This window comes from Pseudonocardia kunmingensis, from assembly GCF_006716445.1.
GTDB lineage: Bacteria > Actinomycetota > Actinomycetes > Mycobacteriales > Pseudonocardiaceae > Pseudonocardia > Pseudonocardia kunmingensis.
The window spans coordinates 1076591-1133019 of the sequence record NZ_VFPA01000001.1 but is presented as its reverse complement, the minus strand read 5'-3'; the positions used below and the strand labels follow the sequence as shown (position 1 = coordinate 1133019).

56 protein-coding genes and 1 pseudogene (2 of these 57 running past the window's edge) are annotated in these 56429 nt (G+C 73.7%); 32 read left to right on the top strand and 25 right to left on the bottom strand.

Features of this window, described 5'->3' with window-relative positions:
• Positions 1 to 489 carry the end of a M20 metallopeptidase family protein gene (locus FB558_RS05425; RefSeq protein WP_142048693.1) on the top strand. It extends 720 nt beyond the left edge of the window, so 489 of the gene's 1209 nt are visible here — the last part of the coding sequence; its start codon lies beyond the left edge, outside the window; it ends in the stop codon at positions 487 to 489.
• 78 nt (positions 490 to 567) lie between these two features.
• Here FB558_RS05425 and FB558_RS05420 read toward each other — a convergent pair whose 3' ends face one another.
• Complete coding sequence (locus tag FB558_RS05420; protein ID WP_142048691.1) at positions 568 to 1458, bottom strand: DMT family transporter; 891 nt, start codon at positions 1456 to 1458, stop codon at positions 568 to 570.
• Between the two features lie 40 nt (positions 1459 to 1498).
• On the opposite strand from FB558_RS05420, the gene FB558_RS05415 reads away from it, so the two are divergent.
• Positions 1499 to 2074 (top strand): TetR/AcrR family transcriptional regulator, encoded by a 576-nt coding sequence (locus tag FB558_RS05415; protein ID WP_142048689.1) that lies wholly within the window; start codon positions 1499 to 1501, stop codon positions 2072 to 2074.
• Here the strand turns inward: FB558_RS05415 and FB558_RS05410 are convergent.
• Complete coding sequence (locus FB558_RS05410; protein ID WP_142048687.1) at positions 2060 to 2806, bottom strand: arginase family protein; 747 nt, start codon at positions 2804 to 2806, stop codon at positions 2060 to 2062. The two genes, FB558_RS05415 and FB558_RS05410, sit on opposite strands and share 15 nt — an antisense overlap.
• Before the next feature lie 213 nt (positions 2807 to 3019).
• Here FB558_RS05410 and FB558_RS05405 point away from each other — a divergent pair, with 213 nt between their 5' ends.
• Together FB558_RS05405 and FB558_RS05400 are read left to right on the top strand one after the other, a co-directional pair.
• Positions 3020 to 3826, top strand: coding sequence for an SDR family NAD(P)-dependent oxidoreductase (locus FB558_RS05405; RefSeq protein ID WP_142048685.1), 807 nt, complete (start codon positions 3020 to 3022; stop codon positions 3824 to 3826).
• Positions 3827 to 3894: 68 nt separating this feature from the next.
• On the top strand, positions 3895 to 5130 hold the full coding sequence (locus tag FB558_RS05400; RefSeq protein WP_142048683.1) for an MFS transporter: 1236 nt from the start codon (positions 3895 to 3897) through the stop codon (positions 5128 to 5130).
• A 9-nt stretch (positions 5131 to 5139) separates the two neighbouring features.
• Here the strand turns inward: FB558_RS05400 and FB558_RS45125 are convergent, their stop codons facing one another.
• A complete protein-coding gene (locus FB558_RS45125; protein WP_281288625.1) occupies positions 5140 to 5274 on the bottom strand; it encodes a hypothetical protein in 135 nt (44 codons plus the stop codon).
• A 99-nt stretch (positions 5275 to 5373) separates the two neighbouring features.
• Positions 5374 to 6672, bottom strand: a complete 1299-nt coding sequence (locus tag FB558_RS05395) for a CoA transferase (protein ID WP_142048681.1) — start codon at positions 6670 to 6672, stop codon at positions 5374 to 5376.
• A gap of 29 nt (positions 6673 to 6701) precedes the next feature.
• Between FB558_RS05395 and FB558_RS05390 the strand changes: the two genes are divergently transcribed.
• The 3 genes from FB558_RS05390 to FB558_RS45460 all read left to right on the top strand — a co-directional run bounded on the left by FB558_RS05390 (position 6702) and on the right by FB558_RS45460 (position 9513).
• Positions 6702 to 6896, top strand: coding sequence for a DUF3046 domain-containing protein (locus FB558_RS05390; protein WP_142048679.1), 195 nt, complete (start codon positions 6702 to 6704; stop codon positions 6894 to 6896).
• 212 nt (positions 6897 to 7108) lie between these two features.
• Complete coding sequence (gene recA / locus FB558_RS05385) at positions 7109 to 8149, top strand: recombinase RecA (protein WP_142048677.1); 1041 nt, start codon at positions 7109 to 7111, stop codon at positions 8147 to 8149.
• Positions 8150 to 8151: 2 nt separating this feature from the next.
• On the top strand, positions 8152 to 9513 hold the full coding sequence (locus FB558_RS45460) for a regulatory protein RecX (RefSeq protein ID WP_342787286.1): 1362 nt from the start codon (positions 8152 to 8154) through the stop codon (positions 9511 to 9513).
• 10 nt (positions 9514 to 9523) lie between these two features.
• Here FB558_RS45460 and FB558_RS05375 read toward each other — a convergent pair whose 3' ends face one another.
• From FB558_RS05375 to FB558_RS05365, 3 genes are all read right to left on the bottom strand, one after another.
• Positions 9524 to 10258: a mycothiol-dependent nitroreductase Rv2466c family protein gene (locus FB558_RS05375; protein ID WP_142048675.1), complete on the bottom strand. Its 735-nt coding sequence runs from the start codon at positions 10256 to 10258 to the stop codon at positions 9524 to 9526.
• Positions 10259 to 10336: 78 nt separating this feature from the next.
• Positions 10337 to 11146, bottom strand: coding sequence for an NAD(P)H-binding protein (locus tag FB558_RS05370; protein WP_142048673.1), 810 nt, complete (start codon positions 11144 to 11146; stop codon positions 10337 to 10339).
• Positions 11147 to 11213: 67 nt separating this feature from the next.
• Entirely contained in the window at positions 11214 to 12158 is a 945-nt protein-coding gene (locus tag FB558_RS05365; protein ID WP_142048671.1) for a LysR family transcriptional regulator, read from the bottom strand.
• Positions 12159 to 12235: 77 nt separating this feature from the next.
• Here FB558_RS05365 and FB558_RS05360 point away from each other — a divergent pair, with 77 nt between their 5' ends.
• The 3 genes from FB558_RS05360 to FB558_RS05350 are packed head-to-tail and all read left to right on the top strand — an operon-like array spanning position 12236 to position 15620.
• The gene (locus FB558_RS05360) at positions 12236 to 12940 is read left to right on the top strand and encodes a succinate dehydrogenase cytochrome b subunit (RefSeq protein WP_142048669.1); all 705 of its coding nucleotides are present in this window, start codon (positions 12236 to 12238) and stop codon (positions 12938 to 12940) included.
• Between the two features lie 2 nt (positions 12941 to 12942).
• A complete protein-coding gene (locus tag FB558_RS05355; protein WP_142048667.1) occupies positions 12943 to 14877 on the top strand; it encodes a fumarate reductase/succinate dehydrogenase flavoprotein subunit in 1935 nt (644 codons plus the stop codon).
• Positions 14874 to 15620: a succinate dehydrogenase/fumarate reductase iron-sulfur subunit gene (locus tag FB558_RS05350; protein ID WP_142048665.1), complete on the top strand. Its 747-nt coding sequence runs from the start codon at positions 14874 to 14876 to the stop codon at positions 15618 to 15620. The genes FB558_RS05355 and FB558_RS05350 overlap by 4 nt, the downstream gene beginning before the upstream one ends.
• Here the strand turns inward: FB558_RS05350 and FB558_RS05345 are convergent.
• On the bottom strand, positions 15590 to 16066 hold the full coding sequence (locus FB558_RS05345) for a hypothetical protein (RefSeq protein ID WP_142048663.1): 477 nt from the start codon (positions 16064 to 16066) through the stop codon (positions 15590 to 15592). The genes FB558_RS05350 and FB558_RS05345 overlap by 31 nt on opposite strands.
• 51 nt (positions 16067 to 16117) lie before the next feature.
• Between FB558_RS05345 and FB558_RS05340 the strand changes: the two genes are divergently transcribed.
• The 4 genes from FB558_RS05340 (at position 16118) to FB558_RS05325 (ending at position 20348) form a co-directional block, all read left to right on the top strand.
• Positions 16118 to 16735, top strand: coding sequence for a TetR/AcrR family transcriptional regulator C-terminal domain-containing protein (locus FB558_RS05340; RefSeq protein ID WP_142048661.1), 618 nt, complete (start codon positions 16118 to 16120; stop codon positions 16733 to 16735).
• Positions 16736 to 16879: 144 nt separating this feature from the next.
• Positions 16880 to 17680, top strand: a complete 801-nt coding sequence (locus tag FB558_RS05335; RefSeq protein WP_142048659.1) for a hypothetical protein — start codon at positions 16880 to 16882, stop codon at positions 17678 to 17680.
• 5 nt (positions 17681 to 17685) lie between these two features.
• On the top strand, positions 17686 to 19596 hold the full coding sequence (locus FB558_RS05330) for a fumarate reductase/succinate dehydrogenase flavoprotein subunit (protein ID WP_142048657.1): 1911 nt from the start codon (positions 17686 to 17688) through the stop codon (positions 19594 to 19596).
• Positions 19593 to 20348 carry a succinate dehydrogenase/fumarate reductase iron-sulfur subunit gene (locus tag FB558_RS05325; RefSeq protein WP_142048655.1) on the top strand — a complete coding sequence of 252 codons (756 nt, stop codon included), beginning with the start codon at positions 19593 to 19595 and terminating at the stop codon, positions 20346 to 20348. The genes FB558_RS05330 and FB558_RS05325 overlap by 4 nt, the downstream gene beginning before the upstream one ends.
• Positions 20349 to 20420: 72 nt before the next feature.
• Here FB558_RS05325 and FB558_RS05320 read toward each other — a convergent pair whose 3' ends face one another.
• Positions 20421 to 20699 carry a PspA domain-containing protein gene (locus FB558_RS05320; protein WP_142048653.1) on the bottom strand — a complete coding sequence of 93 codons (279 nt, stop codon included), beginning with the start codon at positions 20697 to 20699 and terminating at the stop codon, positions 20421 to 20423.
• A gap of 286 nt (positions 20700 to 20985) precedes the next feature.
• On the opposite strand from FB558_RS05320, the gene FB558_RS05315 reads away from it, so the two are divergent.
• Complete coding sequence (locus tag FB558_RS05315) at positions 20986 to 22941, top strand: S9 family peptidase (RefSeq protein WP_142048651.1); 1956 nt, start codon at positions 20986 to 20988, stop codon at positions 22939 to 22941.
• Positions 22942 to 23328: 387 nt separating this feature from the next.
• Here the strand turns inward: FB558_RS05315 and FB558_RS05310 are convergent, their stop codons facing one another.
• From FB558_RS05310 to FB558_RS05280, 7 genes are all read right to left on the bottom strand, one after another.
• Positions 23329 to 23535: a hypothetical protein gene (locus FB558_RS05310; protein ID WP_142048649.1), complete on the bottom strand. Its 207-nt coding sequence runs from the start codon at positions 23533 to 23535 to the stop codon at positions 23329 to 23331.
• 44 nt (positions 23536 to 23579) lie between these two features.
• Entirely contained in the window at positions 23580 to 23774 is a 195-nt protein-coding gene (locus FB558_RS05305; RefSeq protein WP_142048647.1) for a hypothetical protein, read from the bottom strand.
• A gap of 144 nt (positions 23775 to 23918) precedes the next feature.
• A complete protein-coding gene (locus FB558_RS05300) occupies positions 23919 to 24413 on the bottom strand; it encodes a LuxR C-terminal-related transcriptional regulator (RefSeq protein ID WP_142048645.1) in 495 nt (164 codons plus the stop codon).
• Positions 24414 to 24456: 43 nt separating this feature from the next.
• Positions 24457 to 25350: an amino acid ABC transporter permease gene (locus FB558_RS05295; protein ID WP_142048643.1), complete on the bottom strand. Its 894-nt coding sequence runs from the start codon at positions 25348 to 25350 to the stop codon at positions 24457 to 24459.
• Positions 25347 to 26003 carry an amino acid ABC transporter permease gene (locus FB558_RS05290; RefSeq protein WP_142048641.1) on the bottom strand — a complete coding sequence of 219 codons (657 nt, stop codon included), beginning with the start codon at positions 26001 to 26003 and terminating at the stop codon, positions 25347 to 25349. Before FB558_RS05290 ends, FB558_RS05295 begins: the two co-directional genes overlap by 4 nt.
• Before the next feature lie 59 nt (positions 26004 to 26062).
• On the bottom strand, positions 26063 to 26965 hold the full coding sequence (locus FB558_RS05285) for a glutamate ABC transporter substrate-binding protein (RefSeq protein ID WP_142048639.1): 903 nt from the start codon (positions 26963 to 26965) through the stop codon (positions 26063 to 26065).
• A gap of 38 nt (positions 26966 to 27003) precedes the next feature.
• Complete coding sequence (locus tag FB558_RS05280; RefSeq protein ID WP_142053721.1) at positions 27004 to 27732, bottom strand: amino acid ABC transporter ATP-binding protein; 729 nt, start codon at positions 27730 to 27732, stop codon at positions 27004 to 27006.
• Positions 27733 to 27861: 129 nt separating this feature from the next.
• On the opposite strand from FB558_RS05280, the gene FB558_RS05275 reads away from it, so the two are divergent.
• Both FB558_RS05275 and FB558_RS05270 read left to right on the top strand, forming a co-directional pair.
• Positions 27862 to 28530 (top strand): response regulator transcription factor, encoded by a 669-nt coding sequence (locus FB558_RS05275; RefSeq protein ID WP_142048637.1) that lies wholly within the window; start codon positions 27862 to 27864, stop codon positions 28528 to 28530.
• Positions 28531 to 28540: 10 nt separating this feature from the next.
• A complete protein-coding gene (locus FB558_RS05270; RefSeq protein ID WP_142048635.1) occupies positions 28541 to 29965 on the top strand; it encodes a sensor histidine kinase in 1425 nt (474 codons plus the stop codon).
• A gap of 28 nt (positions 29966 to 29993) precedes the next feature.
• Here the strand turns inward: FB558_RS05270 and FB558_RS05265 are convergent, their stop codons facing one another.
• Both FB558_RS05265 and FB558_RS05260 read right to left on the bottom strand, forming a co-directional pair.
• The gene (locus tag FB558_RS05265; RefSeq protein ID WP_142048633.1) at positions 29994 to 30446 is read right to left on the bottom strand and encodes an ABA4-like family protein; all 453 of its coding nucleotides are present in this window, start codon (positions 30444 to 30446) and stop codon (positions 29994 to 29996) included.
• Entirely contained in the window at positions 30446 to 31351 is a 906-nt protein-coding gene (locus FB558_RS05260; protein WP_142048630.1) for a hypothetical protein, read from the bottom strand. Before FB558_RS05260 ends, FB558_RS05265 begins: the two co-directional genes overlap by 1 nt.
• A gap of 85 nt (positions 31352 to 31436) precedes the next feature.
• On the opposite strand from FB558_RS05260, the gene FB558_RS05255 reads away from it, so the two are divergent.
• Positions 31437 to 32138: a TetR/AcrR family transcriptional regulator gene (locus FB558_RS05255; RefSeq protein ID WP_142048628.1), complete on the top strand. Its 702-nt coding sequence runs from the start codon at positions 31437 to 31439 to the stop codon at positions 32136 to 32138.
• A 7-nt stretch (positions 32139 to 32145) separates the two neighbouring features.
• On the opposite strand, the gene FB558_RS05250 is transcribed toward FB558_RS05255, so the two are convergent.
• On the bottom strand, positions 32146 to 33129 hold the full coding sequence (locus tag FB558_RS05250; protein ID WP_246106260.1) for a TAXI family TRAP transporter solute-binding subunit: 984 nt from the start codon (positions 33127 to 33129) through the stop codon (positions 32146 to 32148).
• Between the two features lie 66 nt (positions 33130 to 33195).
• On the opposite strand from FB558_RS05250, the gene miaB reads away from it, so the two are divergent.
• Both miaB and FB558_RS05240 read left to right on the top strand, forming a co-directional pair.
• Complete coding sequence (miaB, locus tag FB558_RS05245) at positions 33196 to 34659, top strand: tRNA (N6-isopentenyl adenosine(37)-C2)-methylthiotransferase MiaB (protein WP_142048626.1); 1464 nt, start codon at positions 33196 to 33198, stop codon at positions 34657 to 34659.
• On the top strand, positions 34656 to 35129 hold the full coding sequence (locus FB558_RS05240; RefSeq protein WP_142048624.1) for an Rv2732c family membrane protein: 474 nt from the start codon (positions 34656 to 34658) through the stop codon (positions 35127 to 35129). The genes miaB and FB558_RS05240 overlap by 4 nt, the downstream gene beginning before the upstream one ends.
• Positions 35130 to 35260: 131 nt before the next feature.
• Here the strand turns inward: FB558_RS05240 and FB558_RS05235 are convergent.
• Positions 35261 to 36544: pseudogene (locus FB558_RS05235) on the bottom strand (DUF349 domain-containing protein); the annotation flags it as partial.
• Positions 36545 to 37561: 1017 nt separating this feature from the next.
• Between FB558_RS05235 and miaA the strand changes: the two are divergent.
• Together miaA and dapF are read left to right on the top strand one after the other, a co-directional pair.
• A complete protein-coding gene (miaA, locus tag FB558_RS05230) occupies positions 37562 to 38464 on the top strand; it encodes a tRNA (adenosine(37)-N6)-dimethylallyltransferase MiaA (RefSeq protein ID WP_246106259.1) in 903 nt (300 codons plus the stop codon).
• Position 38465: 1 nt separating this feature from the next.
• Positions 38466 to 39308 (top strand): diaminopimelate epimerase, encoded by an 843-nt coding sequence (gene dapF / locus FB558_RS05225; RefSeq protein WP_142048620.1) that lies wholly within the window; start codon positions 38466 to 38468, stop codon positions 39306 to 39308.
• Positions 39309 to 39312: 4 nt separating this feature from the next.
• Here the strand turns inward: dapF and FB558_RS05220 are convergent, their stop codons facing one another.
• On the bottom strand, positions 39313 to 40542 hold the full coding sequence (locus FB558_RS05220) for an MFS transporter (protein WP_342787285.1): 1230 nt from the start codon (positions 40540 to 40542) through the stop codon (positions 39313 to 39315).
• A gap of 52 nt (positions 40543 to 40594) precedes the next feature.
• On the opposite strand from FB558_RS05220, the gene FB558_RS05215 reads away from it, so the two are divergent.
• The 3 genes from FB558_RS05215 to FB558_RS05205 are packed head-to-tail and all read left to right on the top strand — an operon-like array spanning position 40595 to position 43647.
• The gene (locus FB558_RS05215; protein ID WP_142048618.1) at positions 40595 to 41134 is read left to right on the top strand and encodes an ArsR/SmtB family transcription factor; all 540 of its coding nucleotides are present in this window, start codon (positions 40595 to 40597) and stop codon (positions 41132 to 41134) included.
• 21 nt (positions 41135 to 41155) lie between these two features.
• The gene (gene hflX, locus FB558_RS05210) at positions 41156 to 42610 is read left to right on the top strand and encodes a GTPase HflX (protein WP_142048616.1); all 1455 of its coding nucleotides are present in this window, start codon (positions 41156 to 41158) and stop codon (positions 42608 to 42610) included.
• A gap of 11 nt (positions 42611 to 42621) precedes the next feature.
• Positions 42622 to 43647, top strand: coding sequence for an NHL repeat-containing protein (locus FB558_RS05205; RefSeq protein WP_142048614.1), 1026 nt, complete (start codon positions 42622 to 42624; stop codon positions 43645 to 43647).
• A 193-nt stretch (positions 43648 to 43840) separates the two neighbouring features.
• Here FB558_RS05205 and lexA read toward each other — a convergent pair whose 3' ends face one another.
• Positions 43841 to 44620 carry a transcriptional repressor LexA gene (gene lexA, locus FB558_RS05200; RefSeq protein ID WP_142048612.1) on the bottom strand — a complete coding sequence of 260 codons (780 nt, stop codon included), beginning with the start codon at positions 44618 to 44620 and terminating at the stop codon, positions 43841 to 43843.
• Between the two features lie 248 nt (positions 44621 to 44868).
• On the opposite strand from lexA, the gene FB558_RS05195 reads away from it, so the two are divergent.
• The 3 genes from FB558_RS05195 (at position 44869) to FB558_RS05185 (ending at position 49051) form a co-directional block, all read left to right on the top strand.
• Positions 44869 to 45327, top strand: a complete 459-nt coding sequence (locus tag FB558_RS05195) for a hypothetical protein (RefSeq protein WP_142048611.1) — start codon at positions 44869 to 44871, stop codon at positions 45325 to 45327.
• 159 nt (positions 45328 to 45486) lie between these two features.
• Positions 45487 to 45951, top strand: coding sequence for a transcriptional regulator NrdR (gene nrdR / locus FB558_RS05190; protein WP_094925541.1), 465 nt, complete (start codon positions 45487 to 45489; stop codon positions 45949 to 45951).
• Positions 45952 to 46207: 256 nt separating this feature from the next.
• Entirely contained in the window at positions 46208 to 49051 is a 2844-nt protein-coding gene (locus FB558_RS05185; protein WP_142048609.1) for a vitamin B12-dependent ribonucleotide reductase, read from the top strand.
• A gap of 72 nt (positions 49052 to 49123) precedes the next feature.
• Here FB558_RS05185 and FB558_RS05180 read toward each other — a convergent pair whose 3' ends face one another.
• The gene (locus FB558_RS05180; protein WP_142048607.1) at positions 49124 to 50317 is read right to left on the bottom strand and encodes an NAD(P)/FAD-dependent oxidoreductase; all 1194 of its coding nucleotides are present in this window, start codon (positions 50315 to 50317) and stop codon (positions 49124 to 49126) included.
• Positions 50318 to 50449: 132 nt separating this feature from the next.
• Between FB558_RS05180 and sigJ the strand changes: the two genes are divergently transcribed.
• Positions 50450 to 51361: an RNA polymerase sigma factor SigJ gene (sigJ, locus tag FB558_RS05175; RefSeq protein ID WP_142048605.1), complete on the top strand. Its 912-nt coding sequence runs from the start codon at positions 50450 to 50452 to the stop codon at positions 51359 to 51361.
• Between the two features lie 10 nt (positions 51362 to 51371).
• Here the strand turns inward: sigJ and FB558_RS05170 are convergent, their stop codons facing one another.
• Positions 51372 to 52262 carry a LysR family transcriptional regulator gene (locus FB558_RS05170; protein ID WP_246106258.1) on the bottom strand — a complete coding sequence of 297 codons (891 nt, stop codon included), beginning with the start codon at positions 52260 to 52262 and terminating at the stop codon, positions 51372 to 51374.
• Between the two features lie 106 nt (positions 52263 to 52368).
• Here FB558_RS05170 and FB558_RS05165 point away from each other — a divergent pair, with 106 nt between their 5' ends.
• Both FB558_RS05165 and FB558_RS05160 read left to right on the top strand, forming a co-directional pair.
• Positions 52369 to 52767, top strand: a complete 399-nt coding sequence (locus tag FB558_RS05165) for a hypothetical protein (RefSeq protein ID WP_142048603.1) — start codon at positions 52369 to 52371, stop codon at positions 52765 to 52767.
• A gap of 28 nt (positions 52768 to 52795) precedes the next feature.
• Positions 52796 to 54379: a multicopper oxidase family protein gene (locus FB558_RS05160; RefSeq protein WP_142053711.1), complete on the top strand. Its 1584-nt coding sequence runs from the start codon at positions 52796 to 52798 to the stop codon at positions 54377 to 54379.
• Here FB558_RS05160 and FB558_RS05155 read toward each other — a convergent pair.
• A complete protein-coding gene (locus tag FB558_RS05155; protein ID WP_459216008.1) occupies positions 54376 to 55803 on the bottom strand; it encodes an alanine/glycine:cation symporter family protein in 1428 nt (475 codons plus the stop codon). The genes FB558_RS05160 and FB558_RS05155 overlap by 4 nt on opposite strands.
• Positions 55804 to 55953: 150 nt before the next feature.
• Between FB558_RS05155 and FB558_RS05150 the strand changes: the two genes are divergently transcribed.
• Positions 55954 to 56429 carry the 5' portion of an MBL fold metallo-hydrolase gene (locus FB558_RS05150; protein ID WP_142048599.1) on the top strand. Its footprint extends 571 nt past the window's final position, so 476 of the gene's 1047 nt are visible here — the first part of the coding sequence; the start codon lies at positions 55954 to 55956; its stop codon lies off the right edge, out of view.

Here is a 56429-nt window from a genome sequence, read left to right as displayed (position 1 = left end):
CTCACCGTCGGCATGTTCCACGCCGGCACCAAACGCAACATCATCCCGGACGAGGCCCGGTTCGACGCGACCGTGCGCTCGTTCTCCGAGGCGGCGCGCGACCGCATGCGGCAGGAGGCGCCGCGGCTGTGCGCGCGGATCGCCGAGGCCTACGGCTGCGAGGCCGACGTCGCGTTCACCGCGGAGTACCCGGTCACGGTGAACGACCCCGCGCACGCCGCCTTCGCGGCCGGCGTGGCCGCCGAGGTCTTCGGCGACCGGCGGGCCGCACCGCTGGTGGACCCGTTCACCGGGTCGGAGGACTTCTCCCGGGTGCTGGCGCAGGTGCCGGGGGCCTTCGTGTTCCTCGGTGCGCACGGCAGCGACGGCGTGGACGGCCCGAACAACCACAGCCCGCGGGCGGTGTTCGACGACGCGGTGCTGGCCGACGGCGCCGTCCTGCACGCCCAGCTCGCCGTCCGGGCGCTGCGGCGCGACGCGGCGGCGTGAGCACCCGGCCGGCGGTCGTGGGGGTGGGGGAGCGCGGGCTGTGCGCAGGCCGCCCACGGCGTCGCGGGCCCACGCGTATCAGTGGGAACGGAGCGGCGTTCCCGCAACCCGTGGCCGGAGCGCCAGCGCCACCCCCACCGCGCAGAGCGCGATGCCGGGCAGCGCGAGCGGGCCGGGCACCTCGCCGAACATGAGCAGCGCCCAGACCATCGTGGTCGGCGGCGTGAGGTAGAGCAGCGTGCTCACGCGGACGGCGCCGGTGCGGCGCAGCACCACCAGGTAGGCGCCGTACCCGCCGAAGGAGGACAGGACGACCACCCACGCCACGGCCCACCAGAAGGCGGGGTCGGCCGGTGGCTGCAGGCGCCCCCCAGCGGCGGCCACGGCGACGAAGAACCCGGCCGCGACGACGGTCTGCGCCGTCAGGGACTGCAGGGGCGTCTCTGCGGGGCGCAGCCGCCGCTCCAGCAGCGTGCCGGCCGAGAGCGCCGCCATGCCGCCCACCGGGAGCAGGAACGCCCACCACGGCGCGCCGTCGAGGCCGAGGTCGCCCGCGACGACCAGGGCGACCCCCGCGAGGCCCACCCCGAGGCCCACGCGCTGCCGGCGGCCCGTGCGCTCCCCGAGCAGCGGCCCGGCGGCCGCGGCGACGAGCAGCGGCTGCAGCGCGGCGACCAGCGCCGTGGTGCCCGCAGGCACGCCGAGCGCGACCCCGGTGACGACCCCGCCCAGGTACAGGCACTGGCACAGCAGCCCGAGCGCGCTCTGGCGCAGCAGCGCGCGGGGCCCGAGCCGGGTCCCGAGCACGAGCGCGACCGCGGTCAGGACGCCGGCCGCCACCAGGTAGCGCCAGGCGAGGAGGGTGTCGGCCGGCGCGAACCGCGTGCCCAGCTCGGCTCCGACGAAACCGGAGCTCCACAGCACCACCAGCGCCGCGCCCGCGGCCGCATCTGCCCGTCGTGCATCCATGTCCTGCAGGTAACCATACCGGTCGGTATACTCGCCGTGTATGAGCACCGACTTCGAGGTCGAACAGCCGCTGACGCCGGCGGGCGAGCGGCTCGTCGCCGCGGCGGCGCAGCTGTTCTACCGACAGGGGATCCGCGCGGTGGGGGTCGACCTGATCGCCGACACCGCCGGCACCACCAAGAAGACCCTCTACGACCGGTTCGGCAGCAAGGACGCGCTGGTCGCCCTGTACCTGCGGCGCAGGGCACTGCGCTGGCAGGAGTTCGTGGGCGGGTACCTGGAGCGCACGCCGCACGGGCGCGACCGCGTGCTGGTGGTCTTCGACGCGCTCGCCGACTGGCTCGAGGAGCAGGACCGCGGCTGCGCCTTCGTCAACGCCCACGCCGAGATCGGCGGCACCGACCACCCGGGCGTCCCGGTCATCCGCGCCGAGAAGGCGGCCATGCGCGCGCTGTTCACCGAACAGGTGCGGGCGGCGGGCCTCGCGGGCGCCGAGCGCCTCGGCGCGCAGCTGCACGTGCTCTACGAGGGCGCGAACGTCGCGGTGACGGCGGGCGGGCAGGCCGACGCGATCGACCACGCCCGCGCCGCCGCCGCGCGGCTATTGGAGGGCTGAGAGCTCCCGCGCGAGCTCGCCGAGCGCGCGGTCGGCACCGCTGCCCGGGCGGTAGGTGCACGCGATCCCGACCGCGGCCACCGCCGTGCCGGCCACGACCGCGCGCACGGCGTCCGCGACCGCGGACAACCCGGGACCGCCGGGCGCCGGGAACAGCAGGCCGGGGAAGTCGGCCGGATCGACCACGTCGACGTCGAGGTGCAGGTAGGTCGGCCCGCCCGGCAGCACGGCAGCCACCTCGCCGACCGGCACGCGCCGGATCGCCGAGTTCGCGAGGAACGCCGCCTCGGGCGGGTCCAGGTCGCGCGCGTCGACGAGCACCACGTCCCGCTCCGCGACGGAGCGCAGCCGCAGCCGCTCGGGCAGCGTGCGGTCGGACCCGCCGACGAGCTGGCGCACCGGGAAGCCGCCCGCGTAGCCCGACGTCGACGTCTCGGGGGTCTGCACGTCGCCGTGCGCGTCGAACCACACGACGCGCGGGTCGCGCCCGGCCCGCTGCAGGCCCGCGACGACACCGAGGGCGGTCGTGCAGTCGCCGGAGAGCACCACGGGGACGCCTCCGGCGGAGACCTCCGCGGCGACGGCGGCCGCCACCTCCTCGGCGACGACCGCCGCCCGCTCCCAGAGCGTGCCCCCGGGCAGCGCGGGCGCGACCGTCCGGTCGGGGGTGAGCGGGAGCTCCAGGTCGGGGAGGTGTTCGTCGAGGTGGAACGGGACGGCGATGACGGTCACGAGCACAGTGTGCGCCACTTCCGCCCGGCTACCACCACGCGTGGCCGAGCGCGGACCGGGCTCGCACACCGATTCCTGTGCTCGCACACCGACTGCAGTCGGTGTGCGAGCGCGGCAGTCGGTGTGCGAGCGGCGTCGGCGGGAATCGGACGCCGGCATGCGGGGTCCGATAGCCGCCGGATCCGGGGCGTCCGGGGCCCGAGGCTCGGTCCTGTGGAACTGAACCTCATGGACAAGGTCGCGGTCGTCACCGGCGGCAGCAAGGGCATCGGACTGGCGACCGCTCGCACGCTGCGCGCGGAGGGCGCCCGCGTGGTCGTGGCGTCGCGCAAGAGCAGCGCCGAGCTCGACGCGCTCGCCGGACCCGGCCTCGTGCACCTCCCGGTCGACCTGACCGACCCCGAGGCGCCCGCCGCCGTCGTCGCGCACGCCGTGGACGTCTTCGGCGGCCTGGACGTCCTCGTCAACAACGCCGGCGGGCCACCGCCCGGCGTGTCCCTGCCCCGCTTCTCCTTCCTCCCCCTGACCGACGGCGACTGGCGGGAGATGTTCGACTTCAACCTGTTCTCGGCCGTGCGGGCCTGCCGTGCGGCGATCCCCGTCATGGTGGAGAGGGGTGGCGGCGCGATCGTGAACGTGTCGTCGGCCGTGGCGCGCCAGCCCGGCACCATGAACGTCGACTACTCGGCGGCGAAGGCGGCGATGACGAACCTGGGCAAGGCCCTGTCGGAGGAGTTCGCGCCGCAGGGCGTGCGCGTCAACACCGTCTCCCCCGGCCCGGTGCGCACCCCGTGGTGGACCGACGAGGGCGGTGCCGCCGACGTCCTCGCCGCCGCGTTCGGCTCCGACCGCGAGGCCGTCATGGAGCAGGTGGCCCCGGAGGCGATGGCGCTGCGCACCGGGCGGCTGCTCGACCCGCAGGAGGTCGCGGACGTGATCGCGCTGCTCGCCTCGCCGCGCTCGGCGAGCACGACCGGCGCCGACGTCCTCGTCGACGGCGGCTTCCACAAGGGGGTCTAGGAAAGGGTCCAGGAAGGGGCGCAGAACACACTGGTGCGGCGGGCGGCGGCGCACCAGGATCGGGTGTCGTGCCCGTCGAGACCGCCGTCCAGCGCCGCATCCTGTTCGTGCTCGCCGCCACCCAGGTGCTCGGCGGGGTCGGCGTCTCCACCGCGATCGCGGTCAGCTCGCTGGTGGCCTCGCGGCTGTCCGGGTCGGAGGCCGTGGGCGGGCTGGCGCAGACCGGCACCGTGCTCGGTGCGGCCGCGGCGTCGTTCGTCGTGGCCCGCATCGCGAACCGGAAGGGGCGCCGGCCCGCTCTGAGCCTCGGCTACGGCACCGCGGCGGTGGGCGGGGCGGTCGCGGTGGTCGCGGTGTCGGCGGGCTCGGCGGCCGGACTGCTCGTCGGGCTGGTGCTGGTCGGCGCGGCGACGGCGGCGGGCCTCGCCGCGCGGTTCGCCGCCACCGACCTCGCGGCCCCCGAGCGGCGGGCGCGTTCGCTCGCCATGGTCGTCTGGGCCACCACGGTCGGTGCGGTGGCGGGGCCGAACCTCGCGGGCCCGGTCCAGGGGGTGGCCGGTGGGCTCGGCCTGGAGCCCACCACCGGCCCGTACCTGCTGTGCGCGGTGGCGTTCACCGTCGCCGCGGCCGGCACCTGGGTCGGCCTGCGCCCTGACCCGCTGCTGCTCGCCCGGCACGCCGCGGGCGCCACGACGGCGGTGGCCGGGGGAGCGCAGGTCCGCGCCGCGCTGCGCCGCTCGCCCGCCGCGCTGCTGGGGCTGGGCGGGATCGTGGTGAGCCACCTGCTCATGGTCGGGCTGATGTCGATGACGCCGGTGCACATGGACCACGGCGGCGCCACCCTCGCCGTGGTCGGGTTTGTGATCAGCCTGCACGTCGCGGGCATGTACGCGCTCAGCCCGCTGTTCGGCTGGCTCGCCGACCGCGCCGGGCGGTCCCGCGTGCTGGCGCTGGCCGGGGCGCTGCTGCTCGCCGCCGGCGTGGTCTGCGCGGTGGCCGGCCCGACCGACACCGGCCTGCTCACCGCAGGCCTCGTCCTGCTGGGGCTGGGCTGGTCGGCGGGCCTCGTCGCCGGGTCGGCGCTGCTGTCGGAGTCGGTGCCGGCGCACGTGCGCACCGGCGCGCAGGGCCTGTCCGACGTGGCGATGAACGTCAGCGGCGCGGTCGGCGGCGTGGCCGCCGGGATCGTGGTGGCCGGCGCCTCCTACGCGGCGCTCGGTGTGGTGGCCGCGGTGGTCGTCCTGCCGTACCTGGCGGCCGCCGGCGTGACCGCGGTGCGTGGCACGCCCCGCCCGGCCACCTGAGGCGGCGCGTCAGCGCCTGCGGTTGAACCACCACCAGCGCAGCAGCACCGCCAGCGACGCCAGCAGCCCGAACAGCACGACCAGCCGCCCCACCGGGGACGACAGCCCCGTGGGGTCCTGCGCGAGCGCGAGAACGGACATCACGGACACGACGCTACCGCCGGGGAAAGCGGGATTCGCATGACGAACGGCACTTTCGTCGGTTAGGTAGCGACGAAAGTGCCGTTCGTCCGGGTGGGGGCGTCACGCGCCGGCCCACCCGGGCTCCGCCGTCCCGTACGAGGGAGCGGGCGCGGGCCAGGTGAGGGGCCTGCCGTCGACCGTGCCGGGCAGGACGGCGAGGGTCAGCCGCCCGTCCGGTGCGGCGAGCGCGACGAGGTGCGGCGCCGGGTCGACGTCGGGCACGTCGGCGGGCTCGGTGCGGGGCAGCGCCTGCAGCCAGGCCGCGGTGCCGGCCAGCGCGAGCCGCACGTGGTGGGTGCCGCCCGTGCGGCGCTGCGCGTCGAGGGCGAGGAGGGCACCGGCCGCCGCCAGGTAGCCGGTCGCGTGGTCGAGCAGCTGGGCGGGCAGGGCGCCGGGCACGCCGCCGGACCCCTCGGCGTCGGCGATCCCGCACGCCGCCTGCACGATGCTGTCGAAGCCGCGGCGCCCCGCCCACGGCCCCCGGTGCCCCCACGCCGACAGCGTGACGACCACCAGCCCGGGGTGCCGCTGCGCCAGCGCCTCGGGTGCGAGCCCGAACCGGTCGAGCGCGCCCGGCCGGTACCCGGTGACGACGACGTCGGCGCCGGCCAGGAGCTCCTCGAGCCGAGGGCCGTGCGCGGCGAGGTCGAGCAGGGCGCTGCGCTTGCCCGGCAGCGTGTCGTAGGCCTGCAGCGGGATCTCCGGGCGGTCCGGTGGGTCGAGGCGCAGGACGTCGGCGCCGTGGGCCGCGAGCGTGCGCGTCGCGACGGGCCCGGCGATCACCCGCGTGAGGTCGAGGACGCGCGGGCGACGCGGGGCGCGCGGAGCGGAAGGGCCGAGCACGCGCCGCTCGACGAGCGGGGGCGGCGGCCCGGACGCGGCCCGCCACTCCCGCTCGGTGCGCACGGCGGCACCGATCCCGCCGGCCGCGTGCAGCGCGGTCTCCAGCGCGACGGCGCCGCGCTCCGCGATCGCCGCCGGGGCCTCGGCCTCGGTGCACCCGAGCACGTGCAGGGCGGCGGCGCGGTGCCACGGGTAGTTGGCGTGCAGCCGCAGCCAGCCGTCGGCCGTGCGGTGGAAGGCCGACAGCGGGTCGAACGGGCTCCCGACCGACCGCCCGCCGAGGCGCACGTGTCGCTCGCTGCGCAGCGCCACCGCGAGTGCGGTGGTGTCGACGCCGACGGGCGCGCCGGTGCCCGAGGTGCCGGCCAGCAGGCTCGCACCCACCGCCGCGGCACCGACGGCGGTGACGGGGAACGCGGACCGCAGGACGGCGGGGGGACCGGTGACCCGGATCCGGGCGAGCTCCGCCTCGGCCCCGCCGAGCGCGGCCCACACGGGGGGCAGCAGGTCCGGCACGCAGGCAGCCTGCCACTACCGTGGTGCGGGTGCGACTGACCTACTTCCGGGAGCTGATGGAGGGCGAGTTCGGCGCCGCCCGCGCGGCCTCCGTGTCCCGCGACCACGTGTTCGCCGAGCTCGACGACCGCACCGTGGAGGACGCCCTCGAGGCCGGCATCGAGCCGCGTGAGGTGTGGAAGGCGGTCTGCAACGCCTACGACGTGCCGGCCGCGCGGCGCTGACGGTCGAGCGCTGACCGTTCGGCGCACGGCGGTCGCGCATCTTAGCCATCCGGCGTGTCAGCGTCGTCTATCGAACAGGTGTTCGCTACGCTTCTCCACATCGCGGTGCGGCTGTCCACAGATCGCCACCGCTCCCGCAGACCGTCGGTGGTGCCCCCTACCGTCGGCGCCAGAACCGACAACCGTCCGAGCACTGAGGTGGAGACCCGGCGATGAGCACACCCGACCGCGAGAAGGCGTTGCAGCTCGCCCTCGCGCAGATCGAGAAGAACCACGGCAAGGGCTCGGTGATGCGCCTGGGCGACGACACCCGCCCGCCGATCGGCGTGATCCCCACCGGGTCGATCGCGCTCGACGTCGCGCTCGGCGTGGGCGGCCTGCCGCGCGGCCGCGTGGTCGAGATCTACGGCCCGGAGTCCAGCGGTAAGACCACAGTCGCGCTGCACAGCGTGGCCAGCGCGCAGGCGGCGGGCGGCGTCGCCGCGTTCATCGACGCCGAGCACGCGCTCGACCCCGAGTACGCCAAGGCGCTCGGCGTCGACACCGACGCCCTGCTCGTGTCGCAGCCCGACACCGGTGAGCAGGCCCTCGAGATCGCCGACATGCTGATCCGCTCCGGCGCGCTCGACATCATCGTCATCGACTCGGTCGCCGCGCTCGTCCCGCGCGCGGAGATCGAGGGCGAGATGGGCGACAGCCACGTGGGTCTGCAGGCCCGGCTGATGAGCCAGGCGCTGCGCAAGATCACCGGTGCGCTGAGCAACTCCGGCACCACCGCGATCTTCATCAACCAGCTGCGCGAGAAGATCGGCGTCATGTTCGGGTCGCCGGAGACCACGACCGGTGGCCGGGCGCTCAAGTTCTACTCGTCGGTGCGCCTGGACGTGCGGCGCATCGAGACGCTCAAGGACGGCTCCGACATGGTCGGCAACCGCACCCGCGTCAAGGTCGTCAAGAACAAGGTCGCGCCGCCGTTCAAGCAGGCCGAGTTCGACATCCTCTACGGCGTCGGCATCAGCCGCGAGGGCTCGCTGATCGACGTGGGCGTCGAGCAGGCGATCATCCGCAAGTCCGGAGCCTGGTACACCTACGAGGGCGACCAGCTCGGGCAGGGCAAGGAGAACGCCCGCAAGTTCATGCGCGACAACCCCGACGTCGCCAACGAGATCGAGAAGCGGATCAAGGAGAAGCTCGGGATCGGCGCCCAGGTCGACGCCGACGTCGAGCCGTTGCCCGCTCCCGTCGACTTCTGAGCATGGCCGAGGGCCGGTCCGAGCACCCGGCGGAGCGGGCCGAGGCGGACGCTGACCGCGTCGCGAGCCTCGACGGGATCGCCGGCGGGTCGGCGGAGCCCGCGGGCGCGCCGGTCGCACGGCTCGGTGCCCTGGGCGCGTCCGCGGCGGCCCGGCCCGCCGGGACCGTCGCCGGGCCGGTGCCCTCCGAGGTGAGCGGGGGTGCGGCGCCGCCCGCTGAGCCGCCGGCTGATCGGCGCGGCTCCGGTGCCGCGGCCGACCTGGGGCGCATCGGCGCGGTCGAGCAACCCGCCGCACCGGTGGCCGCGTTCGGGGCCGACGCATCGCCCGGCGACACCGAGCCGGGGCCGGTGGCGCTGTTCGACCCCGGGGCGCTCGGGGCCGACCGCACGGACGTCAGCGTGGCCGAGTTCGGCGCCGCAGCCCTCCGCCGGCGCGGCCGCTCGGCAGGCGGGCGGAGTGGGGGCGACCGCGCCATCGACGACGCCCGTGGCGAGGGCGCCTCCGGTGGCGACCGCCGGGTGGATCGCGCCGGGCGTGGTGAACGCGGTGGCCCGCGCCGGGCGGGCGGGGGAGCCGGTGCACGGGGAGCCGGCCGGTCACGGGCGCGCGACGCGACGTCCGAGCTCCACACCGCTGAGCCGCGCGCCGGCGGTTCGGACGCCGCCGGTTCGCACGGGGCGGCGCCAGGGGCCGTCCCGCCGGACCTCGAGCAGGCCGATGCCGACGGGCAGCCACAGCTCGACGCAGGGGATCGCCGCGACGGGGTGCGGCGCGGCGGTCGGTCGCGCGGGCGGGGTGGCGCGAGCCGCAGGCCAGGTGGCCGCGAAGAGCTCGAGCCCGACGCCGACCCTGTGGCCGTCGCCCGGGAGATCTGCCTGCGGATGCTCACCGACCGTGCCCGCACCCGCCAGGAGCTGGCGCAGGCCCTGCAGCGCAAGGGCGTGCCCGACGACGCGGCGCACGCGGTGCTCGACCGCTTCGACGAGGTCGGCCTGATCGACGACGCGGCGTTCGCCGGGCAGTGGGTGCGCTCCCGGCACAACCACCGCGGGCTGGCGCGCCGGGCCATCGCGATGGAGCTGCGGCGCAAGGGCGTGAGCGAGGAGGACGCGGGGGAGGCGCTCGCCGAGGTCGACGAGGAGTCCGAGGCGCAGCGCGCCCGCGAGCTCGTCGACCGCAAGCTGCGCTCGCTCGCCGTCGGCACCACCGAGCAGCGCGCCGCGGCCGGCCGGCGGCTGGTCGGGATGCTGGCCCGCAAGGGCTACGGAGCGGGCACCGCGTACCGGGTGGTGAAGGAGGCGCTCGCCGAGCGCGGCGCCGAGTCCGACGAGCTCGGCGACGCCGAACCACCGGAGGAGTGACGGAGCAGGGCTACCGCTTCTGCCGCCGGCTCCCGCCGTGCCAGTCCTCCTGCTTCCCGACCTCGTCCTCGTCGCCGCCGAGGGCACGCAGCTGCACCCGCTCGCGCAGGCTGCGCTTCATCTCGGCGAAGCCCGGGAAGCGGGCCAGCGCGATCACGTGGTCCCACAGTTCGAGCGCCTGCTCGTCATCGGGCAGCCTGCTGATCACCGGACCGAAGAAGGCGACTCCCTCCGGCGGCTCGAAGTGCAGGATCGGCGTGCCGACGTCCTTGCCGGTCAGGGCGAGCGCCTCGTCGGTCTCGGCCTGGACCACGGCGTCCCACGCCGGGTCGTCCAGCGCGTCGGCGAGGGCGATCGGCAGCCCCAGGTCGGCGAGCACGGGTGCCACGAACTCGCGCGTGCCGCGCCGCTCGCGGGCGGCCGTCTCGTCGCGGGTGCGGTCGCGTTCCCGCTCGAAGATGCGGTCCCCGAGCCCGGCGTAGAGCCGCGCGACCGCCTCGCGGCCGTGCTCCTCGCGGGTGCGGGCAGCCATCCGGAGCAGCCGCAGGCCCGCGGTGTGGCCGGCCTCGTACTCGGGCGGGAAGTGCGCGTCGTAGTCGATGTGGGAGTTGAGCAGGCGCAGCGAGATGAAGCGCCAGTCCACGCGGTAGTCGCGGCGTTCCGCCACCTTCCGCACCCACTTGCTCGTCATCCAGGCGAAGGGGCAGACGGGGTCGAAGTAGAAGTGGATGTCGGCATCGGCCACGGCGGTGACGGTAGTCCCGCGGTCGGTGCTCGGCACATCGCCGCCCGGTGAGCCGACTCCGGGCCCGGACGTGGTCGGTCAGGGCAGGAACTGTGCGGCGTTCGCCCGTGCCCACTGCGCGAACGTGGTGGCCGGTGCGCCGGTGACCCGCTGCACGGTGGGCTGCACCGCGGCGGGCCACTCCACCGATCCCGCCAAGATCGTGTCGACGTACCACGCCGCCTCGTCGCCCATGGTCGGCTGCAGCTCGGCCACCGCCTCGTCCCGGGTGACCGCCTCGAACCGCACCGGCTTGCCCCGGGCCGCGCCGATCCGGTCGGCGAGATCGACCCGCGAGAGGATCTCGGGCCCGGTGAGCGACAGCGCCCGGCCCTCGTGTCCGGCGGTGGTCAGGACCGTGGCGGCGACCCGCGCGATGTCGTCCATGGCGATCGGGGTGCTGCGGCCCTCCGGGTACGGCTCGCGGACGGTGTCGGTCGCGATGATCTGCGGCGCCCAGCTCAGCGCGTTCTCCATGAAGTCCCCGGGGGACAGGTGCGTCCACGCCATGCCGCTCGCCTCCACCGCCTTGGCGACCCCGCCCCACCAGCTCTCGTGCTCGCCGGAGAGGTCGACGACCCGCTGCACCCCGGCCTCGCGCGCCAGCCCGAGCACCTCCTCGACGGTCTCCGGGGTCGGCGCGAGGTACATCGCCTCGACGCCGTCGAACGCCGCGGGCAGGGTCGCCGGCCTGCGCAGGTAGCCGACAGCGACCTCCACCCCCTCCGGCAGCGCGGCCTTCGCGGGGTTCGTGGTGAGCGCCCGTACCGCGCCCGCGCCGCGGGCCAGCAGGTGGTCGACGACCATCCGGCCGATGTTCCCCGTCGCGCCCGTCACCAGGATCGTCATGCGTCCTCCTCGATCGTACAGCGTACGCAGATCGTAGCAGTACGCTGTACGGAGTTGTGCGCCCGGTTCACTCCTCGGCGGGCCGCAGCACCTGGACGTCGCCGGTGAAGCCGTCACCCGCGGAGAGCACGGCGAGGAACGACAGCAGCGTCCTGCGGAACGCCTGCATCGCGTGCGTCGGGACGAGGTCGGCGCGCCGCGCCAGCGCCACCGTGCGGAACAGCGGCGGCGTGAGCACGGTGCGCCGCAGCCGCGGGCGCCCGGCGAACACCAGGTCCGGCACGACCGCCACGCCGGTACCGGCCTCGACCAGCCGCAGCACGGCGTCCATCTCGCCGCCCTCCACCGCGAAGTGCGGCGTCACGCCCGCGTCGGCGAACGCCTGGAGGGCGGTCTCGCGCACGTCGTAGCCCTTGCGCGGCACGACGAGCGGCCGGCGCGCCAGCTCCCGCACGCTCATCGAGCCCCGCGAGGACGGCGCCCGCTCCGACGTCGGCGAGGCCACCGAGAGCCGCTCGCGCAGCACGGGGGTGGTGTGCAGGGCGGCGTCGGCGCCCGACGGGGGCACGATCACCAGCGCGACGTCGAGCTCCCCGCGGGCGAGCGCCCGCACCAGCGGCTGTGAGCCGCTCTCGGCCAGCTCCAGCCGGACGTCGGGGTACTGCTCGTGGAAGACCCGCAGCACGTCGGCCAGCACGCCGATGCACAGCGACGGGGTGGCGCCCACCCGGATCCGGCCGCTGCGCAGGCCGACGATCTCGGCGACGGCGGTGCGCGCGCTGTCGGCGTCGGCGAGCATGCGGCGGGCGAGGGGGAGCAGCGCCGCACCCGCCGGGGTGAGGACGGGACCCTCGCGGCCGCCGCGGTCGACGAGGGCGGCGCCCAGGTCGGTCTCGAGCGCCTTGAGCTGGCGTGACAGCGTGGGCTGCGCCACGCCCAGCGACTCGGCCGCCCGAGTGAAGCTGCGCACGTCGGCCACGGCCAGGAAGTACGCGAGCTGCGTGAACGTCACGCCCATAGCCTACGTACATCGCAGCTGCCCCTTCGATGCATTGGACGGCAGCCGGGCCCGCTAACGACGCTGTCCGCATGGTGACCCTGGGACAGCGCCCGGCCGCGCGCACACCGGTGCGGCGGACGTCGGTGCAGCTCAAGTACGTCATGGCGGTCACAGGTGCGGTGATGCTGCTCTACCTCGTGGCGCACATGGTCGGGAACCTGAAGATCTTCTTCGGAATGGCGGCGATCGACACCTACGCGCACTGGCTGCGGGAGGTCGGCGAGCCCGCGCTTCCGTACGGGACCGTGCTCTGGCTCGTCCGGGTCGTGCTGCTCGTCTCCGTGGTGGCGCACATCGTCTCGGCGACGATCCTGGCCCGCCGCGCGCGCCGGGCCCGCCCCGTCCGCTACGCCCACCGCCAGCCCGTGCAGGGCAGCTACGCGGCCCGCACGATGCGCTGGGGTGGCGTGATCATCGCGCTGTTCGTGGTCTACCACCTGCTCGACCTCACGACCGGGCACCTGAACCCGCACGGCGTGCACGGCGAGGTGCACGCGAACGTCGTGGCCGACTTCGCGCCCGACCGCTGGTACGTCACGCTCGCCTACACGCTCGCGGTGGTCGCCGTCGGCTTCCACGTCCGGCACGGCGTGTGGAGCGCGCTGCAGAGCTTCGGTCGGTCCAGCGCCGCGAGCCAGAAGGCACTCCAGGGCGTGGCGCTGGGCGTCGCGGTCGTGCTGGTCGTCGGTTTCCTCTCCGTCCCGTTCGCCGTGCTCACCGGATTGGTGGCCTGAAGATGAGCTTCTCCGACTTCACCCTCGGCGACCCGGTCGTCGACACCGCGGCCCCCGACGGTCCGATCGAGACCCGCTGGGAGCGTCGCCGCTTCGGCGTCAAGCTGGTGAACCCGGCCAACAAGCGCAAGATGAAGGTCATCGTCGTCGGCACCGGGCTGGCCGGCGGGTCGGCGGCCGCGACGCTGGCCGAGCTCGGCTACCAGGTCAGCTCGTTCTGCTACCAGGACAGCCCGCGCCGGGCGCACTCGATCGCCGCCCAGGGCGGGATCAACGCCGCCAAGAACTACCGCGGCGACGGCGACAGCATCCACCGGCTGTTCTACGACACGGTCAAGGGCGGCGACTTCCGCTCCCGCGAGTCGAACGTCCACCGGCTCGCCGAGATCAGCGTGCAGATCATCGACCAGTGCGTCGCCCAGGGCGTGCCGTTCGCGCGCGAGTACGGCGGGCTGCTCGACACCCGCTCGTTCGGCGGCGCGCAGGTCTCCCGCACCTTCTACGCCCGCGGCCAGACCGGCCAGCAGCTGCTGCTGGGCGCCTACCAGGCGCTCGAGCGCCAGATCGACGCCGGCGGCGTCACCATGTACCCGCGCCACGAGATGCTCGAGCTGATCGTGGTGGACGGGCGCGCCCGCGGCATCGTCGCGCGCGACCTCGTCACGGGGGAGACCCGCAGCCACCTCGCCGACGCCGTGGTCCTCGCCTCCGGCGGCTACGGCAACGTCTTCTACCTCTCCACGAACGCCAAGGGCTGCAACGTCACGGCGAGCTGGCGCGCGCACCGCAAGGGCGCGCTGTTCGCCAACCCCTGCTACACGCAGATCCACCCGACGTGCATCCCGGTGAGCGGCGACCACCAGTCCAAGCTCACGTTGATGAGCGAGTCGCTGCGCAACGACGGCCGCGTCTGGGTGCCGCAGAAGGCGGGCGACACCCGCGCTCCGGGCGACATCCCGGAGGCCGAGCGCGACTACTTCCTCGAGCGCCAGTACCCGGCGTTCGGCAACCTGGTGCCCCGCGACATCGCCAGCCGCGCCGCCAAGAACGTCTGCGACGCGGGTCGCGGCGTCGGCCCGACCGGCCTGGGCGTCTACCTCGACTTCGCCGACGCGATCACGCGCCTCGGGCGCTCGGCGGTGGCCGCGAAGTACGGGAACCTGTTCCAGATGTACCAGCGCATCACCGGTGAGGACCCCTACACCGTGCCGATGCGGATCTTCCCGGCCGTGCACTACACGATGGGCGGGCTGTGGGTCGACTACGACCTGCAGAGCAGCATCCCCGGCCTGTTCGTGGTCGGCGAGGCGAACTTCTCCGACCACGGGGCCAACCGGCTCGGTGCGTCCGCGCTGATGCAGGGCCTGGCCGACGGCTACTTCGTGCTGCCCAACACGATCGGCGACTACCTCGCCCGGGGCGTCGAGCCGGTCGCCGCCGACGCGCCCGAGGTGCGGGAGGCCGAGCAGGCGGTGGCCGACCGCGTCACGAAGCTGCTCGCGATCGACGGCGACCGCACCGTCGACTCCTTCCACCGCGAGCTCGGCCACCTCATGTGGGACCACTGCGGGATGGAGCGCACCGAGGAGGGCCTGCGCAAGGCGCTGGACCGGATCCCGGAGCTGCGCCGCGAGTTCTGGCAGTCGGTCAAGGTGCCGGGTTCGGCCGCGACGCTGAACCAGTCGCTGGAGAAGGCCGGCCGCGTGGCCGACTTCCTCGAGCTCGGCGAGCTCATGTGCCTCGACGCCCTGCACCGCGAGGAGAGCTGCGGCGGGCACTTCCGCGCCGAGAGCCAGACCGAGGACGGGGAGGCCGCCCGCAAGGACGACGAGTTCTCCTACGTCGCGGCCTGGGAGTACACCGGCGCCGCCCCGGTCCTGCACAAGGAGGACCTGACCTTCGACTACGTCACCCCGAGCCAGCGGAGCTACAAGTGAGACTGAACCTGCGGATCTGGCGCCAGGACGACCCCGAGGACAAGGGGCGCCTGGTCGCCTACCGGGTCGACGACGCCGACGAGGACATGTCGTTCCTCGAGCTCATGGACGTCCTCAACGAGAAGCTCATCCTCGACGGCGAGGAGCCCGTGGCGTTCGACCACGACTGCCGCGAGGGCATCTGCGGTGCCTGCAGCATGGTGATCAACGGCGAGCCGCACGGCCCGCAGAAGGCCACCACCACCTGCCAGCTGCACCTGCGCCACTTCCGCGACGGCGAGACGATCACGGTCGAGCCGTTCCGCGCGGCGGCGTTCCCCGTGGTCAAGGACCTGGTCGTGGACCGGACCTCCTTCGACCGGATCGTCGCCTCCGGCGGCTACATCTCCGCGCCCACCGGCGCGGCGCCCGAGGCGCACGCCGCGCCGGTGCCGAAGTCGAACGCCGACCGCGCTTTCACCGCGGCCGCGTGCATCGGCTGCGGCGCGTGCGTGGCCGCCTGCCCGAACGGCAGCGCGTCGCTGTTCGTCGGAGCGAAGATCACCCACCTCGGCGAGCTGCCGCAGGGCCAGCCCGAGCGCTCCGACCGCGTCGTCCGCATGGTCCAGACGCACGACGCCGAGGGCTTCGGCGGGTGCACCAACACCGGCGAGTGCGCGGTGGCGTGCCCGAAGGAGATCCCCCTCGACGTGATCTCCCAGCTGAACCGGGACTACCTGGCGGCCACGAGCCGCCGTCGCTGATCCCCGCGGGCCCACGGCCCGCGGTAGCGCGCGGAGAACCACAGCAGGACGAGGACGAGCACGGCGGCCCCGCCGTCGGTGACGAACGTGGGCAGCAGCCCCGCGACGCCGTGCTCGTCCCGTGCCGCCTGCAACACCACGGCCGGCACCATCCCCGCGACGACCCCGGCCGCCTGCGTCACGTTCACCACGAGCACGACCCAGAACACCCAGGCCCGACCGGTGAGGGCCAGGAGGCCGAGCGCGTTGCCCACGACGTAGGCCACGCCGACGGCCCGCAGGACCGCGACGAACCCGGGGGCCTCCGTCGCCGGCGCCCCGGCGAGCTCCATCGCCCGTGCGACGAGCTCCTCGTCGATGACCACGAACGCCTGCAGCGCCGTCCCGATCGCGAAGACCGCCGAGCACACGGCCGTCAGCACCTGAAGTCGCCTGCTTCTGCCCACGCCAGCCTCCTCTATCAGTGATAGAGACTCTAACACCGATAGAGTCGCCCGGTGCCGGAGCCGCTCGACCTCGCCCGCATCACGAGCGCAGCCGTCGAGCTGCTCGACGAGGTCGGCCTCGCAGAACTGTCCACGCGCCGGCTGGCGGCGAAGCTGGGCGTCCGCTCGCCCACCCTCTACTGGCACGTCCGCAACAAGGCCGCCCTTCTGGACCTCGTGGCCGAGGCGGTGTGCGCCGACGCCTTCGAGATCGACGAGTCGCAGCCGTGGCGCGCGCAGCTCGCCGACGGCCTGCGCCAGTTCCGAGCGCTGCTGCTGCGCCACCGCGATGTCGCGGCCCTGCTGCGGGGGCGCCCGCCGACCGGTCCGCACCGGCTCCGGCACATCGAGACCACCGTCGGGATCCTGCTGCGCGCCGGGTTCGGGCCGGACGAGGCCGCCGGGATCAGCCGGCTCCTCACCGCGCACGTGTTGGGTTCCGCCGAAACCGCCCGCCCGGAGCCCGACCCCGACGAGTCGGCCGCGCTGTGGGAGCGCATGGCGGCCTACCCGAACCTGCGACAGGTGGCCCCCGCGTTCGCCCGCCAGCGCGGTGAGGAGATCTTCGAGCTCGGGGTGCAGATCCTCCTGGACGGGCTCGCCGCGCGTCTGGAGCGGTTCGGCGCGTGAATCGCATCACGATGGGGAACGCACAGTGACAGCCCCGCACGCAGGGTGCGACCGGGCGTCGTAGGCTCCGGCGAGATCCAGACGTCCCGACGCCGCGGCCTGGAGCGGTCGGCGTCGGCACCGCAGAAGACGAGGGACCCTGACGTGTCATCCACCACAGACGCGTCCGCAGGCCGGGCGCAGATCTCGGAACGGACGCTCCGCACGGACCGGTGGTGGCTGCCACCCCTGGCCAACTTCATCGGGCTCACGCTCTGGGTCGCCTACGCGACCGTGCGGGCCTTCATGCAGGAGTGGTACTACGTCGAGCAGTACAACTACCTGACACCGTTCTACTCGCCGTGCGTGTCGACCGGTTGCATCGAGGAGGCCGCGCACTTCGGGCGCTTCCTGCCCGACGTGTGGTGGCTGCCCTACGCGGCGCTGACGCTGCCGTTCCTGCTGCTGTTCCGGCTCACCTGCTACTACTACCGCAAGGCCTACTACCGGGCGTTCTGGCTGTCGCCGCCGGCCTGCGCGGTGGCCGAGCCGCACCAGCGCTACACCGGTGAGACCCGGTTCCCGCTGCTCGGGCAGAACCTGCACCGCTACTTCTTCTACGCCGCCGCGATCATCTCGGTGATCAACACCTGGGACGCGATCCTCGCGTTCCGCACCGCGGAGGGCGGGTTCGGCCTCGGCCTGGGCAACCTGATCCTGCTCGCCAACGTGATCCTGCTGTGGGCGTACACGATCTCCTGCCACTCCTGCCGCAGCATCATCGGCGGCCGGCTGAACCACTTCTCGAAGCACCCGGTGCGCTACAAGCTGTGGCTGCAGGTCTCGAAGCTGAACACCAAGCACATGCAGCTCGCCTGGACGACACTGGCGACGCTGGCCATCACGGACTTCTACATCATGGCCGTCGCGGCCGGGTGGATCTCCGACCTGCGGATCGTGGGGTGAGCGACATGTCGGAAGAGATCGAGCGGCACGAGTACGACGTCGTCGTGATCGGCGCCGGGGGCGCGGGCCTGCGGGCCGCCATCGAGGCGCGGGCGCAGGGCAAGCGCACCGCCATCATCTCCAAGTCGCTGTTCGGCAAGGCGCACACGGTGATGGCCGAGGGCGGCTGCGCCGCGTCGATGGGGAACGTCAACCCCAACGACAACTGGATGGTGCACTACCGCGACACCATGCGCGGCGGGAAGTTCCTCAACAACTGGCGGATGGCGGAACTGCACGCCAAGGAGGCCCCCGACCGCGTCTGGGAGCTGGAGACCTACGGCGCGCTGTTCGACCGCACCGCGGACGGCAAGATCAGCCAGCGGAACTTCGGCGGGCACACCTACCCCCGGCTCGCGCACGTCGGCGACCGCACCGGCCTGGAGATGATCCGCACGCTGCAGCAGAAGGTGGTGTCGCTGCAGCAGGAGGACTACGCGGAGACCGGCGACTACGAGGCCAACATCCGCGTCTTCCACGAGACCACGATCACCGAGCTCTTCAAGGACGGCGACCGGATCGCCGGCTGCTTCGGCTACTACCGCAGCACCGGCGGCCTCGTCCGGTTCGACGCCCCGGCGATCGTGCTGGCCACCGGCGGCGTCGGCAAGAGCTACCAGGTCACGTCGAACTCCTGGGAGTACACCGGCGACGGCCACGCGCTCGCCCTCCGCGCGGGCGCCACGCTGATCAACATGGAGTTCCTGCAGTTCCACCCGACGGGCATGGTCTGGCCGCCGTCGGTGAAGGGGATCCTGGTCACGGAGTCGGTGCGCGGCGACGGCGGTGTGCTGCGCAACTCCGAGGGCAAGCGGTTCATGTTCGAGTACGTCCCGGACGTCTTCAAGGACCAGTACGCCACCACCGAGGAGGAGGGCGACCGCTGGTACACCGACGCCGACAACAACCGGCGCCCGCCGGAGCTGCTGCCCCGTGACGAGGTCGCGCGCGCGATCAACTCCGAGGTCAAGGCCGGCCGCGGGAGCCCGCACGGCGGCGTCTTCCTCGACATCGCCTCGCGGCTGTCGCCCGAGGAGATCCAGAAGCGGCTGCCGTCGATGTACCACCAGTTCAAGGAGCTGGCCGACGTCGACATCACGAAGGAGCCGATGGAGGTCGGCCCGACCTGCCACTACGTGATGGGCGGGGTCGAGGTCGAGCCGGACTCGGCGATGTCGAAGGTGCCGGGCCTGTTCGCCGCGGGCGAGGTGGCGGGCGGCATGCACGGCTCCAATCGGCTCGGCGGCAACTCGCTGTCGGACCTGCTGGTGTTCGGCCGCCGGGCGGGCGCGGGCGCGTCGGAGTACGTCGACGGGCTGGCCGGGGTGCGCCCCGCGGTGCGGATCGACGACGTCACGTCCGCGCAGGAGCGCGCGTTGCTGCCGTTCTCGAACGCCGTCGAGGGTGGCGAGAACCCGTTCGTCGTGCAGCTGGAGCTGCAGAAGACGATGAACGACCTGGTCGGCATCATCCGCAAGGCCGACGAGATGGAGCAGGCGCTCAAGGCCGTGCAGGACATCGCGACCCGGGCGAAGTCGGTCGCGGTCGAGGGCGGGCGGGCGTTCAACCCCGGCTGGCACCTCGCGCTGGACCTGCGCAACATGCTGCTGGTCTCGCTGTGCGTGGCCAAGGCGGCGCTGGAGCGGCAGGAGAGCCGCGGCGGGCACACCCGTGACGACTACCCGGCGATGGACGCCGACTGGCGCCACCTGCTGCTGGTGCTGTCGGCGAACGGGGAGGACGACGTGCACCTCGTGCGCCAGGAGCAGGTGCCGATGCGGCCCGAGCTGCTGGACCTGTTCGAGATGGACGAGCTGAAGAAGTACTACACCGGCGAGGAGCTGGGCGGACACCGAGCCGGGGAGGCTGCCAAGTGACGTACGAGGCGCACTACCGCGTCTGGCGGGGCGACGACGAGAAGGGGGAGCTCGTCGACTACAAGGTGGAGGTCAACGAGGGCGAGGTCGTCCTCGACATCATCCACCGGCTCCAGCAGACCGAGGCCCAGGACCTCGCCGTCCGCTGGAACTGCAAGGCCGGCAAGTGCGGCTCGTGCAGCGCGGAGATCAACGGCCGGCCGCGGCTGATGTGCATGACCCGGATGTCCACGTTCACCGAGGACGAGGTCATCACGGTCACGCCGCTGCGGACGTTCCCGGTGATCCGGGACCTCGTCACCGACGTGTCGTTCAACTACACGAAGGCCCGCGAGATCCCCAGCTTCGCGCCGCCGCCCGACCTGGAGCCCGGTGAGTACCGGATGCAGCAGGTCGACGTCGAGCGGAGCCAGGAGTTCCGCAAGTGCATCGAGTGCTACCTGTGCCAGAACACCTGCCACGTGGTGCGCGACCACGAGGAGAACAAGGAGAACTTCGCCGGGCCGCGCTACCTGATGCGCGTGGCGGAGCTCGACATGCACCCCCTCGACGTCGCCGACCGTGTGGACGAGGCGCAGGAGGAGCACGGCCTCGGCTACTGCAACATCACCAAGTGCTGCACCGAGGTCTGCCCCGAGCACATCAAGATCACTGACAACGCGCTGATCCCGCTCAAGGAGCGCGTGGTGGACCGCAAGTACGACCCGCTGGTCTGGCTGGGGAGCAAGATCTTCAAGCGCTCCGGGGCGTAGCAGGTATTGCAGCAAAGCCACTTCCACGCAACCACGTGGAGTGGAAGTGGCTTTGCTGCAACGGTGCCGCGGTCAGCCGAGGGAGCGGCGGATCTCGTCCAGCTTCGCCTTCGCGGCGGCGGCGCGGTCGGCCTCCTGCTGCTCCACGTCACGACCCGCAGCGGTGCTCTCGGCCAGCTCCGCGGCCCCGATCGAGGTGGCGTAACGGCTCTCGATCTTGTCGCGGACGTGGTCGAGGCTCGGCACGCCGTGCTCGTCGTAGTCGGGCGCAGGCGTGGCACGCGGGGCCGGGTCGGGAACGATCTCGGCGTCGATCGGCTGCGGGGTCGGTTCCTGCGACGGCTCGGGCACGACGGCTCCTCTCGCTCCGGTGCGGCCCACGCTACGCGCCACCGCGCCCCGACCGCTCCCACACCGATCGTGGTGCTCGCACACCGACTGCAGTCGGTGCACGAGCGAGGCAATCGGTGTGCGAGCGCGGGAGGTGCGGCGTCGCGCCTCGCGGCCCCGCGCCTCGCGGCCCCCGCGCCGCGGCCCGGTCCCACACCGATCGTGGTGCTCGCACACCGACTGCAGTCGGTGTGGGAGCGCGGAAGTCGGTGTGTGAGCGGGGGTGCGGCGCGGATAACGTGGCGGTGTGACGATCTCCGAGCGGCCCTACGGCTCCTGGCCCACCCCCGTCACCTCCGAGCTGGTGACGGCCGCGGCCGTGCGCCTGGGCGAGGTGCACGTGGACGGTGCCGACGTGGTGTGGGCCGAGGGACGGCCCGGCGAGGGCGGCCGCACGCAGCTGGTGCGCCGCAGCCCGGACGGCACGACCACCGACCTCCTGCCCGACGGGACGAACGCGCGCACCGCCGTGCACGAGTACGGGGGCGCGGCCTGGTGGGTGCGCGACGGCGTCGTCTGGTTCACCGACTGGGCCGACCAGCGGCTCTACCGGCTCGCACCGGGAGGCGCGCCGCAGCCGATCACGCCGGAGCCCGCGTCGCCGCGGGCGGACCGCTACGCCGACGGTGACGTCGCCCCGGACGGGGCCACGATCGTCTGCGTGCGGGAGCGGCACACCGGATCGTCGGCCACGGACGTGCACAACGAGGTCGTGCGCCTCGCCGCCGACCACCTGTCGGAGCCGGAGGTGCTCGTCAGCGGCCCCGACTTCGTCGCCGCCCCGCGCCTGAGCCCGGACGGCGGCACGCTGGCCTGGTTGCAGTGGGACCACCCGTCGATGCCGTGGGACGACACGCTGCTCGTGGCGCGCGACCTGGCGTCGGGCGAGGAGACCGTGGTCGCGGGCGGCACGGGGGAGTCGGTGCTCGAGCCGCGCTTCGAGCCCGACGGGTCGCTGCTGTTCCTGTCCGACCGCACCGACTGGTGGAACCTCTACCGCTGGACGCCCGGCAGCGACATCGAGCCCGTGGTGCGCCTGGACTCCGATCTCGGCGTGCCGGCCTGGGTGTTCGGGTCGGCGCGCTACGCACCCCTGGACGACGGCCGGGTCGTCTACGCGCGGTGGAGCAACGGCCGCGACGGGCTCGCCGTGAAGGAGACCGACGGCGGCCTGATCGACCTGGACGTGCCGTTCTCGGCGATCGGTGCGGTGCGCGCGGCAGGCCCCGGCGCCGTCGTGGTGGTCGCCGGCAGCCCGACCGCCGAGCCCGGCGTGCACCGGGTCGACGTCGCCACCTCGGCCGTCGAGACCCTGCGGGCGCCCCGGGACCTCGGGCTGGACCCGGCCGGGATCTCCCAGCCCGAGCACCTCACCTTCGACTCGGTGGACGGCAGCGGCGCGTCGCGGCGGGCCCACGCGCAGTTCTACCCGCCCGCCTCCGCCGAGTGGACCGGCCCGGCGGACGAGCGCCCGCCGCTGCTGGTGCAGATCCACGGCGGCCCGACCGGCGCCGCCACGCCCGTGCTGAGCACCACCGTGCAGTACTGGACGAGCCGCGGCTTCGCCGTCGTCGACGTCGACTACGGCGGCTCCACCGGCTACGGGCGCGCCTACCGGCAGGAGCTGCTGGGGGAGTGGGGCGTGATCGACGTGGCCGACTGTCTCGCGGCCGCACGCCACCTCGCCGCGCAGGGCCGCGTCGACGGTGAGCGGCTGTGCATCCGCGGCGGCTCGGCGGGCGGCTTCACGACGCTCGCCGCACTGGCCCGCGAGGACACCCCGTTCGCCGCGGGCGCCGACCACTTCGGCGTGGCCGACCTGGCGGCGCTCGCCGCCGACACCCACAAGTTCGAGAGCCGCTACCTCGACCGGCTGGTCGGCCCCTACCCGGAGGCCCGCGACGTCTACGAGCAGCGGTCCCCGATCCACCACGTCGACCGCTTCACCCGCCCCCTGATCGTGCTGCAGGGGGCGGAGGACGAGGTGGTGCCGCCGAACCAGAGCGAGATGATCGTCGACGCGCTGCGGGCGAAGGGCACGCCGGTGGCCTACCTGCTCTTCGACGGCGAGCAGCACGGCTTCCGGCGGGCGGAGAACATCCGCCGGGCCCTGGACGCGGAGCTGAGCTTCTACGCCCAGGTGCTCGGCTTCGACCTGCCGGCGGAGGAGGGCATCGAGCCGGTGGTGGTCGACAACCTCTGATCCTCGAACCGCCGATCCCCGACGGAGCCGGGGCGGTGGCCCACTTCAGCGGGTCTCGCCTCCCCAATCGACAAGGATGCTGCCTACTCCGCAGGCGGTCACCGACGTGGAGCCGGCAGACATCCATGGCCCGCGGACCGTGTATCGGTGGCCCTCCGGCGAGTCGCAGACGGCTATTGCCCTGACCTCTGTGCGTGCGCCCGCGCAGGAGTACGAGCTCTCCGGCGGCGTCCGGTCAGGGAAGCCCTGAGCGCTGCATCGGGGAGCCGTTGACTCCGCGTCCCATGCAAATATGGAAGCTGGTGCCGTGCCCAGCGAGAAACTCGCTCCTGCGGCTAGCGCAGTCACGGAAAGCAGTACCGGAAGCCGAAGCTCGGAAAGCATCGTTCACCACCTCACAGCGATTTCGGCGGAGGCGCCGGGCGGCCGGAACGTGACGAGTGTGAGGGTGCCGGCGGGAAGCGTGCACGTCCAGTTTCGCCCCTCGTCGGCCGGAACGAAGGAGCCGCTGCACTCGCCTCCGTCCTTCAGGTTGAGGAGCGTCCACTCCGTGGGGTTGCGGAACGATCCGGAGACATCGATGTGCACCTGCACAGCGCCTCCTGGGAATCCAGCTGCTTCGAGCATGCATTGCCCACCTAGTGAGCCTGAATCGGGCCGCAGGTCTTGCCGGTGCCGCCGAGGATGCGCTGCACGGCCGCCGGCGTGAATTCGGTGGTGTCTGCGGTGGGCGGTGCCGCGTATGCTATTGGTTGCTGGACAAAGGCAACCGCGAATGCTGCCATGCTCGCTATCAGCGCGGATGCGATGGCCGAGCGCTTCCGTTCTCGCACTGGTTCTCCTTATCGTGAGTACGACAATTAAAGTCTCTCATTGGGTCGCTGACCAGGCAACTGGCCGAACGGCGAATACGGCCTAGTCGTTCGGCGAGTTCGATGTGTCGGGCCAAGGCCCGCCGGCATCAAGAGGCGTGAACGTCATCGGCTGACGGGTGTGACGGCCACTGTATATCGGGTCAGGACCGAGGCTGCCTGAGCTCGGGTCTGGACCTTCAGTTTATGCAGGATGTTCGAGACGCGAAATTTCGTGGTCGCCTGGGACATCGCTAGCTCCTGCGCGATGATCCGGTTGGGGTGCCCTTTGGCGAGCAGGTGTGCGACCTGGAGTTCGCGTTCGGTCAGGACGCGGGTGGGATCGCGGCGGACCGGGTCGCCCTGCTGTCGCTGCAGTTGCTCGGCCAAGGCGCGTCCGAGGTCACGACTCAAGTAGCAGTCGCCATTGCGCACGGCGTCGATTGCCCGGGCGAGTTGCTTGATCTCGCAATCGGCGTACAGCACCCCGAGCACCCCGGCGCGCAGATATTTCATGCCGTCAGGGTTACTCGGTTCGAGGACGATGATCGTCTTGGTGAGTTCGGATGAACCGGCGACGAAAATGGGTTGTGTCGTGCTACCGCCGACCGCGTGCACCACGATGTCGATCCTGCTGGCGGATGCGTGTGCTCGATCTCCCGGCTCACCCGCCGGTGGCGCTGGTCCCCGCCAGAGCCCGGGTCTCGGGCTCGCCCGCCCCACCCGCCGGGGTGGCGCCGGTGCGGGCGCGGCTCAACCGCCGCTCGACCCACTCCGCGAAGCGGCCGAGCAGGTAGTTGATCACGATGAAGATGACGGCGAGCACGAAGAACAGCTGGATCGGGTTGTCCAGCTCCTGGATCGCGATCCGGACGAACCGCACCGACTCCGGGTAGAGGATGATGAACCCGAGCGACGTGTCCTTCAGGATCACCACGAGCTGGCTGATGAGCGCGGGCAGCATCACGCGGAACGCCTGCGGCAGCTGGATCAGCCGCAGCGACTGCACGCGGGTCAGGCCGATCGCCGCAGCGGCCTCGGCCTGACCGCGCGGCAGCGAGAGCACGCCCGAGCGCACGATCTCCGCGATGATCACCGAGTTGTAGGCCGTGAGCCCGATGACCAGGTACCACAGCAGCGAGACGTCGACACCGAGCTCCGGGAGGATCCGGTAGGCGAGGTAGATCGCGATCACGACCGGGAGCCCGCGGAACAGCTCGATCGCGCCGACGACGATCCAGCGGTACCAGGGCGCGCTGGTGAGGCGCGTGACCGCGAGCACGGTGCCGACGACCAGCGACAGGGCCATCGCCAGGACGGCCGCGATGAAGTTGTTCAGCAGCGCACCGCTGAGCCCGGTCCAGAGCGCGGCGATCTGGGGGTGGTACGGGTTGACGATCGGGCCCCACTTCTCGCCGGACAGCTGGCCCGCCTGCCCCAGCCGCACGAGCACCAGCGCGACGACCCCGAGCAGGACGACGCCGGCGACGATCGAACCGATCCGCACCCGGCGCTGCATGCGCGGGCCGGGGTTGTCGTAGAGGACGGGAGTGGTCATCGGGCCACCGCCAGCTTCCGTTCGAGAACGCCGAGACCGATCCCGGCCGGGATGGTCAGCAGCAGGTATCCGACCGCCGTGCCGAGCAGGATCGGGATCAGGGACAGACCTCGGGCGGACACCAGGGTCGCCTGCACCGAGAACAGGTCCCCACCCACGCCGAACGCGCCGACGATGGCCGAGTTCTTGATCATGGCGATCATGACGCTCCCCAGCGGCGGCACGACGGTGCGGAACGCCTGCGGGAGCACCACGGTGCCGAGCGACTGCGTGAAGGTGAGCCCGATCGCCCGTGCGGCTTCGGCCTGTCCGGGGGAGACGGAGTTGATGCCGCTGCGCAGCGCCTCGCAGACGAAGGCGGAGGTGTAGATGATGAGCCCACCGACCCCGAACCAGAAGTACGGGGCGTTGATCCCGATCTCCGGCAGCCCGAACGCGCAGAAGAACAGCACGACGGTGAGCGGGCAGTTGCGGACGACGGTGACCCATGCCGAGCCCAGCGACCGCAGGGGCGGGAGCGGGGACACCCGGAAGCTCGCGATCAGCGTGCCGAGCAGCAGCGAACCGATCGCCGCGTACAGGCAGATCACCAGCGTCGTCCGGAACCCGCTGGCGAACAGCCCGATGTTGTCGAAGACGGGGTCGAAGAACACGGGTCCTCCCGGTCACGGGCCGGCCGGGGCACCCGTGGGTGCCCCGGCCGGAGGCGGAGTCAGCTGCAGGGGGCGAGCTCGGGCAGGGCCGGGGTCTCCTCCGCGGCCTCGCCCGCAGTGGCCTCCCACGCCGCCGCGTACGCGCCGGACTGCTGGGCCTGCGTCAGCTGCTCGTTGATGAACTCGCAGAACGTGACGTCACCCTTGGTGATGCCGATGCCGTAGGGCTCCTCGGTGAAGGGGTCGCCGACCAGCTTGAACGCGCCGTCGCTGTCGGCCACGTAGCCGAGCAGGATGACGTTGTCCGTGGTGACCGCGTCCACCTGGCCGTTGCCGAGCGCATCGCGGCACTGCGAGTAGGTGTCGAACAGCGTCAGCTGGCCCTCGTCGATGTACTCGCGGATGTTCTCCGACGGGGTGGACCCCGTCACCGAGCAGACACGTGCACCGCTGGCGCGCAGCGCCTCCGGGCCCGTGATGTCGGTGTTGTCGGAGCGCACCATGAGGGTCTGGCCCGCCTCGTAGTACGGGCCGGCGAACGACACGCGCTCCTTGCGCGCGTCGTTGATCGTGTAGGTGGCGATCACCATGTCGACGTCGCCGCGCTCGATGAGGTCCTCGCGCTGGGCGGACGGCGCCTCGGTCCACTCGATGCTCTCCGGCGCGATCCCGAGACCGCCGGCGATGATCCGGCCGATCTCGGTGTCGAACCCGACGAGCTCGCCGTCGAGGGTGCGCTGCCCGAACAGCGGCTGGTCGAACTTGGTGCCGATCCGGATCCGGCCGGCCTCGCTCAGCTCGGCCATCGTGGTGCCGGCCTCGAACTGGGTGTCCTGTGCGACCTCCGGCTCCGGGGCCTGCTCGCCCCCGCCGCCGATCGACTGCTGCTCGCCACATGCGGTGCTGATCAGGGCGACGGCGCTGACCGCCGCGCCGATCCGGAGCACTGACTTCCAGCGCATTGCTCTCCTTGGGGAACCGAAGGGCCCGACGGCCCTGATCAATGGGTGAGGATCTTGCCGAGGAAGTCCTTGGCACGATCCGAGGTGGGATTGGAGAAGAACGTCTCCGGCGGTGCATCCTCGACGATCTCGCCGTCGGACATGAACACCACACGGTTGGCGGCGCGTCGCGCGAACCCCATCTCGTGGGTGACGACGAGCATCGTCATCCCGTCCTTGGCCAGCGTGGTCATCACGTCGAGGACCTCCTGGACCATCTCCGGGTCCAGCGCCGAGGTGGGCTCGTCGAACAGCATGACCTTGGGCTTCATCGCCAGCGCCCTGGCGATGGCGGCGCGCTGCTGCTGCCCGCCGGAGAGCTGGGCGGGGTACTTGTCCTTCTGGTCGGCGATGCCGACCCGCTCGAGGAGCGCGAGCCCGCTCTTCTCGGCGTCATCCTTGCCGATCCTGCGCACCTTGATGGGCCCCAGCGTGACGTTCTCGAGGATCGTCTTGTGCGCGAACAGGTTGAAGCTCTGGAACACCATGCCGACGTCGGCGCGCAGGGCGGCGAGGGCCTTGCCCTCGGCGGGCAGCGCCTGGCCGTCGACCTCGATGGTGCCGCTGTCGATCGGTTCGAGGCGGTTGATCGTGCGGCAGAGAGTGGACTTGCCCGATCCCGACGGGCCGAGCACCACGACGACCTGGCCGGCGGCGACCTCCAGGTTGATGTCGCGCAGGACGTGCAGCTCGCCGAAGTGCTTGTCGACGGACGCCATCCGGATCATGGGCGTGCGGGCGGTCATGCAGGGCCTCCGGGCATGGCGGGACGCTAGGGCTGAGTGGTCCGTCCAGTCCAGCACCTTGAGCAACCCATAGGGTTTCGCTCCGATAACGCTCTTGGAGAAGGTGGGGACGTGCACATCCTGCTGGTCGAGGACGACGACCGCGTCGCCGCCGCGCTGCGCCCCGCCCTGCACCGCCACGGCATCACCACGACGCGCCTCGCCACCGGGCGCGATGCCGTCGAGCACCTGGCGGACGTCGATGTCGTGCTGCTGGACCTGGGGTTGCCCGACGTCGACGGAGTGGACGTGTGCCGGGAGATCCGCGAGGTCAGCGAGGTGCCGGTGATCGTGGTGTCGGCGCGCGGCGAGGTGGACGACCGGATCCTGGGTCTGCACTCCGGCGCCGACGACTACCTCGTGAAGCCCTACGACATCAACGAGCTCGTCGCGCGCGTGCACACCGTGTACCGGCGGCGCAGGCAGTCGGCGCCCCACGGTGCCGACGAGGTCGTCGAGTTCGACGACGTCGTCGTCGACCTGACCAAGCACGCGGTCAGCGTCGCGGGCAGGCCGATCAACCTGACGCGCAAGGAGTTCCAGGTGCTCGCGCTGCTCGCGACCTCGGGTGGTGCGGTGTGCACGCGCAGCCGCATCGTCGCCGAGGTGTGGGGCCGCTCGTGGGCCGGCGCCAACCGCACCCTGGACGTGCACGTGGCCACGTTGCGCACCAAGCTCGGCAGGCCCGAGCTCGTGCAGACCGTCCGCGGCGTCGGTTACCGCCTCGGCTCACCGGAGTAGGTGAGCCCCCGTGCGCGCCCGGCTGCTGGTCATCGTGCTGTTCCTGGTGGGGCTGCTCGCCGCCGGGCTGGGCGTGCCGCTGGCGCTGTCCTACGCGCAGGCGCGGCAGCTCACGATGTTCACCGACCGGCTGACCGACACCATCTTCTACGCCTCGGTCGCGGAACGCCCGATCGCCCAGGCCGACACCACCGGTCTCGAGGCCGAGCTCGCCCGCTACGACGCGGTGTACGGCGTCGCGGTCCTCGTGCTCGACGAGGACGGCGACCTGGTGGCGACCTCCCGCCAGCCCCCGCCCGCCCTCGACGCGGACGCGCGGGAGCGGGTGGAGCTGGCGCTGGCGAACCGGCGGTCGGAGGTCTACCCGCTGCTGCTGCCCTGGGACGAGCGGCCGCTGGTGCTCGCCGAGCCGGTGCTGGTGGACACCGAGGTCCGCGGGGTCGCGGTGACCGTCTCCTCGACCGAGGAGCTGCGCACCGAGGAGCTGCGGGTGTGGGCGCTGGTCGCGGCGGCCGGGCTGGTCGCGCTGGGGCTGGGTGTCGTCGTGGCGCTGCCGATCGTCCGGTGGATCCTGCGGCCGGTGCGCCGCCTCGACGAAGGCACGGGCCGGGTCGCCGCCGCGGTGCTGGCCGGGGCGGACCCGGAACCGGTCGCGGACGGCTCGGGCCCGCCGGAGCTGCGGCAGCTCTCGGTCTCCTTCGACCGGATGACCGAGACCGTGGCCCAGGCCTACGGCGCGCAGCGGGCGTTCGTCGCGGACGCGAGCCACCAGCTGCGCAACCCGCTCACGGCGCTGCACCTGAGGCTGTCCAACCTCGACGGGCACGTCGACGCGGATGCCGCCGAGGACCACGTCGCCGCACTGGAGGAGGCCGAGCGGCTGGCGACGCTGCTCGACGGCCTGCTGGCACTGGCCCGGGCCGAGCGCACGGCGCCGCCGGTGGTCGGCGAGGTCGACCCGGCGGTCGAGGACCGGGTCGAGGCGTGGCGGCCGCTCGCCGAGCACGAGGGGCTGCGGCTGGTGAACGGCGGGGTGGCGGGGCTGCGGGTGCGGGCCCCGGAGAACGCCATCGAGACGGTGCTCGACGCGGTGCTCGACAACGCCGTCAAGTACGCGCCCGAGGGCAGCGCGATCACCGTGCGCACCGCGGTGGCGGGGGAGACCGTCGAGATCGCGGTGCGCGACACCGGCCCCGGGATGTCGCCGGAGCAGTTGGAGCGCGCCACGGACCGGTTCTGGCGCAGCCCCGGGCAGAGCAACGTCGAGGGATCGGGACTCGGTCTCGCGATCGCGGCCCGCACCCTCGAGGTCGCGGGCGGTGAGCTGGTGCTCGAGCTCCCCGCCGGGGGCGGGCTGCGGGTGGTGGCCCGGCTGCCCCGCGCGGTCGACGACGACGGCGACGCGCCCCCGCCGGATCCGCCGCAGGGCCGCTGAACGCGGAGTGGGCGGGGCGCGGCCGCGGTCAGGCCGGCTGCGCCACCTCGCGCCGGGACGGCAGCAGCGTCCGCAGCACCAGGTGGGCGAGCAGGCCGAGCGGCGCGAGCAGGATCGTCAGCACCAGCACCGGGGCGGTGACCAGCGGGTGGATGCCGCGCTCTCGGGCGTCGAGGTGGATCCACCGGCCGACGAACAGGTCGAAGGCGATGAAGTGCGCCCAGCCCGCCGCCGCGCCCACGGGCGTGCCCAGGAGCACCGCCACCCCCGCGAGCTGGGGTGAGGAGACCGCGGCGAGGAAGCCGGCGAGGTCCGGGAGCACGAGCGCGGCGTAGCCGAGCAGCGGCGGCACCACGATCAGCGGCGACCCGACCACGCGCCGGGTGACCGACCAGCGGGGCGCGAGGATCATCAGCGCCCAGAACGGCGCCGCGACCGGGAACGTGAGCGAGAACAGCAGCTGCGGGTCCACGGCGGTCATCAGGCGGCCGCGGTGGGGGTGGGCCCGGTGGCGGCGCGACGGGCGGCGCCGAGCAACGCGGCGGCCAGACCTCCCGCCGTGCCCAGCACGACGACCGCGAGCGCGGCCAGGGTGGGGGCGTCGGGGGCGAGCAGCGGCTGTCCGCGCAGGGCCTGCCAGGTGACCAGCACGACGAGCGCGCCGTACCCGGCAGCGGCGACCCGCACGACGCGCAGGCGCGCGGTCTCGTCGAGCCGGTGGCGGAGGGCGGCGAGCCCGGCGGCCAGCAGCGGCAGCAGCTGCAGCGCGTGCATGCCGACGAAGTGCCCGATCCGCAGGTCGCCGCCGGTGGTGCTCCAGCCGACGAACGGCAGGCCCGGCCCGCCGTCGGCCACCCCCACCGCGTGCGCGCCGTTCGGCGGCATCAGGAACCCGACGGCCATCCCCAGCAGCCCGACGAGCAGGCCCAGCCGCACGGCCGAGGTCGTGACGCGGTCGGTCGAGGGCTCGCGCAGGAACCGCAGCGCGACGGCGACGGTCAGCAGCCAGAGCAGGGTGATCGTCGCGCCCATGACGCCGAAGAGGAGCGCGTCGAACGGGGTGTCGTCGTTGAAGTGGCTGCGCACGCCGCGGGCCGCCTGGCCGACGATGATCACTTGCTCGACGACGAGCGCGGCGACGATCACCCACCCGGTGCGCCGCATGCCCCGGCCGGGCAGCCGCGAGAGCATCCACGCCAGGGTCGCCGTGTACAGCATGATCGACACCGAGAACTTGAGCGGCTTGACCCAGAGCGGGACCCCGAGCAGGGTGCGCTGGTCGATCACGACGAGCGCCGCCGTCACCAGGCTGAGCGCGGCCATCGCGACCGCGGTCCGGTAGAGGCCTGGATGCCCGCGCCGGGCGTCCGCGAGAACCGTACGCACGACCCACTCCTGCCTGACAGTGTTAGTCTCTGCGAGCGGCGCCAGTATGAGGGCGCAAGCCTGACAGTGTCAAGGAGGACTGTCGTTGCCAGTCGAAGGATCGGTGCGGGACCGCAGGCGGGCCGAGACCGTGCGCGAGATCAAGTCGGCCGCGCTCGAGCAGCTCGCCGAGGGGGGCCCGGCGGGCTTGTCGCTGCGCGCGGTCGCGCGGGCCGTCGGGATGACGGTGCAGTCGCTCTACCACTACTTCGACAGCCGCGACGCGCTGCTCACCGCGCTCGTCATCGACGGGCACCGCGCGCTGGCCGCCGTCGTGCGGGAGGCGGCCGAGACCAGCCGCGGGCGGCCGCACGCGGAGCGGCTCTTCGCCGCATCCAACGCCTATCGGTGCTGGGCGCTGGCGAACCGGCCGGCGTTCCTGCTGCTGTACGGCACGCCGGTGCCCGGCTACGAGCCGCCGTCCGGCGAGGAGGTGATCGGGGCCGCCGCCGCGCTGGCGCCGCCGTTCATCGAGGTCGTCTTCGACGGGTGGAGCCCCGAGGAGCTCGCGCGGGTGCCCCTGCGGCCCGGGGCCGAGCGGCTCGTGGAGGTCGACACGAGGAGGGTGCCGCTGCCCGCGGGAGCGCTCGCGCTGCTCTACGAGCTGCGGGCCCAGATGCACGGGTTCGTGATGCTCGAGCTGATCGGGCACCTCGCCCCGATGAACGACTACGGCGAGCAGCTGTTCAGCGGCATGATGGACCGTTCGGCCGAGGAGCTGGCCGCGGCCCGGCGCGCCGCCGGCTGACGCCTGCTCACGGGTCCTTCTCCTCGCGGAAGAAGCGCTCGGCGCCGGGGTGCAGCGGCACGGGCTGCGTCCCGATCGCGGCCCGCAGGTCGATCGTGAGCGCCGCCGGGCTCGCCGCCGCCAACTGCTCCTGCGCGGCGAAGAGCCCCTTCACGAGCGCGCTCGCCAGCTCGTCGGGCATGCCGGCGCCGACGAGCAGGAAGTTGCGCACCAGCAGCACGGTGACGGGCTCCGGGATGCCGTAGCTCTGCGCCGGGACGGTGCCCGCCGCGTACGCCGGGAACGCGGCCCGCACCGGCGTGATCAGGTCCTCCAGGTTCAGCAGCCGGATCGGGCGCACCGCCGCCAGCTCCGTCACACCGCGCGTCGGCAGCCCACCGACCCAGAAGAACGCGTCGATCTCGTCGCGGGCCACCGCCGCGACCGAGTCGTTGATGCCCAGCTGGAGCGCCTGGAAGTCGGTCGCGGCGGACAGCCCCGCCGCGGCCAGCAGGCGCTCGGCGACGACCCGCACCCCGGAGTCGGGCGCGCCGACCGACACGCGCGCGCCGCGCAGGTCGGCCACCGTGGTGGCGGGGAAGTCGGCGGGCACGACGACGTGCACCACGTCGTCGTAGATCCGGGCGAGGGCCCGGGGCACCCGGGGGTCCGTCGCCGGGGTGCGCACGAGCTGGTCGGCGGCGGTGTCCACCTGGCTGAACACGACGTCCGCGGCGCCGGCCGCGAGCCGCTCCAGGTTGTCCACCGACCCCGCCGTGGGCAGCACCGTGGGGCGGGCGTCGAGGTCCAGGCGCGCCTGCCACGCGTCGGCCAGCGCATTCCCCAGGTTGTAGTAGACGCCCTGGGTGCCGCCGGTGGCGAGGGTGAGCCGCACCTGCGCGAACGGCGAGGAGCAGCCGGAGACCGCGGGGAGGGCACCGAGCGCGGCGACGCCGGACAGGAGACCGCGCAGCACGCGACGACGGTCCACCACGTCGGTCCGGGCCTGCATGCGCCGCATCCTGCCGTGCCCGGCCGGTGCGGTCGACACGGCGGGGACGGCCTACCCTCGACACCTGTGACCCGCAGCTACACCATCCGCACCTACGGGTGTCAGATGAACGTGCACGACTCCGAGCGGATGGCCGGACTGCTCGAGGCGGCGGGCTACGAGCGGTCGGCCTCCGACGAGGCCGACGTCGTCGTGTTCAACACCTGCGCCGTGCGGGAGAACGCCGACAACCGGCTCTACGGCAACCTCGGTCACCTGCGCCCGGCGAAGGACGCCCGGCCCGGCATGCAGATCGCGGTCGGGGGCTGCCTCGCGCAGAAGGACCGCGACACGATCGTGCGCCGGGCCCCCTGGGTCGACGTCGTGTTCGGCACGCACAACGTGCACGCGCTGCCGACGCTGCTCGAGCGCGCCCGCCACAACGAGGCCGCGCAGGTGGAGATCGCCGAGTCGCTCGAGGTGTTCCCGTCCACGTTGCCCGCGCGGCGCGAGTCGGCCTACGCGGGCTGGGTGTCGATCTCGGTCGGCTGCAACAACACCTGCACCTTCTGCATCGTCCCGTCGCTGCGCGGCAAGGAGCGCGACCGCCGCCCCGGCGAGGTGCTCGCCGAGGTGCAGGCGCTCGCCGCCGAGGGCGTCCTCGAGGTCACGCTGCTCGGGCAGAACGTCAACTCCTACGGCGTCGAGTTCGGCGACCGCGGCGCGTTCGCCAAGCTGCTGCGGGCCTGCGGCGACGTCGACGGCCTGGAGCGCGTGCGGTTCACCTCGCCGCACCCGCGCGACTTCACCTCCGACGTCATCGCCGCGATGGCCGAGACCCCGAACGTGTGCCCGCAGCTGCACATGCCGCTGCAGTCCGGCTCCGACGACGTGCTGCGCCGGATGCGCCGCTCCTACCGCTCGTCGCGGTACCTGGCGATCCTCGACGAGGTGCGCGCGTCGCTGCCCGAGGCCGCGATCTCCACCGACATCATCGTCGGCTTCCCCGGCGAGACGGAGGAGGACTTCCGGGCCACGCTCGACGTCGTGGCGCAGGCGCGGTTCGCGCAGGCGTTCACGTTCCAGTACTCGCCCCGGCCCGGCACCCCCGCCGCGGGCCTGCCCGACCAGCTGCCCAAGGCCGTCGTGCAGGAGCGGTACGAGCGACTGGTCGCGCTGCAGGAGGAGATCTCCTGGCAGCAGAACCGGGCCCTCGAGGGGCGCACCGTCGAGGTCCTCGTCTCCACCGGCGAGGGCCGCAAGGACGGCGCCACCCGCCGGATGAGCGGCCGCGCCCGCGACGGGCGGCTCGTGCACTTCGCGCCGGGCGAGCTCGCGGTGCGGCCGGGGGACCTGGTCGAGGTGACGATCGGCTACGGCGCCCCGCACCACCTGGTGGCCGACGGGCCGGTGCACGCCCACCGCCGCACCCGCGCGGGCGACGTCCACGAGTCCGGCGAGCGGCCCGGCGGTGCGCCGACCGGGCTGGGCCTGCCGGGCTTCGGCGCGCCGCCGCCCCAGCCCGCGGCCGCTTGCGGGACCAGCACGTGACCGAGGAGGAGAAGGTGCCCGACGAGCTCGCCGCCCTGGATGCCGAGCTGCGCGACGCCGAGCGGCGCGCCGTCCGCGGGATCGATCCCGGCCCCACCGGGATGGTCGTGTCGGTGGCGATGCTGGTGTTGATCGGCGGCACCATGCTGCCCTGGACCGGCTCGGTGCACGGCTGGGAGGTGCTGGCCGGGCTCGCCCCGCTCGGCGTCCTCCCGCCCCTGTTCGCCGGCACCTCGCTGGGCTTCGGGCTGGTGTGCTCCGCCCTCGCCCTGACCACCCGCTGGTGGAGCCTGGCGTGGCTCTCGGCCGTCGGCTGCGGGTTCTCGGTGGTCACCGGGATCTGGGCCATCTGGTCGCGGCAGATCGCGGTGCCGGTCGGTGCCACGGGGGCCGGCATCGGGCTGGTGCTGTCGGTGCTCGCGGTGCTGGTGCTGGCGGCGTCCTGGGTGCGGATCGCGACGCGCCGCTGAGGGATTCGCATGACGAACGGCACTCTCGTCTGCTAGGTACCGACGAGCGTGCCGTTCGTCGGGTGGGAGCCTGACCATCGGGCACCCCGCTCCCTGCCGCCGAACATGTCGCGCTCGGCGGCAGGAGGGGCTCAGCGGTGCTGCACCGCCTGCTCCGCGGTGGAGAGCCACTCGCGCCACTGGTCGGCCTGGTTCTGGGCCTGCGCGGCGCGGCGGGCGTCGCCTGCGGCACGGGCCTTCTCGGCCTGGGCCTCGAACTGGGCGACGCGCTCGCGGAACTGCTCCACGCGCGCCTCGGCCTCCGGGTCGGTGCGGCGCCACTGGCGGTCGGCGGCCTCGCGCACCTTCTCCTCCACCGCACGCAGCCGGCCCTCGAGCGGGCGGATGTCGTCGCGCGGGACCTTGCCGATCTCCTCCCACCGCTCCTGGATCGCGCGCAGGGCGGCGCGGGCCGCGGTCGGGTCGGAGGTGTCGATCTTCTCGGCCTCGGCGAGCAGCGCCTTCTTGGCCTCGGCGTTCGCCGCGAACTCGGCGTCCCGCTCCGCGAAGGTGTCGGACCGGCGGGCGAAGAACGCGTCCTGGGCGGTGCGGAAGCGCTGCCAGAGGGCGTCGTCGGCGTCCTTCTGGGCCCGCCCGGCCGCCTTCCACTCGGTCATGAGGTCGCGGAAGCGGGCGGCGGTGGGCCCCCAGTCCTCCGAGTCGCTGAGCTTCTCGGCCTCGAGGACCAGCTCCTCCTTGCGGGCCTTCGCGGTGGACCGCTGCCGGTCCAGGTCGGCGAAGTGGGAGCCGCGCCTGCGGTTGAACGACTCCCGTGCCTTCGAGAACCGCTTCCACAGCAGCTCGTCGGTCTTGCGGTCGATCCCGCGGATGGTGCGCCACTCGTCGAGGATCGCCTTGAACCGGTCGCCCGCCTGCTTCCACTGCGTGGCCTCGGCGGCCAGCGTCTCCGCCTCGACGGCGAGCGCCTCCTTGCGGGCGACCGCCGCGCTGCGCTGGGCGTCGCGGGCCGACCGCGCCGCTCCCACGGCGTCCTCGGCCGCGGTGACCAGCTCGTCCAGGCGGCTGCGCATCCCGACCAGGTCGCCGACGACCGTGGCCTCGTCGAGCCCGTCGCGCAGGGCCTTCGCGCTGCTCAGGGTGTGCTTCGGGTCGGCGCCGCCCGTGGCGAGCCGGGTGATCAGCAGCTCCACCTCGGTGAGCATGTCGTCGAACCGGCGGGCGAAGTGCGCGAGCCCTTCCTCCGGCGCGCCCGCCTGCCACGAGCCGACGACCCGCTCACCGTCGGCGGTGCGCACGTAGATGGTGCCCTCGGCGTCCACGCGGCCCCAGCGGCCGGGGTCAGCGCTCGCCTCCGGGACGGGGGAGGTGTGGGTGACCGGCTCGGGGGCCGGGGCGGCAGCAGGCTCGGGCCGCGTCGCTGCCGGGGGCGGCGTGGGACGCGGGGCGCCGGGACGCCGGCCGGGCGGCGGGCCGGGAACCGGGGGACGACCCGGTCGTGGCGGCCCGGGGACCGGCGCGGCGGACGGGCCCGCGGGTGCCGCCCGCCCGGCGGGCGCCGGCGCGGGAGGTGCTGCCTGCGTGCCGGGCGCGGGCGCGGAGGCACTCCCGGCCGGGGCGGTCGCGCCGCCCGTCGGGCTGCCGGCCGGTGGGGCGGGGTCGGCGGGGGCGGCGGACGGGCTGCTGCCCGCGGGCGGGGCGGCCGGTGCCGGTTCGGCGACCGGGCCGTCGGTCGGCGGTGTCGGCCGGTCGGGCGTGCCGGTCGGGGCGACGGCGGGCAGCGCGGCTTCCGTGGCGGCCGGATCGGAGGCCGCCTGCACGGCGGCGGCACGGTCGGGGTCCTCGACGGCGGGCGTCTCGGAAGTCGCCTGCGTCGCCGGGAGGCCCTCCGCCGCCGGGTCGGCGGGCAGGGCCGCCTCGGTGGCGGCGGGGTCGGCGGCGGTCCGCGCGGCGTCGACGGCGTCCGGCTCGCCGCCCGGTCCCTGCGGGGCCGGGTGCACCGGGCTGTCCGCGTCGAAGGCGGGGGCGGTGGCGTCGGCCTCCACGCCCGCGCCCGGTTCGGATCCGGCGCCCGTGCCCTGCGCCTGCGACGTGGGGGTCCGCTGGTCCTCCGCAGCCCGGTCGCCCCCCGGCTCCGGCGTTCCGCTCCCCTGGTGCTCCGACACGGTCGTCCTCCTCGCTCCGGCCCACCTGCGATGGCGGGCGCCCCGCCCGGAGGCGGGGCCGTGCACGTCGGCCGTGGCCGGTTCACCAGGAACCGGTGGCCGTCCCGCGATTCAAACAGCTCAGCGGTCGGACCGGAACAGCCCGGACGGGCGCCGCGCCGCGGACGGGCGGTACGCGGCGTCGAGCGCGCCGTCCCGGGCGACCTCTACGCTGCGCTGCGTGCTCCCGCCAGGCGCCGCCGTCCGGCTCCCGGGCCGAGGTCCGCAGCCGTGACCCGCCTCGTCGCCGTCGTCGGGCCCACCGCGACCGGCAAGTCCGACCTGGGGATCGCGCTCGCCGCGGCGCTGCACGGCGAGGTGATCAACGCCGACGCGATGCAGCTCTACCGCGGCATGGACATCGGCACCGCGAAGCTGCGCCCCGCCGAGCGGGCGGGCGTGCCGCACCACCTGCTCGACGTCCTCGACGTCACCGAGGCCGCCTCGGTGGCCGCCTACCAGCGCGCCGCGCGGGCCGTGGTGGAGCGGCTGCTCGCCGCGGGCCGGACGCCGGTGCTCGTCGGCGGCTCGGGGCTGTACGTGCAGGCGGTCGTCGACGAGCTGGACTTCCCCGGCACCGACCCCGCGCTGCGCGCCGGGCTGGAGGCCGAGCTCGCCCACCGCGGCCCGGCCGCCCTGCACGCGCGGCTCGCCGACGTCGACCCGGCCGCGGCCGAGGTGGTGCTGCCCAGCAACGGCCGCCGCATCGTGCGCGCGCTGGAGGTGATCGCCCTGACCGGGCGGCCCTTCCCCGCGCGGCTGTCCACCGGCGGCACACCCCGCTACGACGCGGTGCTGCTCGGCGTCGACCGCCCCACCGCGGAGCTGGACGAGCGGGTGGCGCGCCGGGTGGCGCGGATGTTCGCCGCCGGCCTCGTCGACGAGACCCGCGACCTGCTGGGGCGCGGTCTGCGCGAGGGGCGCACCGCCTCGCGGGCGCTGGGCTACCAGCAGGTGCTCGACGCCCTGGACGGCGGCGGTGACCTGGAGGCCGCGGCCGCCGAGACCGTGCGCGCCACGCGCCGGTTCGTCCGCCGCCAGCGGTCCTGGTTCCGCCGCGACCCCCGGATCCGGTGGCTGGAGGCCGGCCACGGCGACCCGATCGCCGAGGCGCGGCGCCACGTAGGCTCGTGACGTGCATCCCCGCGACGTCCGGTTCAGCAAGGGCCACGGCACGGAGAACGACTTCGTCCTGATCCCCGACCCCGCGAGTGAGCTCGACCTGACGCCCGGGCGCGTCGCCGCGCTCTGCGACCGCAGGCGCGGGATCGGCGCCGACGGGGTGCTGCGCGTCGTGCGCTGGGAGGCGCTGCGGGACGGGCCGGAGCCGGTGCCCGGGGTCGAGTGGTTCATGGACTACCGCAACGCCGACGGCAGCGTCGCGGAGATGTGCGGCAACGGCGTGCGCGTCTACGCCCGCTACCTCGAGCACGCCGGATGGCTGCCCGGCACCGAGTTCCGCCTGGGCACGCGCGGTGGGGTGCGCACCGTGCGCGTCGACGGCGAGGAGGTCTCGGTCGACATGGGCGCGGCCGCGGTCGGGGCGCAGGGCACGGCGAGCGTGGACGGGCACGCGTTCGCGGGCGTCGCGGTCGACGTCGGCAACCCGCACCTCGCGTGCGTCACCGACCTCGCGATCGACGGGCTCGACCTCACCCGCCCGCCCGGTCACGACCCCGCGCTGTTCCCGCACGGCGTGAACGTCGAGTTCCTGACGCCGCTGAACGAGGACGGCGAGATCGCCATGCGGGTGCACGAGCGGGGCGTGGGGGAGACCCGCTCGTGCGGCACGGGCACCGTCGCCGCCGTGGTGGCCGCGCTGCGCCACGCGGGCCGCGACACCGGGGAGGTCGCGGTGCGCACCCCGGGAGGGCGGCTGCGGGTCACCGTCGCGGACGGCACCACGGTCCTGCACGGCCCGGCCGTGCTCGTGGCGCACGGCGAGCTCACGCCCGAGTGGTGGGCCCGCTCCGTCTGAGCGCTCACCCCGCGACCTCCGAGGGGAGCTCGCGCAGCCGGCGCAGCGGCGAGGCCACCAGCCACAGCGGGGCGACCACCATCCCGGCGCCCACCACCAGCAGCGTCGCGCGCAGGCCCAGCAGCTCGCCCAGCGCGCCGCCGAGCAGGCCGCCCACCGGGATGGTCCCCCAGACCAGGAAGCGGATGCTCGCGTTCATCCGGCCCAGCAGCCGGTCGGGGCAGACCGTCTGGCGGAAGCTGACCTGCGCCACGTTGTAGACCACGCCGCCGTACGCCACCGCGAACGTGCCGAGCGCGAACCACGCCAGGCCCGCACCCGCGCTCGTCAGGGGGATCACCAGGGCGACCGGGCCGGTCACGAGCAGCGCCGCGACGAGCATCCGCGCCTGCCCGAAGCGACGGATCCAGCGGCCTGCGGTGAGAGCGCCGAGCACCCCGCCGACGCTGCCCGCGGCCAGCACGAGCCCCACCGTCCCCGCCGACAGCCCGAGCTCGCCCGCGAGGAACAGCACGGAGACGGCGGCGAGGACGCCCCCGAACAGGTTCGCCGTGCCCGTGCACAGCACGATCGGGCGCAGCAGCGGGTGGCCGAGCACGTAGCGCAGGCCCTCGCCCATGTCGGCCCGCAGGGTGCGGGACTCCTCCCGCGGCGCCACGACCTCGACCGTGCGCATCCGGGCCAGGCAGGCCGCGGAGACGAGGTAGCTCACGGCGTCCAGCAGCACCGCGCTCGCGGCCCCGGCGAGCTGCACGAGGCCACCGCCCAGCGCCGGCCCGGCCGCCTCGGCCGCGGCCCGCGTCGACTCCAGCTTCGCGTTGCCCTCGACGAGCCCGCCGCGGCCGACCACCGCGGGCAGCACCGACTGGTAGCCGACGTCGAAGAACACCGTGGCGAACCCGCCCAGCAGCGCGACGGCGATCAGCTGCCCGAAGCCCAGGTGCCCGAGCCACCAGGCCACGGGGATGCTCGCGAACAGGACGAACCGCACCAGGTCGGCCGTGATCATCACCGGGCGCCGCGGCAGGCGGTCCACCAGCACCCCGGCGGGCAGGCCCACCAGCAGGAACCCGGCGCGTTCCGCCGCGACGAGCAGTCCCATCTGCCACGGGGTCGCGTGCAGGGCGGTGGCGGCGAGCAGCGGCAGCGCGAGGTGGCTGACCATCGTGCCGACCTGGCTCAGGGCCTCGCCCGACCAGAGCAGCAGGAAGTCGCGGTGGCGCCACAAGCTCATGCGATCCAGCGTGGTCCACTGATTGGAAAGCGTCAATGACTAGGCTTCCGGCATGAGTGCCCCGCGCCGCAGGCCCGCCACCGAGGCCGAGGCCGCCACCCTGGCCTCCGCCGTCCGGCTGCGGATCATCCGGCTGACGCTGGCGGAGCCGCTCACCAACGCCCAGATCGCCGCGCGGCTGCACCGCGACCCGGCCACCACGCTGCACCACGTCCGGCGCCTCGTCCGGCACGGCTTCCTGGAGGCGCTCCCGGTCCGGCGGGGGTCACGGGGCTCGCGGGAGATCCCGTACCGGGGCACCCGGCTGTCCTGGTCGCTCGACGGCGCCCACGACCCGTCGCTGGCCGAGGCGATGCTGGAGGCCTACCTGGACGAGGTCACCGAGGTGGGCGTCGGCGCGCTGGAGCAGAGCAGGCTCGCGGTGCAGCTGTCCCCCGACGACGCCGCGGCGCTGCGCGCCGAGCTCTGCGCGGTGCTCGACGCCTACGCCGGGCGGCCCGACGTCCCCGGCGGTGAGGCCGTGGCCGTCTACCTCTCGGTCTACCCCGGGGAGGGCGACGCGCGGAATCAGACACGACGTCCGGAGCGTTGACGTGGGAGCATGACTTCCACGATGACTGAACCCGCCCTGTCCACCTCCGCCGACGACCTGCTGCGCGCCACGCAGGGTGACTACGAGCTCGAGGAACGCAGCTCGCTGCGCCGCGTCGCCGGGCTCTCCACCGAGCTCACCGACGTCACCGAGGTCGAGTACCGGCAGCTGCGCCTCGAGCGCGTCGTGCTCGTCGGCGTCTGGACCGAGGGCAGCTCCGAACAGGCGGGCGCCTCGCTCGCCGAGCTCGCGCGGCTCGCCGAGACCGCGGGCTCCCAGGTGCTCGACGGCCTGGTCCAGCGCCGGTCGCGCCCCGACCCCGCCACCTACATAGGCGCGGGCAAGGTCGACGAGCTGCGCTCCGCCGTGCTCGCCGCCGGCGCCGACACCGTGATCGCCGACGGCGAGCTCTCGCCCGGCCAGCTGCGCCAGCTGGAGGACAAGCTCAAGGTCAAGGTGATCGACCGCACGGCGCTGATCCTCGACATCTTCGCCCAGCACGCCCGCTCCAAGGACGGCAAGGCGCAGGTCGAGCTGGCCCAGCTGTCCTACCTGCTCCCGCGCCTTCGCGGGTGGGGCGAGGCGCTGTCGCGCCAGGTCGGTGGCCGGGCGGCGGGCGGCGTCGGGATCGGCGGTCGTGGCCCCGGTGAGACCAAGATCGAGCTCGACCGGCGCCGCATCCGCAACCGCATGGCCAAGCTGCGCCGCGAGATCTCCGGCATGAAGCAGGTCCGTGCCACCCAGCGCGGCGAGCGGCGCCGCCACGACGTCCCGTCGGTCGCGATCGTCGGCTACACCAACGCCGGCAAGTCGAGCCTGCTCAACGCGCTGACCGGGGCGGGCGTGCTCGTCGAGGACGCGCTGTTCGCCACCCTCGACCCCACCACGCGGCGCACGACCACCTCGGACGGGCGCACCTACACCCTCACCGACACGGTCGGGTTCGTGCGGCACCTCCCGCACCAGCTCGTCGAGGCCTTCCGCTCCACGCTGGAGGAGACCGCCGACGCCGACCTGCTGGTGCACGTCGTCGACGCCTCCGACGCGCTGCCGGAGGACCAGATCAAGGCCGTCCGGCAGGTGCTCGTCGAGGTCGGTGAGCAGCACGACGGCCGGATGCCGCAGGAGCTGCTCGTCGTCAACAAGACCGACGCCGCGGGCGAGCTCCAACTGGCCCGGCTGCGCCACCTGCTGCCCGACGCGGTGTTCGTCTCCGCCCGCGCCGGCGACGGTGTGGCACGGCTGCGCGAGCGGATCGCGGAGCTGCTGCCCACCCCCGAGGTCGAGGTCGACCTGCTCCTGCCCTACGTGCAGGGCTCGCTCGTCGCCCGCGTGCACGCCGAGGGGGAGGTCCTGAGCGAGGACCACACGCCCGACGGCACCCGGATGCGTGCCCGCGTCGGCGCCGAGCTCGCCACCGCCGTGCTCCCGTACGCCGTGGTGGGGGCGCCCGAGCAGAACGGCGCCGTGCACTGATCCGACCGCTGGTGGTCCTGGCGCTGGGCCCGTTGCTGATGGGCGCCGCAGTCGCGGCCGTGCCCGCGCCGTCGCCGGAGTGCGCGGTGGACGACTCCCGCCTCGACGAGCTGTCCGGCATGGTCGTGCACGACGGCGACCTGTGGGCCATGGGCGACGGCGGCCGCCGCGTGCAGGTCCACCGGCTCGACCGGTCCTCCTGCGCCGTCGTGGACACCCGCACCGCCGACGTCGACCCGTACGACGCCGAGGACCTCGCCGTCGGCCCGGACGGCGCCCTGTGGGTCGGCGACACCGGCGACAACGAGCGGGGCCGCGACACCGTCGCCGTGGTCGTGCTGCCCCGGCGCGGCGACGCCCGGCTGCACCGCCTGACCTACCCCGACGGCCCCCACGACGCCGAGGCGCTGCTGGTGGACGCGAGCGGGCGCCCGTTCGTGGTGACGAAGGAGGTCGGGCGGCCCGCCGGGCTCTACCGCACCGCCGACCCGCCCGACGGCGTCGGGCCCACCCCGCTCCTGCGGGTCGGTGAGCTGGCGCTGCCCGCGTCCGACACCCTCGGCGGCCCGGTCGGCGGCATCGGCTCCCGCGTGGTGACCGGCGCCGCCATGAGCGCCGACGGCGCCGTGGTCGCGGTCCGCACCTACACCGACGCGTGGCTGTTCCCGGTGCAGGACGGGGACCTCGTCGCCGCCCTGAACGAGACCCCCGTGCGCGTACCCCTGCCGGACGAGCCGCAGGGCGAGGCGATCGCGTTCGACGACGACGGCACCCTGCTCTCGGGCTCGGAGACCCGCGGCGGCGTGCTCGGCGAGATCCGTGCGGTCCCCGAGGCGACGGCCATGGCCGGGGCACCGACCCCCGTCGGGACCCGGCCCGTCGACACGTCGGGCACCGGCGCACCGCCCCCCGGCTCGGACCTCGCGGCCGACCCCGGCCCGCCCGACTGGCTGCCCGCGGCGCTCGGCGGCGTGGTCGTGGTGGGGGTGCTGCTCCTGCTGAGCGCGGCGGCCGCATTGCGGGGCCGGCGGCGCTGATCCGCGTGCCGGTGGTGCGCCTGCACGGCCGGCTGGGCCGGGGGAGTGCCGCGGCAGACGCGCGTGGGGCTCGCACGTGTTTCGATGAGAGCCGCACACAGGTCGGCGCCCTCGCACACACGACAGGGGGTGTGTGCCACGGCACCGAGGTGTGTGCGACGGCCGAGATGCGGCCGCACTCGGTGACGCGGGCCTACAGCCGCCGCATCACCGCCACCACCCGGCCCAGGATCGTGGCGTCGTCGCCGGGGATCGGGTCGTAGGCGGGGTTGGCCGGCATGAGCCAGATGCCGCCGTCGCGGCGCTTCAGGGTCTTGACCGTGGCCTCGCCGTCGATCATGGCCGCGACGATCTCGCCGTTCTCGGCCACCGGCTGCTGGCGCACGACGACCCAGTCGCCGTCGGTGATGGCCGCCTCGATCATCGAGTCGCCGCGGACGTTCAGCAGGAACAGCGTGCCCTCGCCGACGATCTCCCGGGGAAGCGGGAACACGCTCTCGACGGCCTGCTCGGCCAGGATCGGGCCACCGGCCGCGATGTTGCCCAGCAGGGGGACGAAGGCGGGCGCGGGGTGCAGGTCGTCGCCCGCGGCGTCCTCGGTGCCGGTGGCGGCAGCCGCGGGGACCTCCGCGACGTCCTCGGGCCCCCGGACGTCGACGGCGCGGGTGCGGTTGGGGTCGCGGCGCAGGTAGCCCTTCCGCTCCAGGGTGCGCAGCTGGTGGTGCACCGAGGACGTGGACGTGAGGCCGACGGCGTCGCCGATCTCCCGCACGCTGGGCGGGTAGCCGAACCGCTCGACCCAGTCGCGGATCACCTCGAGCACCTTGCGCTGCCGCGGTGTGAGCCCGGCGGGTTCGGTGGGCGGGTCGGGGAACGTGCTCACCCGGGCCGTGGCGGAGCGACCCCGCGTGGCGTCGGGGGTGTCGGGGCCGGCCTTGCGGCGGGTACCGGTGCCGGGCTCGTCCCGTGCCATCTGCTCGCGCCTCCTCGTCGTGGGCGGCGCAGGCCGCCCGCTGGGGTGTGGGTGGGGCGCCGGGATGAGGGCGCCCACGCCTCGTCGCGGACGACGGTAGCCCCGATCGGGCTCGTCGCCAAACACATGTTCGAACGACACGCCCGCATTTCTCGATTTCTGTCGGACCGTGGTGGTAGACATCGCACAGACGTTCGTTCGAACACTTGTTCAGGCTCGCGCCAAGCGGGAGAAGCGGAGGCGGCGAAATGCACGAGCACGAGGTGAGCGGGCGCCCGGTCCAGGACCGGCGGGCAGGGGAGCGGCGGCACGCGCCGCGCAGGCGGGCCAGCGGGCCCCGGCCGGTCCGTCCGGGCGTCGTGCCGGTCCGGGTGCGGCCCGCGGAGGCCGAGCGGCCGCGGGTGCGGCGGTCGGCGCCGCTGCGGCACCCGGTGCCGGGGGTGCGGGTGCTCGTCCGGCGCCCGCTCGCCGTGGTGCCCGCGGGCGGGGTGCGCCTGCGGGTTCGCCGGGTGCTGGCCGGGCTGGCCGTCGCGCTGGGCGCCGCCGTCGCGGTGGCCGGGCTCGGCCTGCTGGCCGACGCGGTCGCGGCGCAGCGCTCGGCCGAGGTCCCCGCGCGGGTCGCTCCCGTCGAGCAGACCGTCACGGGCGGCTCCCTCACTCCGGTGCTGCCGGGGCTCGGGCAGGTGCTGAGAGTGACCTCCGGCTGACACTGCGCGGCCGTCCCGCGGTGCTCTGAGGGGGTTCGTCCCGTTCGGACGACACGTCGGCACCGATAGGGGTGTCCTGCTTCCCTCGGCCCCACATCTTGTGGTTACACTCGTGTCGTTCGTCTAGAGGTGGGGTTCTGCAGGAGGGGGAGAGTGCCGATGCGCTGCCCGTTCTGCCGCCACTCGGACTGCCGGGTGATCGACTCCCGGGAGGTCGACGACGGCCAGGCCACGCGCCGCAGGAGGTCCTGCGCGGCGTGCGGCAGGCGGTTCACGACGGTCGAGGAGCCCGTGCTCGCCGTGGTGAAGCGCAGTGGTGTCACCGAGCCGTTCAGCCGCGAGAAGGTCGTCAGCGGCGTGCGGAGGGCCTGCCAGGGGCGGCCGGTCGACGAGGACGCGCTCCAGCAGCTCGCCCACCGGGTGGAGGAGGCCGTCCGCGCGGGCGGCACCGCCGAGATCCCCAGCCACGAGGTCGGCCTGGCCATCCTCGGTCCGCTCCGCGATCTCGACGAGGTGGCCTACCTGCGCTTCGCCAGCGTCTACCGCTCGTTCTCCTCCATCGAGGACTTCGAGAAGGAGATCGCCGACCTGCGCAGACCACCAGGGGCCGACCCGCCGGGCTGATCGGTCCGCCTGTTCGACCGGTCCGGCACACGCCGGCCGATCGCCACGTCCCCGTCATGCGCCACCCATCGACGCCCATCGGCGTCGAGCCGTGCCGCCGATCGCGGCGGTTCGTCCGCCTGCGACGGCACGGTCACCGCACAGCCGAGCACGAGTACCGCCGAGCACGAGCACAGCCGCCAGCACCAGCCGCACCGCAGCACCGCGACCCCGGCGGACCCCAGCCCGCCGGGGCGCGCGCAAGGAGAGGGAGAGCATGACCGAGACCGTCGGAACCGCGACCGGACGAGGGAAGAGGAGCACCGGCAAGGCGGGGAAGCAGGCCGGGCTCACCGTGGAGCGGCTGTACACCACCGCCGGTGTGCACCCCTACGACGAGGTCACCTGGGAGCGCCGGGACGTCGTCATGACGAACTGGCGCGACGGCACGGTCAACTTCGAGCAGCGCGGCGTCGAGTTCCCGGACTTCTGGTCGATCAACGCCACCAACATCGTCACCAGCAAGTACTTCCGCGGGGCCGCCGGGTCGCCGCAGCGCGAGTCCAGCCTGCGTCAGCTGATCGACCGGGTGGTGGGGGTCTACCACCGCGCCGGGGTCGAGAACGGCTACTTCGCCACCGAGCAGGACGCCGAGGTCTTCGCCCACGAGCTCACCTGGATGCTGCTGCACCAGGTCTTCAGCTTCAACTCGCCGGTGTGGTTCAACGTCGGGACGTCGAGCCCGCAGCAGGTCAGCGCGTGCTTCATCCTCGCGGTCGACGACACGATGGAGTCGATCCTCAACTGGTACCGCGAGGAGGGGCTGATCTTCAAGGGCGGCTCGGGCGCCGGCCTCAACCTCTCTCGCATCCGCTCCTCCAAGGAGCTGCTGTCCTCGGGCGGCACGGCCTCCGGGCCGGTCTCGTTCATGCGCGGCGCCGACGCCAGCGCGGGCACCATCAAGTCCGGCGGGGCCACCCGGCGGGCCGCGAAGATGGTCGTCCTCGACGTCGACCACCCCGACATCGAGGAGTTCGTCGCCACCAAGGCCAAGGAGGAGGCGAAGATCCGCGTGCTGCGCGACGCGGGCTTCGACATGGACCTCGGCGGCTCCGACATCACGTCGGTGCAGTACCAGAACGCCAACAACTCGGTGCGCGTCACCGACGAGTTCATGCGTGCGGTCGAGGACGACACCGACTTCGGCCTCCGCGGCCGGATGTCGGGCGAGGTGATCGAGCGGGTCGGGGCGCGCAAGCTGTTCCGCACCATCGCCCAGGCGGCGTGGGAGTGCGCGGACCCCGGCATCCAGTACGACGGGGTCATCAACGACTGGCACACCTGCCCCGAGTCGGGCCGGATCTCCGCGTCCAACCCGTGTTCGGAGTACATGCACCTGGACAACTCCAGCTGCAACCTCGCCTCGCTGAACCTGCTGAAGTTCCTCGGTGACGACGGGCAGTTCGACGGGGCCCGGTTCCAGCGGGCCGTCGAGCTGATCATCACGGCGATGGACATCTCGATCTGCTTCGCCGACTTCCCGACGGACCCGATCGCCGACACCACGCGCAAGTTCCGCCAGCTGGGCATCGGCTACGCCAACCTCGGCGCGCTGCTGATGGCCACCGGGCACGCCTACGACTCCGAGGGCGGGCAGGCGCTCGCGGCCGCGATCACGTCGCTGATGACCGGCGCCGCCTACAAGCGGTCGGCCGAGCTGGCCGGTGTCGTCGGCCCGTACGAGGGCTACACCCGCAACGCCGACGCGCACCAGCGCGTCATGCGCAAGCACGCCGCGGCGAACGACGACGTGCGCACCTTCCCGGCGAGCAGCCCGGTCCACAAGCTGGCCACGCTCGCCTGGAAGGAGTGCCTCGCGGTCGGTGACCGCAACGGCTGGCGCAACGCCCAGGCGTCGGTGCTGGCCCCCACCGGCACGATCGGCCTGATGATGGACTGCGACACCACCGGGATCGAGCCGGACCTGGCGCTGGTCAAGTTCAAGAAGCTGGTCGGCGGCGGTTCGATGCAGATCGTCAACCAGACGGTGCCGCGCGCGCTCGTGAAGCTGGGCTACCAGGCCGAGCAGGTCGAGGCGATCGTCGAGTACATCGCCGAGCACGGTCACGTCATCGACGCCCCCGGCCTGCGTCCGGAGCACTACGAGGTGTTCGACTGCGCGATGGGGGAGCGGTCCATCGCGCCGATGGGTCACGTGCGGATGATGGCCGCGGTGCAGCCGTTCCTGTCCGGCGCGATCTCCAAGACGGTCAACATGCCGGAGGCGGCCACCGTCGAGGACGTCGAGCGGATCTACCTCGAGGGCTGGCGCCTCGGGCTCAAGGCGCTCGCGATCTACCGCGACAACTGCAAGGTGGGCCAGCCGCTGTCGGCGGGCAAGGAGGCCAGGAAGGCCGACACGGCCACCGTCGAGGCGGCGGCCCCCGTCGAGGCCCGCCCGGTGCGCAGGCGCCTGCCGAAGAAGCGCCCGAGCGAGACCGTGTCGTTCACCGTCGGCGGTGCCGAGGGCTACCTCACTGCGGGTTCGTACCCCGACAACGGCCTCGGCGAGATCTTCGTCAAGCTCGGCAAGCAGGGCTCCACGCTGGCCGGTGTGATGGACGCGTTCTCGATGTCGATCTCGGTGGGCCTGCAGTACGGCATCCCGCTGGAGTTCTACGTCTCGAAGTTCTCGAACCTGCGCTTCGAGCCCGCGGGGATGACCGACGACCCGGACGTGCGGATCGCCACGAGCGTGCTGGACTACCTGTTCCGCAGGCTCGCCCTGGACCACCTGCCGTACGAGAAGCGGGCCGAGCTGGGCATCTTCTCCGCGGAGGAGCGCACCGCGCAGGTCGCGAGCACCGACTACGGCACGGGCGAGGTCGACATGGAGGCCCTGCGCTCCACGGTCGACGCCGCACCCGCCGCCGAGCGGGCGGCCGAGCCGGCCGCGTCGACCGCCGCCCCGGTCGAGGTGGGCAGCTCCACGGAGCTGCTGGAGCTGCGGCTGGGCAAGGCCGCCGACGCGCCGCTGTGCATGACCTGCGGCACGAAGATGCGCCCCGCGGGCTCGTGCTACCTGTGCGAGGGCTGCGGCTCCACCAGCGGCTGCAGCTGATCCCGGGAGTCGCGACGGCGGCGGAGGGCCGGCCCGTGCCGGCCCCCCGTCACTGTCGTCGACGGCCGGTGGTCACGGGGAGGTGTCCGCCCGCAGGTCGGAGGGCGTCCGCCCGGCACGCCGACCGCCCTTGGCCCACAGCAGGGACCCCGGCCTGCGGGCCTCGCGGCGGATCTTCCACACCCCGAGCTTGCAGGTGAGCTCCTTGTACGCGGCGCCGGCGCGGCCTCCGAAGGAGAAGTCCACCGGGGTGTCGTCCTTGCGGGCGAGCTGTCGCACGCCTGCGCTGCGGCCGAGGCTGACGCACGACCCGACGAAGCCGAGGTCGATCTCGGCAGGCTCGGTTCCCGCGATGCGGCTCAGCACGGTGTCGGCGGCCTGCGCCCCCAGCGGCGCGGCGGCCTGGGCGCTCATCCGCAGCGGGAGGCCCGACGGTGCGGCAGCGTCTCCGGCCGCCACGATCCGGGTGTCGTCGACGCTGGTCAGCGTCTCGTCGGTGCGCAGCCGGCCGAGCTCGTCGGTGCGCAGCCCGCTCGCCGTCGCCAGTCCCGGCACGCCGAAACCGGCCGCCCAGATCGTCAGCGCGCTCGGGTGCACCGTGCCGTCGGCGAGGACGACCGCGTCGGACCGGACCTCGGCCACCACAGCGGCCTCGAGCACGGCGACGCGGTGCCGGGACAGCCACCCGGCCACGGATCGGCGCGCCCGCGCGGCCACCGAGGGCGCCAGGACGCCGCCGCACACCAGCGTGACCCGCCTACCCTGCTCGGCCAGCTCGGATGCCGTCTCGATGCCGGTCAGCCCGGCGCCGACCACGATGATCGGAGCATCGGAGGGGAGCTCGGCCAGCCTGGCGCGCAGCCGCTGCGCGGGCTCCCACTCGGCGATGCAGTGGGCGAGCTCCGCCGCGCCGGGCACCGTCGGCGGGGTCGCCCCGGTACTGCCGACCGCGTACACGACGTAGTCGTAGCCGAGTGCGCGGCCCGACGACAGCCGTACGGCGCGGGCGGCGGTGTCGAGGCACGTGACGTCGTCGACGACCAGGTGGACGCCCTCGCCCAGCAGCGTGCCGTAGTCCACGCCGGCCTCGCCGGTGCCGGCCACGACCTGGTGGAGCCGGATCCGGTCGACGAACATCGGGCGGGGGTTGACGAGGGTGACGTCGACGTCGTCGCGCATCCGCAGCCGGTTGGCCGCGACCGCTCCGGCGTAGCCGCCGCCGATGACGACGACCTGGTGGGACGTGGGGCGTGCCGGTGTGGGCATGGTGGGGTTCCCTTCTCGGTCTCACCGGTCCGACAACGCAGGACGTCGCGATGTGAGCCGGCGCGGACCTCACAGTTCGCTGCGCTGTCCTGTCGAACGGGGGAGAAGGCGACCGAGGGAGTCGAGGACACGATGACCACGTCCGAGCCAGGCCTGAGCGCGATCACGGGCGAGCGCCGTCAGCTGACCAACCTGGCGTACCGGCTCCTCGGCTCCCTCGCCGACGCCGAGGACGTCGTCCAGGAGACCTACGCCCGCTTCTACGCCATGTCCCGGCAGCAGCAGGACGCGATCGAGTCCCCGGGCGCCTGGCTGAGCACCGTCGCGAGCCGCCTGTGCCTCAACGTGCTCTCCTCGGCACGCGTCCGGCGGGAGACCTACGTGGGCGAGTGGATCCCGGAGCCGCTGCCCGAGCCGGCGGAGTGGCGGGGCGGACGATCGGACGGGCGGAGCATCGATCCGGCCGACCGGATCACCCTCGACGAGTCGGTCACCATGGCCTTCCTCGTCGTGCTCGATGCGATGACCCCCGCCGAGCGCGTCGCGTTCGTCCTGCACGACGTCTTCCGCTACCCCTTCGCCGAAGTGGCGGAGATCGTCGGCCGGACTCCGGCGGCGTGCCGCCAGCTGGCCTCCTCCGCCCGCCGCCGCATCCGCGCCGCGCAGGCACCCGCGGCCCCGGCCTCGAGGCAGGCCGCTGTCGTCAGGAGCTTCAAGCAGGCCTGGGAGGCCGGGGACATCGACGCCCTCATCGGTCTCCTCGACCCCGACGTCAGGGCGACCGCCGACGGCGGTGGCCTGGTCAGCACCGCGCTCCACCCGATCGAGGGCGCCGAGCGGATCGTGCGCTCCCTGGTCCGGCTCGCCGGCCGGCTGCGCGACCAGACGATCCTGGAGCGCACGGTCAACGGCAGGCCAGGCCTGGTCGTGCAGCGCGACGGCGTCACCGTGACGGTGGCGGCCTTCCAGGTGGAGGGCGACCGGATCACGCGCATCTGGGCGGTGCGCAACCCCGACAAGCTCCGCTCGTGGATGACGGGCTGAGGCGCACTCCTCACCCCGGTTCGCCGGCGGCCCAGTTCCAGCCCGTGATGGTGGAGCGCATCCGCCGCGCGGCGCTCGACAGGTGGCTGTCGGCGCCCCAGTACAGCGTGACCGTGCGACGGCAGTCGGGGCTGTCGACGGGGATCCACGCGAGCGGGGCGCGCGCGACGCTGCGGCGGGCGAAGGCCGGCACGAGGCCGATGCCGAGTCCCGCGCCGATGAGGTCCGCGATGGCGCTGGGCTCGTCGCTCTCGCAGACGATCTTCGGTGCGAGCGCGCTGCCGGCGAAGAGGCGGTCGTGCAGCCGCCGCACCCAGTGCCCCTCGCGGGCGGTGACGAAGGGCTGGTCGACGAGCTCGTCGACCCCCACGGACGTGCGCGCCGCGAGCGGGTGGTCCAGTGGCGTGCCCACGCCCACCGCCTCGTCGAACAGCTGGGTCGATTCCAGGCCGTCGGCGCGGATCGGCTGCGAGGCGACGCACAGGTCCACGTCCTGCGCCCGCAGGCGGCGTGCCATGTCCTCGGCGGGCGCCCAGTGGAGCTCGATCTCGACGGCGGGATGGGCTCGCTTGTAGGCCGCGACCGGACCGGTGAGCGTGAGGAAGGTCTCCGACACCAGCCGCACGGAGCCGACGCCCTCGTCGGCGGCCTCGGCGACGGCGCGGCGCCCCGCGTCGAGCTCTCCGAGGGAACGCTCGACGTGGTCGCGGAAGAGCCGGCCCGTGTCGTTGAGCCGGAGCCGGCCGCTCCGGTCGAACAGCGGTGTGCCCAGTTCGCCCTCCAGCCGGGCGATGGTGCGGCTCAGCGACGGCTGGGCGACGCGGAGCTCCTCGGCCGCCCGGCTCAGGTGCTCCAGCCGCGCCACCACCAGGAACTGCCTGAGCGAGTTCAGCTCCACCATGCCTCCTGAGTCATAGCCTCATAGCGATACTGATCTTAGACATGATGACAACACGGGCATAGCGTCGCGGGTGCTCGCATCGGGAAAGCACAGGAGGACACACCGCATGACCACCCGCTTCCCGGGATCGCCCGCGTGGCTGTTCCGGGCCGTCGTCAGCGCGCACGTGCTGGCGATCCTCGGCCAGCCGGTGTTCGCCGGGGTGTACCTGACCGGCGACTTCGACGGCCTGCGCTGGCACGCGCTCGGCGCCGACGTGGTCACGTCCATCGGCTACCTGCAGGTGATCGCGGCGATCGCGGTCTGGGTGCGGCTGGGCCGGGCGTGGCCGTTCCTGGCCACCACGGCGGTGGTGGTGGCCGAGACCGTGCAGTACTTCGCCGGCCTGGACGGCGCGCTGTGGCTGCACCTCCCGTTGGGCGTGCTGACCGTCGCCGCGCTCGTCGTGCAGTTCGTCGCCGTCTGGCGCCGTCCCCTCGTGCGGCGGGAGGCCCGCGGTGCGTGAGCCGGACCACCGCGCCGACGCAGGCGGCATGACCAGGCGGCGGGTGCTGGGCATCGGCGGGGCGCTCGGGCTGATGGCGGCCACGGGGCTGACGACCTCGGCCGCGCTGGCCCGGCGCCCGGCGGTCACCGGCGCCGAGCTGCGCAGCGCCGTGCCGCTGCCGCCGGCCTTCCAGGTGCCGCTGCCGGTCCCCGCCGTGCTCGAGCCCGTCACCACCTCGGGCGGCACCGATCGGTACGAGATCACCCAGCGCGAGGCGAGCGCGGAGATCCTGCCCGGCATCACCACGCCCCTGTGGACCTACGGCGGCACGTTCCCCGGGCCGACGATCGAGTCGCGCCGCGGCCGGCCGGTCACCGTGACCCACCGCAACGAGCTGCCGCTACCGACCGTCGTGCACCTGCACGGCGGCCGGACGCCCGCGGACTCCGACGGGTACCCGACCGACCTCGTCCTCCCGGCGGGCGGGCACGAGGCGCACACGGGGCACGCCTCCGCCCACGGCCCCGCGCACGGCATGCACGACCCGCGGGCGGTGGTGACCGAGCGGACGCGGGACTACACCTTCCCGCTGGACCAGCGGCCGACGCTGCTGTGGTACCACGACCACCGCATGGACTTCACCGCCCCGGCGATCTGGCGCGGCCTGGCCGGGCTGCACGTCGTCCGCGACGACGCCGAGGACGACCTCGGCCTGCCCGCGGGGCCGCGCGAGCTGCCGCTCATGATCACCGACCGGTCGTTCGCCGCCGACGGCGGCCTCGCCTACCCCTCGCTGGACCCCAGCCTGCGCGAACGGCCGGGCGTGCTCGAGCCCTACCTCGCCGGGGTCCTCGGCGACGTGATCCTGGTCAACGGCGCCCCCTGGCCCGTGCACGAGGTCGACGCCGCCCGCTACCGGCTGCGCATCCTCAACGCCTCCAACGCCCGCCACTACGAGCTCGAGGCGGTCACCGACGACGGGCGCCGGCTCGACCTCGTCCAGATCGGTGCCGACCAGGGGCTCCTCGCCGCGCCGGTCACCCACCGGCTGCTGCCGGTGGCGCCCGCCGAGCGCTACGACGTGGTCGTCGACTTCTCCGGGGCCCCGGTCGGCAGCCGCGTCAGCCTCGTGAACCGGCTCGGCTCGGGCCGCACCCGCGACGTGATGGCCTTCCGCGTCGCGCGCCGAGCCCTCGACGAGAGCCGCGTCCCGGGCACGCTGTCCACCGACCTGCCGGACTGGCGACGGTCGGACGCCGTCCGCGTGCGCGACTTCGCCTTCCGGGCCGGGCGGATGCGCGGCGACCACGGATGGCTGATCGGCGGGCTGCCGTTCGACCCCGCCCGCTCCGACGTCGCCGTCGGGCTCGGCGAGGTCGAGGTGTGGCGGCTGGTCGCCGACGTCCACCACCCCGTGCACCTGCACCTGGTCGGGTTCCGGGTGCTGTCGCGCAGCGGCAGGCCGCCGCTGCCGCACGACGCGGGGCTCAAGGACACGGTCTCACTGCGGCCGGGCGAAGCGGTGGAGATCATCACCCGGTTCGACGGCTACCGCGGCCGCTACCTGTTCCACTGCCACAACGCCGAACACGAGGACATGGGCATGATGGCCAACCTGGAGGTCGTCTAGCGCGCGTCGACCAGGTCGGGGTCGCGCCAGTCCGGCTCCGCGAAGTACTTCCTGGTCTCGGCGATGACGACGCCGGAGAGCACCAGCAGGCCGATCAGGTTGGGCACGGCCATCAGGCCGTTGGCCACGTCGCTGAAGGTCCAGGCCAGGCTCAGCTCCGAGGTGGCGCCGACGTAGGCGACCGCCACGAACAGCAGCCGGAACGGCAGCACGGCGGCGCGGCCGACCAGGAAGTCCAGGCAGCGCTCGCCGTAGTAGGACCACCCGACGAGCGTGGTGAAGGCGAAGAACATCAGGCTGATCGCGACCACGTAGCCGCCGATCGGCGCCAGCGCCGGGGAGATGCCGCCGAACGCCTCGGTCATCGCCCAGTTCGTCATCAGCGAGCCGTCGCCGGTCTCGGCCTGGGTGTTCCAGGCCCCGGTGACGATGATGACCAGGCCGGTCATGGTGACCACGATGATGGTGTCGATGAAGGTCTGGGTCATGGAGACCATGGCCTGGCGCACCGGCTGGGCGGTCCTGGCCGCGGCCGCCGCGATGCCCCCGGTCCCCAGCCCGGACTCGTTGGAGAAGATGCCGCGCGCCATGCCCTGCTGCATCGCGAGCAGGAAGGTGGCGCCGGCGAAGCCGCCGACCACCGACGTGCCGGTGAAGGCGTCGCTGACGACCAGCGCCAGCGCGGCGGGGATGTCGGCCACGTGCACCGCCAGTACGAGCAGGGCGGAGACCACGTAGACGATGATCATCAGTGGGACGGCGCCGGCGGCGAACCGGCCGATGCTCTTGATCCCGCCCAGGATGACGGCACCGACCAGGACGACCATCCCGAGACCCGAGGCCCAGGTGGGGATGCCGAAGGTGGAGTCGAGCTGGGCGGCCACCGCGTTGGCCTGGGTCATGTTGCCGATGCCGAACGAGGCCACGGCGCCGAAGAGGGCGAACAGGAAGCCCAGCGCCACGCCGACGCGGGCGCCGGTGCTGCCGGCGCCGAACTTCTCGGCGAGACCGTGGCGCAGGTAGAACATCGGGCCGCCGCTCATCTCGCCCTTGGAGTCGGGGCGGCGGTAGCGCACGCCGAGCAGCGCCTCGCTGTACTTGGTGGCCATGCCCAGCAGGCCGGTCACCCACATCCAGAACAGCGCGCCGGGGCCGCCGACCCCGATCGCGAGGGCCGCACCGGCGATGTTGCCGACGCCGACCGTGGCGGCCAGCGCCGTGCTCAGCGCCTGGTAGTGGGAGATGTCCCCCTCGCCGCCCTTCTCGTTGCGCCGGACGAGCGCCAGCCACAGGGCGTGGAACAGCACGCGGAACTGCAGACCGCGCAGCCGCACCGTGAGGTAGACACCCACGACCAGCAGCAGCGGGATGAGGAAGAACGGCCCCCAGATGAAGGAGGACGCGGCGTCCAGGAATGCCTGGATGGCATCGGTCATTGCAGGTGTCCCTCGGCTTCGCGGAGAAGGTGACGGCGCCGCACAGCAGTATCACGGTGGTCACCTCCGCCCCTCGGCGGCCGACCCGGGACGTAACGTGTCCTCCCGGCGCACCGGGGCGCACCGGGCGCAGGAGGGATGCCACGCGTGATCTTCGAGGACGACCCGGCAGGGGACTGGACGGCTCCCGGCGTGTACCGCTGCGCCCCGGGGGTGCACCGGATCCCGTTGCCCCTGCCGAACGACGGGCTGCGCGCGGTGAACGTGTACGCCCTCGCCGACGGCGACGGCCTCACGCTGATCGACGCCGGCTGGGCGCTGTCGCGGGCCCGCGAGGTCCTCGACGCCGCGCTGGGGCAGCTCGGGGCGGGCTTCGGCGACGTCCGGCGCTTCCTGGTCACCCACGCGCACCGCGACCACTACACGCAGGCGGTGGCGCTGCGCCGCGAGTTCGGCACACCGGTGGCCGTCGGCCGCGGGGAGCAGCCCTCCCTCGAGGCGCTGAACCGGCCGCCGACCGGACCGGCGCACCGCGACCGGCTGCGCCGTGCGGGCGCGCAGGAAGTGATCCGGCAGCTGGAGGCGCTCGGCGAGCGATCGTTCGACCCGGCCGA

Coding starts and splice junctions, on each gene's coding strand:
- FB558_RS05370 (WP_142048673.1), bottom strand. CDS start 11,146: ATGACGATCCTGGTGACGGGCGCGACGGGGAACATCGGCCGGATGGTC.
- hflX (WP_142048616.1), top strand. CDS start 41,156: ATGACTGAACCCGCCCTGTCCACCTCCGCCGACGACCTGCTGCGCGCC.
- FB558_RS05280 (WP_142053721.1), bottom strand. CDS start 27,732: ATGATCCGGATGGCGTCCGTCGACAAGCACTTCGGCGAGCTGCACGTC.
- FB558_RS05180 (WP_142048607.1), bottom strand. CDS start 50,317: ATGCCCACACCGGCACGCCCCACGTCCCACCAGGTCGTCGTCATCGGC.
- FB558_RS05330 (WP_142048657.1), top strand. CDS start 17,686: ATGTCGGAAGAGATCGAGCGGCACGAGTACGACGTCGTCGTGATCGGC.
- FB558_RS05215 (WP_142048618.1), top strand. CDS start 40,595: ATGAGTGCCCCGCGCCGCAGGCCCGCCACCGAGGCCGAGGCCGCCACC.
- FB558_RS05420 (WP_142048691.1), bottom strand. CDS start 1,458: ATGGATGCACGACGGGCAGATGCGGCCGCGGGCGCGGCGCTGGTGGTG.
- sigJ (WP_142048605.1), top strand. CDS start 50,450: ATGACCACGTCCGAGCCAGGCCTGAGCGCGATCACGGGCGAGCGCCGT.
- FB558_RS05185 (WP_142048609.1), top strand. CDS start 46,208: ATGACCGAGACCGTCGGAACCGCGACCGGACGAGGGAAGAGGAGCACC.
- FB558_RS05165 (WP_142048603.1), top strand. CDS start 52,369: ATGACCACCCGCTTCCCGGGATCGCCCGCGTGGCTGTTCCGGGCCGTC.
- FB558_RS05195 (WP_142048611.1), top strand. CDS start 44,869: ATGCACGAGCACGAGGTGAGCGGGCGCCCGGTCCAGGACCGGCGGGCA.
- FB558_RS05360 (WP_142048669.1), top strand. CDS start 12,236: ATGGTGACCCTGGGACAGCGCCCGGCCGCGCGCACACCGGTGCGGCGG.
- FB558_RS05355 (WP_142048667.1), top strand. CDS start 12,943: ATGAGCTTCTCCGACTTCACCCTCGGCGACCCGGTCGTCGACACCGCG.
- FB558_RS05170 (WP_246106258.1), bottom strand. CDS start 52,262: ATGGTGGAGCTGAACTCGCTCAGGCAGTTCCTGGTGGTGGCGCGGCTG.
- nrdR (WP_094925541.1), top strand. CDS start 45,487: ATGCGCTGCCCGTTCTGCCGCCACTCGGACTGCCGGGTGATCGACTCC.
- FB558_RS05415 (WP_142048689.1), top strand. CDS start 1,499: ATGAGCACCGACTTCGAGGTCGAACAGCCGCTGACGCCGGCGGGCGAG.
- lexA (WP_142048612.1), bottom strand. CDS start 44,620: ATGGCACGGGACGAGCCCGGCACCGGTACCCGCCGCAAGGCCGGCCCC.
- FB558_RS05220 (WP_342787285.1), bottom strand. CDS start 40,542: ATGAGCTTGTGGCGCCACCGCGACTTCCTGCTGCTCTGGTCGGGCGAG.
- FB558_RS05295 (WP_142048643.1), bottom strand. CDS start 25,350: ATGACCACTCCCGTCCTCTACGACAACCCCGGCCCGCGCATGCAGCGC.
- FB558_RS45460 (WP_342787286.1), top strand. CDS start 8,152: ATGGCCGAGGGCCGGTCCGAGCACCCGGCGGAGCGGGCCGAGGCGGAC.
- FB558_RS05265 (WP_142048633.1), bottom strand. CDS start 30,446: ATGACCGCCGTGGACCCGCAGCTGCTGTTCTCGCTCACGTTCCCGGTC.
- FB558_RS05250 (WP_246106260.1), bottom strand. CDS start 33,129: ATGCAGGCCCGGACCGACGTGGTGGACCGTCGTCGCGTGCTGCGCGGT.
- FB558_RS05285 (WP_142048639.1), bottom strand. CDS start 26,965: ATGCGCTGGAAGTCAGTGCTCCGGATCGGCGCGGCGGTCAGCGCCGTC.
- FB558_RS05160 (WP_142053711.1), top strand. CDS start 52,796: ATGACCAGGCGGCGGGTGCTGGGCATCGGCGGGGCGCTCGGGCTGATG.
- recA (WP_142048677.1), top strand. CDS start 7,109: ATGAGCACACCCGACCGCGAGAAGGCGTTGCAGCTCGCCCTCGCGCAG.